Here is a 57,671-nt window from a genome sequence, read left to right on the forward strand (position 1 = left end):
TTCTGACATCATTATATCAGAAAAGCGGTTCTAACAATAGCAAAACCCCGCAAAAGCGGGGCTTTGTCTACAGTCTGAACAGGCTATCCTATGGATAGCCTGTTTTTCTTATGTTTTTCATGTGTTGAGAAAAAATATCAATAAAATGAGAAAAATTTTCAAAAGTTAGTTGACAATAATTAGTCGTGACTATATAATATGGAAACGTAAATGATAAGTCGTTTTCAATACACATACTAAAATGAAGAAAAGAGGGAGCATGATGGCATTAGCACTTATGAGTATCGGTGAAAAGCGCACTGTGCAGAGTCTTCGCGGAAAAGATGAAACACTTCGTCATCTGCAGGATCTGGGATTTGCCCCGGGCGCAGAAGTTGAATGTGTCGGAGACACACCTGGAGGAATGATTCTGATCGTCAAGGGTGTTCGTATCGCATTGGACAGAGGACTTGCGTCCAAGATCATGGTTGCCTGACGAGAACGGCAGAAGGAAGGAGAAACAAGATGCAGACATTAAAAGATGTGGCGGTTGGAAAAACTGTTTCCGTTGTCAAACTTCATGGAGAAGGCGCTGTGAAACGTCGGATCATGGATATGGGAATTACCAAAGGAACTCAGGTGTTTGTCCGTAAAGTAGCACCGCTTGGAGATCCGGTTGAAGTAACTGTCCGCGGATATGAGCTGTCTTTAAGAAAAGCTGACGCTCAGATGATCGAAGTACAGTAAGGAAAAAACTGCAAATGAAGGCTGCGTAAAGCAGCTTATTTTTAAGAATATAGGTTAGAATCTGCTAACCATGAGGAGGAAAAAATGGCTTTAAAGATTGCACTTGCCGGTAATCCAAACTGTGGTAAAACCACTCTGTTCAATGCACTGACCGGCGCAAATCAGTTCGTTGGTAACTGGCCTGGTGTTACGGTTGAGAAAAAAGAAGGAAAATTAAAGGGACATTCTGATGTAGTGATCATGGACCTTCCAGGAATCTACTCCCTGTCTCCATATACTTTGGAGGAGGTTGTAGCCAGAGGATATCTGGTATCTGAGCGTCCGGATGCGATCCTGAACATTATAGACGGAACTAACCTTGAGAGAAACCTGTATCTGTCAACACAGCTGCTGGAGCTTGGAATCCCGGTTGTCATGGCGATCAACATGATGGACGTTGTTAAGAAAAACGGTGACCAGATCTTTATTGACAAACTCAGCGAAGTACTTGGATGCAAGGTTGTTGAGATCTCTGCACTGAAAGGTACTGGAGTAAAAGAGGCTGCTGAAGCGGCAGTTCAGGCTGCACAGGCTAACAAAGCACAGCAGATCGTACATACCTTTGATAAAAAAGTCGAAGAAGCTCTGACTGCAATCGAGGCTAAGATCGGCAGCGAGGTTACAGAAGAGCAGAAGCGTTTCTTCGCTATCAAACTGTTTGAGCGCGATGACAAGATCAAAGAGCAGATGAAGAGTGCTCCAGATGTTGATAGTATTGTAGATGGCGTAGAGAAAGCAATGGATGATGACGCAGAGAGTATTATTACCAATGAGCGTTATGTATACATTTCTTCTATTATTGGAAAATGCTGCAAGAAAGCAAAAGCAGGACAGATGACCACATCTGATAAGATCGATCGGATCGTTACCAATCGTATCTTTGCTCTTCCGATTTTTGCAGTGATCATGTGGCTGGTATATTATGTGTCTGTAACGACGGTTGGTACTTTTGTAACAGATTGGACCAATGATGTGCTGTTTGGAGAGATCGTACCTCCTGCAGTAGAAGGATTCCTGACCAGCGTTGGTTGTGCTGGATGGCTGCAGAGTCTGATCCTTGATGGTATTGTTGCCGGTGTCGGAGCTGTCCTTGGATTCGTACCGCAGATGCTGGTACTGTTCATCTTCCTGGCTATCCTTGAGGACTGTGGCTACATGGCTCGTGTTGCATTTATCATGGACCGTATCTTCCGTAAATTCGGTCTGTCCGGTAAATCCTTCATTCCGATGCTGATCGGTACAGGATGCGGCGTTCCTGGTGTTATGGCTTCCAGAACTATCGAGAACGAGCGTGACCGTCGTATGACCATCATGACGACAACATTTATTCCTTGTGGAGCTAAGCTTCCGATCATCGCTCTGTTCGCAGGTGCTATCTTTGGCGGTGCTCCGTGGGTTGCACCAAGTGCATATTTTGTTGGTATCGCAGCAATTATCTGCTCCGGTATCATCCTGAAGAAAACCAAGATGTTTGCTGGTGATCCGGCTCCGTTCGTTATGGAGCTTCCGGCTTATCATATGCCGACAGTTCTCAATGTATTGAGAAGTATGTGGGAGCGTGGATGGTCCTTTATTAAGAAAGCTGGTACGGTTATTCTTTTATCCACCATCTTTATCTGGTATACTTCTACTTATGGATTTGAGAACGGCACTTACTGTGCAGTAGAAGATTTTGCAGACAGCTTCCTTGGAACAATTGGTAATGCGATCTCCTGGATCTTCATTCCGCAGGGATTCGGCAATGCAAAAGCTACTGTAGCAGCAATTACCGGTCTGGTAGCAAAAGAGAACGTAGTAGGTACCTTCGGCGTTCTGTATGGATTAGAGGAAGTTGCTGAGGATGGTGCAGAGTTCTGGGGCAGTATTGCCAAGGATTATACCGCAGTTGCAGCATATGCATATCTGGTATTTAACTTGCTGTGTGCACCATGCTTCGCAGCAATCGGAGCTATCAAGAGAGAGATGAACAATGCAAAATGGACCTGGTTTGCAATTGGATATCAGTGTCTGCTTGCTTACTGCGTATCTCTGGTGATCAATCAGGTTGGAAGTGCTATCTTCTATGGTGTATATACTCCATGGCTGATCGTTGCAATTGTACTGATCGTACTGTTCATCTGGCTGTTGGTTCGTCCGTATAAAGAAGCAACAACTCTGAATGTAAAAGTAAAGGCAAGGGCATAAAAAATGGGAACACTGGTTGTAGGACTTGTTGTACTGGCAATAGTTGTAGCAGCTGCACGCAGTATCTGGAAAGATAAGAAAAATGGAAAGAGCTGTGGAAGCTGCGGAGGAGGATGCGGAGGATGCTCCAAGTGCAAGACGAAAAACTGATTCGGACTACACGTGAAAAGGATATGATCCTGGAGAAATTTCGGAACCGTGGCATGCGGATCACGAAGCAGCGCAGGCTGATTCTTGACATTGTATTTGAACAGGACTGCACCAGCTGCAAAGAAATTTATTATCAGGCTTCTAAACGTGATAAGAATATTGGAATTGCAACGGTATACCGGATGGTAAATGCTCTGACAGAGCTTGGCGTATTTCAGACGAATGTTCCATATCGTCTGACCGGGAGATCTGCGCAGGATCCGATCAATGGCTGCCGTGTGATTCTGAAAAATCATCATGAAGTAGATTTTGATGCTGAGGAATGGAACCGGATACTGACTTATGCATTGCGCCAGAAGGGCTATCATAATGTACAGGACATAGACCAGGTGATTCTGAAATAAATAATGCGCAAAGAGAGACTATGGGTGATCCATAGTCTCTTTTTTACACAAAGACAGGAAAAAAAGGTGGACAATCCGGAGAAACTTCTATATAGTTGAAATAAAGAAAACGACGGAATTCATGATAGATTCCGGGTACTGCAAGTTCCGAAAGGATTTATAGAGAAACCGGTGTGAATCCGGTGCGGTCCCGCCACTGTGACAGGGAGCCGTTATAGATGATCCACTGGACCGGAGAGGTCTGGGAAGGACTGTAATGGTTGTGAACTGGAGTCAGGAGAACTGCTTGCAGGGAATAAGTGCTTCTTACGGCAGATAAGAACTCTTACATAGACATATCAATAAACGAGAGCAGCCATCCTGCATCTCGTCTTTGTCCGTGTATAGAAAAGAGATCAGACCTGCGCGTATGCGCAGGTTTTTATTGTATAACGTGGAGAACGGGGGAAAAATATGGATATTAAGCAGCTTCAGTATCTGGTTGTCAGCATTGACAATGGAAGTTTCAAGAAGGCGTCAGAGCTCTTATATACAACGCAGCCGCATATCAGCAAAACGATCAAATCTCTGGAGGTAGAGCTTGGCATGCAGCTTCTCAAGCGAAACGCAAGAGGTGTGGAAGCTACAGAAGAGGGACGCAAGGTATACGAATATGCCTGCAGGATCCTGGTAGATTCCGGCAAGATCCAGCATGTGCGGGAAGAAAAGGATATCCGGATGCTGAAGATTGCAGTGACACCGGATGATGAGCTGAATCATCTGTTTCGGACATTTTATGCACAGGAAGTAAAAGAAGGACTTCATGTGGAATATATGGAGCGTAATGCAGAAGAACTCCTGCGCATGGTCCATCACCATCGAGTGGACATCGGATTCCTTCTGGTGGATCAGAATCAGAAGACGGCACTTCTGCAGATGCTGGCGCACAAGCGGCTGGAATTTACGGAGATCGGGAAACGTTCGCCTGTATTACTGGCAGGACCGGAGAGCCCGTTATATGGGGCAGAGTCGGTGAGCAACAAAGAACTGCGGGAGATCAAACTGATTCAGATGGATGCAGACCAGGATATGTTTTCGATTCAACTGGTGCATGGGAAGGAAGACTATCAGTATCACAGAACTCATGGAAAGACATTGATGACTAATAGCAGGGATGTGCTGCTTGAGTTAGTCAGCAAAACTGATCTGTGCAGCATTTCTGTCTGTGGAGACAGCCGGCAGGAGACGGACAGACGAATCCGGCAGATTCCTATCAAAGGAGAGAAGGATCGGATCGTACTTGGATATGTGAAGCGAAAAAGGGATGAATTAACAGCAGAAGCAGAGAAATTTCTTGCATATATCTGTGAAAATCTGGGAAACTAAATCATGGCAGCTATGTAGTTGATAAAATCTATCAGCTGCATGGTTGCTTTTTTTAATGGAATCTGATACTATAAGTTAGCGGCAACTAATTAGAATAAACTAACCAAAGGGATCGGAGGAAGAGATGATAGAGACAATGATTGGAAACAGTATTGCGAATCAGTGTTCGCCGGTTCTTATGGATGTGAAGCCATCCAATCTTCTGATTCTTACAAGAGAGGAAGAAGAGCGGTTTCTGGAGATGGAAGACATTCCTGGAATATGGGGGATCTGTCTCCATCGGGGAGAACAGAAAAGTATCTGGCTTCTGTACCGGAAGGACAGACTGGAAGCATTGCTTCTCTGGCCGGGGACAGCAGAATTTCTGAAATCCTATGGGTATCAGACAGAAGAGAGTACACTTGACCAGATGCTTGCAAGGCTGGCGGAACGGTTTACGGAATACAAAGAAGGAAGAGCTGAATTTCCTCATGAGATGGGTGCATTTCTTGGATATCCGTTAAGTGATGTGAAAGGATTCATTGAGCATGAAGGAAAAGATTTCCTCTGCTCTGGCTACTGGAAGGTATACAGTGATGAGACAGGAGCCAAAAAGACATTTCAGCTCTATCAGGCAGTTCGGAACATGGTACTGCAGATGCTGAGCGCAGGCAGCAGTCTGTGTGAGATCAGTTGCCAGGCATATTAAAGACAGGAGGATTCTTAAAATGGGACAGATCGTAATTGTTTATTACAGCGAGACAGGTAATACTGAGGCAATGGCAAACATGGTAGCAAAAGGAGTAGAGGCAGCAGGTGCCACTGCAAAGGTTGTTCCGGTTGACGGTTTCAACGCAGAGGAGCTCAAAGGTGAGAGCGCATTTGCACTTGGTTGTCCGGCAATGGGTGACGAAGTGCTGGAAGAGGGCACCATGGAACCATTTGTTGCTGAAGTAGAGAAATTCGCATCCGGCAAGAAGATTGCATTGTTTGGTTCCTACGGATGGGGAGACGGTGAGTGGATGCGGAACTGGGTTGACCAGATGAAAAATGCAGGCGCTGATGTGATCGGAGGCGAGGATGCCATCTGTGCAGATGCACCGGATGATGAAACAGAAGCAAAATTAGTGGAACTTGGAAAACAATTAGCCGCGTGCTAGTAGAATAGGAGGAACCGTTTCATGAGTGTTGTTATCGTGGGTGGACATGACCGTATGGTATGTCAGTATATGAAAATCTGTAAAAACTATAAATGTAAGGCAAAAGTATTCACGCAGATGTCAGCCAGCATGGATAAACAGATGGGATCACCGGATCTGTTCATCCTCTTTACCAACACTGTATCTCACAAAATGGTGAAAACGGCAGTGGATGAGGCGAAGAAGAATAATGTGCAGGTGGTACGCTGTCACACAAGCAGCGGATCTGCACTGGAAAATATTCTGAAAGAGTATGTTGCTTAAGGCCACAAAGAATCCTTTATTATAAGAAATCTCCCGTCTGGAATGAAAGATTTCCAGATGGGGGATTTTTTTATGAAAAAAGTGTAAAAAAACCGTGATTTTCCTTGTCAAATGGGCTTTCAGTGCTTAAAATAAAAATGTTGTCAAAAAATCAGGACAGAATCAGAACAGGAGTATCAAAACATGGCAAAACAGTATTGGAGACCAGGGAATATGCTGTATCCGGTACCGGCAGTAATGGTAAGCTGCGGACTTCCGGATGAAAAACCTAATATCATTACGATCGCGTGGGCAGGAACCGTCTGTTCTTCACCGGCCATGGTATCTATCTCTGTGAGAAAAGAAAGATACTCTCATCATATTTTAAAAGAATCCGGTGAGTTTGTGATCAATCTGGTTACGAAGGATCTGGTGCGTGCGGCAGACTACTGCGGTGTTCGTTCTGGAAGAGATGTGGACAAATTTGCAGAGATGCATCTGACTCCATTTCCATCCAGAACCATTGCAACACCTGGAATCGCTGAGAGTCCGGTAAACATTGAATGTAAAGTGACAGAGATCAAAGAACTGGGAAGTCATGACCTGTTCCTGGCAGAAGTGACCAATGTGACGATTGAAGATAAGTATCTGAACGAACAGGGTAAATTTGAACTGAATCAGGCAGGGCTTATCACTTACTCTCATGGAGAGTACTTTACATTAGGAGAAAAAGCAGGAAGCTTTGGATATTCTGTCCGGAAGAAGTCTTCCGGCCAAAAGAACAAGGGAAAGAAAAGAAGTACATGCGGAAAAGGAAAAAATACAAAAAATTATTCGGAAGGAAATTCGAGATAAATCTGGCAGGCTGGGGCATCGGATGCTGTATGCTGATGCTATTCTGTGTACCAATCCTGGGGAATACGCTGGGAAATGAGACCACCTATAGTGAGGTATTGCTGGATGGAGAAGTCATTGGTGCAGTGGCTGATCCGGAGGAAGTGGATCAGGCATTCTTGAATGCCAGAGCAAAGATCGCCAGGGAGACTGAGGGACTGGTACTGGCCAATGTGGAGTGCAGCTTTCAGCGGGTATCGAAGCTGTTCGGAAGCACTCTGAAGGAAGAACAGCTGGAGCAGGTGATCTATGATCTGCTGCAGGAAAAAGTAAAGACTGCAAAACAGAAATATTACATGGTGAAGGTCAACGAATTTACCATCAATCTGGCGAGCATGGACGAGGTGCAGCAGCTTCTGGAAGCAGCACTGACGGCAAATGATCCAGATGGATTGTTTCAGGTACAGGTGGTATCGGATACCAGCCGCGAGTTAAACGCATTTACAGTGCAGGTGACACCGAAGGAAGAGATTGCGGATGGTGATGGCCTGAAGGCACTGGATTTTGCTGAAAAAGTCGAGATTTCGGAAGCTTATATTGATGCGGATCAGTTGACCTCTCTGGATGTGGCTATTGATGAAGTGACCAAGGAAAAAGAGAAGAATCAGACTTATGAGGTACAGTCTGGAGATACGCTTTCTGTGATCGCCAACAGCCGCGGCTATTATGTGGATGAAGTGCTGGCGCTGAACCCGGGACTTACCAGAGACGCAACTTTGCATCTGGGCGATGAGATTATTATCAGTGTGCCGGAGCCAGAGCTGTCTGTGATGAGACAGGTGCAGACAACCTATGAGGAAGATTATTACGCAGAGACTCAGTATGTAGATAATGACAGCTGGTACACCACACAGACACAAGTCCTGCAGGAAGAGGTGGCAGGACATCATGAGGTGACCATGCTGACCACATACAAGAACGATGCTCAGACGGATCAGGAAATGATCGCAGAAAATGTCATGGTGGAGCCAGTGCCGAAGATTGTGGAGAGAGGTACACAGACACCTCCGACTTATATTAAGCCGATCACGGGAGGAACCATGACCTCCACTTTCAAGTGGCGTTGGGGACGTATGCATAAAGGAATCGATTGGGCTGTGCCGAAGGGAACTGCAGTCCGTGCCTCCTGCGGAGGTACCGTTGTCAGTGCCGGCTGGTCTGGAGGATACGGTAACTGTATCACCATCCGTCATCCGGATGGTAAGATGACCCGTTATGGCCATCTGAGCAAGATTCTGGTATCCGCAGGTCAGAAAGTCGATCAGAACCAGAAGATCGCATTGAGTGGAAACACCGGTCGAAGCACCGGACCTCATGTACATTTTGAGATCCTTGTGAATGGAACTCAGGTGAATCCACTGAAATATTTGCAGTAACACTTTTAAGAGGGAATTGGGCAGCAGAAGACATTATGGATATGAAAATGCCCAAAAACAGGCGAGTTGAGAAAGAAATCTGTCGGAGATTGGGCAATCACCGCGGAATCAGACCGCAAATTCTCCAAAGCTTGAAGAAATGCGATATATATGAGAAAATAATCTCAAAACAGGAAGAAAAGGAACCATTGGAATATCAACAGGAGCAAAAACTTGTAGAAGATAAAATGTACGGAGGAACAGTATTATGACAGAATGGGAAAAGGCACAAAAAGGGTATTTGTATGATGCAAATTATGACAAGGAGATCGTAGAAGCGAGAACACGCTGTGCGGATCTATGCTATGAATTCAATAACCTGAGACCATCGGATACCGAAAAGCAGCAGGAACTCTTGAAGAAGATACTTGGAAAGATGGAAGGAACGCCGGTGATTACGGCACCATTTTACTGTGATTATGGCATAAATACTTCTGTAGGAAGGAATTTCTATACTAATCATAATGTAACGATCCTGGACTGCACGAAAGTGACGTTTGGAGATAATGTTTTTATTGCACCAAACTGTGTGTTTTCTACTGCGGGTCATGCCATCGACAGTGAACAGAGAGGTCGGGGACTGGAGATTGCACTGCCGATCACAGTGGGAGACAACGTGTGGATCGGAGCCAATGTATCTGTGCTGCCAGGTGTGACAATTGGAAGTAATACGATCATCGGTGCAGGAAGTGTGGTAAATAAAGATATTCCGGAGGGCGTTATCGCTGTTGGAAATCCTTGCAAAGTCATGCGGAAGATCACAGAGGAGGATAAGAAGAAATATCCCATATTTGAAGGATAAATTTCCTATATTCTACTCTCGGGAGGTGTTCCTTTTAGCCTTAAACGGATATACTTGCCTTAGTTAAGGGAGGTAATTCTATGGATCTTATAAAAATTGGGAAATATATTGCGGAAAAAAGAAAAGCGTTGGGACTGACTCAGAAGCAGCTTGCGGAACAGCTGGGGATGAGTGATAAGTCTGTCTCCAAATGGGAGAGGGGAATCTGTCTGCCGGATGTATCTGTCTATATGGAACTGTGCGGGATACTGGGAATCAGCATGAATGAATTTCTTGCAGGAGAAGATATCAGCGAAGAAAATATTGTAAAAATAGCAGAGGACAATCTGATTCAGGTGGCGAAGGATAGTAAGGCGAAGCAGAAAAATCTGAAGGTGATTATTGCTGTGATGCTTTTGATCACAGTCCTTATGGTGTCTGTTCTTGGAAGCATGATATTCCGGCGCTTAAGTCAGCCGCGAAATTATATGATGCCAGTTGACCGGAACAGCACAGAGATGAAGACAGCTGAGATTTTATCAGGTGTGGACGGAGCTTATCTGTTTCGGTACTCAACAAAAGATAAATGCAGGAAACTGACCATATATGTGTCAGAATATCAGTCCGGAAAACTGGTATCCAAAGAAGAGATTTTCGGGATTACTTATGATGAGATGGAGACTTCGCCGGAAGGAATCATAGCACTCATACCGGATTTTGACAATTTTGAGATCAAGACGGTTCTGACGGATTCTGATTCAAAATGTACAGCCTATGTGCCGATTCTGGAGGATGTGCTGGAGCGGGAATATTATGGACGTTCAGCAACACAGATCAAAGAGATGACACCAGTTCAGTATGATACGGAACAGGGCGTGGTGGCATTTATCTATGGAAAAGATGGCATCAGGGGATTCTCCATAGATGATGTTACAAATGAGGAATATATTTCGGACAATGATTATGTATATTATTTCTCAGTAGAGTTCAGCAAGTTTTAATATTTTTCTCATTGACAAATCTTGTTTCTCCATCTATACTCTAGTCAAATAGTTTGATAATCAAAATAAATTTGTGAGGAACAACATGAATACAAGAATAACAGGAACAGGATACAGTCTGCCTGCTTTTCGGGCGGACAATGATTATCTTGCAACACTGGTAGAGACCAGTGACGAATGGATCACGGAGAGAACTGGAATCCGTGCCCGTCATCTGGCAGGAGAAGAAACGACCGTATCCATGGCAGCGGCTGCTGCAGAGAAAGCTTTGAAGCGGGCAGGTGCAGACCCCTCAGAAGTAGAACTTCTGATCGTGGCAACTATCAGCGGCGATACAGTAACACCAAGTACGGCATGCCGGGTACAGGCACTGATCGGAGCAGACAAGGCAGTGGCATTTGACATCAATGCGGCCTGCTCAGGATTCTTATATGCTCTTCATATGGCAGATGCATGTGTAAAAAGCGGAATGTATAAGAATGCATTGCTGATCGGAGCGGAGACCTTGTCCAAACTGGTTGACTGGAATGACCGTGGAACTTGTATCTTATTTGGAGATGGGGCAGGTGCGGCATTCGTGGAAGCTACGGAAGAAGCCGGAATTTTGGCACATGAGGTTGGTAGTGATGGATCCAGATGGGAAGTACTTTCCTGTGAGGGAAGACCTAACGGCAATCCAGTCTGCAAGGCAGAAGGTCAGGAAGGCTTTTTGCAGATGAACGGCCAGGAAGTATTTAAGTTTGCGGTACGGAAAGTTCCGCAGTGCATTGACGCAGCACTCGAAAAAGCAGCACTGAAGCCGGAGGAAGTGGATCTGTATCTGCTGCATCAGGCGAACTGCCGTATTATTCAGTCGGTGGCGAAGCGACTGGGACAGCCGGAAGAAAAATTCCCGATGAACCTGAATGAGTGCGGAAATACATCCGCCGCCAGTCTGCCAATCCTGATGGCACAGCTTGATGAGCAGGGAAAACTGAACAAAGGCGATACACTGGTACTGTCTGGTTTTGGAGCAGGTCTTACCTGGGGCGCTTGTGTGATCAGATGGTAGTAATATAGTTCACACGCGCCATTCACAAAATACTTTGATAATCAAAAAATATGCTTGACAAATGTAGATGTGGAACATATACTTTGAATATCAAAATAAATAAGGCGATCCTCAGGAATGCCTTTAAGATGATTAAAATGAAAATGAAAGATTAAGGAGAATACGAACATGTTAGAGAAGATGAAAGAAATGGTAGCAGATCAGTTAAATGTAGATGCAGCAGAGATTACTGCAGAGACTTCCTTCAAAGATGATCTGGGAGCTGATTCCCTGGATCTGTTCGAGCTGGTAATGGCTCTTGAGGAAGAGTACAATGTAGAGATTCCGTCTGAGGATCTTGAGAAACTGACAACTGTAGGTGCAGTTATGGATTATCTGAAATCCAAAGGTGTAGAAGAGTAAGAACAGGCGGAGCGAAACAGATATGAAGACGAGAGTAACAGAACTTCTGGGAATTGAAAAACCGATCATCCAGGGTGGTATGGCCTGGGTTGCTGAATCTCACCTGGCAGCTGCAGTATCCAACGCAGGCGGGTTCGGTCTCATCGGAGCAGCCAATGCACCGGCAGATGTGGTCAGAAATTACATCCACGAGGCAAGAGAACTGACGGACAAGCCTTTTGGTGTAAATATCATGCTGATGAGTCCGTTTGCAGAAGATATCGCACAGCTTGTGACAGAGGAGAAGGTCGCAGCGGTTACGACCGGAGCAGGAAACCCGGAGAAATATATGGCGCAGTGGAAAGCTGCAGGTATCAAGGTGATTCCGGTAATTGCATCTGTAGCTCTCGCAAAACGGATGGAGCGTGTGGGCGCAGACGCAGTTGTTGCAGAGGGAACTGAATCCGGTGGACACATCGGTCAGGCAACAACCATGACATTGGTTCCGCAGGTGGTTGATGCAGTACAGATTCCGGTGATCGCAGCCGGAGGTATTGGAGATGGCCGTGGAATGGCGGCTGCATTCATGTTGGGTGCAGAGGCCGTTCAGATGGGTACACGTTTTTGTGTGGCTGATGAGTGTGTGATCCATGACAAGTACAAGGATCGTATCCTGAAAGCAAAGGATATCGATTCTGAGGTAACTGGAAGAAGTCATGGACATCCAGTTCGGGGATTAAGAAATAAGATGACCCGCGAGTATCTGAAACTGGAAGCAGAGGGAGCATCTTTTGAGCAGCTGGAAAATCTGACTCTTGGAGGTCTTCGCAAGGCAGTTGTGGAAGGTGATACAGATAATGGTTCTGTACTTGCCGGACAGATCGCCGGAATGATCACAAAGAGACAGAGCTGTCAGGAGATCGTGGATGAAGTGATGGATCAGGCAGAAAGACTGCTGAAAATAAAATAAGAGCTGTCAGATCATAAACAGGATTCAGACAGCTGCCGAGACAAGGGCCGCTGTGCACCAGAGTATGCGCTGCGGCCTTTCTCAAAGAATAATAGTTTGAAAATCAAAATATAGGATGGTAGGATATGAGTAAAATTGCTTTTTTATTTCCGGGACAGGGTGCTCAGTATGTTGGCATGGGAAAAGATTTTTATGAGGCGTTTCCGGTATGCCGTGAAGTGTTTGAGAAAGCTTCCAAGGCATCCGGCCTTGACATCCCGGCACTTTGCTTTGAAGAAAATGATAAACTGAACCAGACAGAGTATACCCAGATCTGTATGCTGGCTGTGGAGGCTGCGATCCTGAAAGCAGTGGAGACACAGGGGATTCAGTCTGATGTGAATGCAGGTTTAAGCCTTGGGGAGTATGGTGCTGTGATCGCCTCCGGTGTGATGAGTCTGGAAGATGCATTTCGGGTAGTCAGACAGAGAGGTATCTATATGCAGGAAGCAGTTCCTACAGGTGGAGCTATGACAGCAGTTCTCGGTCTTGATGCCAAGATCATCGAGAAAGTCTGCGAGGAAGTAGAAGGAATCGTGTCTGTTGCCAACTACAACTGCCCGGGGCAGATTGTGATCACCGGAGAAGAGAAGGCAGTAGATGCTGCGGCAGAAAAGTTGAAAGAAGCAGGTGCAAAACGTACTGTCAAACTGAATGTGAGCGGTCCCTTCCATTCAAAGATGCTTGCCGGAGCCGGTGAGAAACTGGCAGAAGAATTAAAAAATGTGGAGCTTCATGATGTGAAGGTTCCTTATCTTACAAATGTAACTGCTGACTATGTGACATCCACAGAGAACATCAAAGAACTGCTTGCCAGACAGGTATCCTCCAGTGTCTGCTGGCAGCAGTCTGTGGAGAAAATGATTGCAGACGGAGTGGATACATTTATTGAGATGGGACCTGGAAAAACACTTTCTGGATTTATGAGAAAGATCAGCCGCAATGTAACCATGTACAATATTGAAAATATGGCTGACTTTGAAAAAGTTGTGGCTGCAGTGAAGGGAGAATAAGGATGCTGGAAGGAAAGGTTGCACTGATCACCGGTGCGGCAAAAGGAATCGGTCGCGCCATCGCACTGGCAATGGCAGCAGAGAAAGCGACTGTTGTGATCAACTATAATGGCTCGAAAGAACGGGCTGAGCAGGTTCTGGAAGAGGTAAAAGCACTGGGAGCAGACGGCTGCGTGTATCAGTGTAATGTAGCAGACACTGCAGATACAGATGCCATGATCAAAGAGATCATCAAGACTTACGGACATCTGGATATTCTGGTAAATAACGCCGGAATCACCAGAGACAATCTGATCATGAAGATGTCGGAGGAAGATTTTGATGCAGTCATCAACGCAAACCTGAAAGGCTGCTTTAATACAATCAAGGCAGTGAGCCGTCAGATGCTCAGACAGCGTTCCGGCCGGATCATCAATATTACTTCTGTATCCGGTATCCTTGGAAATGCAGGACAGGCCAATTATTCTGCATCCAAAGCAGGAATCATCGGTCTTACCAGAACTATGGCCCGAGAGCTTGCCAGCCGTGGAATCACGGTCAATGGAATTGCCCCGGGTTTTGTAGATACCGATATGACAAAGGTACTGCCGGAGCAGGTGCGTGAGGCAGCGACTGCACAGATCCCGCTGGGTCGTTTCGGCCAGCCGGAGGATATTGCAAACATGGCAGTTTATCTGGCATCAGAAAAAGCGTCCTATATTACAGGACAGATCATTAGCGTAGACGGAGGCATGGCAATCGGATGAGAAGAGTAGTAGTTACCGGTATGGGTGCGATCACCCCCTTAGGATTGAATGTAAAAGAGTATTTTGATAATATTAAAGCTGGAAATCATGGATTTGGAATCATTTCCAAGTTTGATGCTGCAGAATACAAAGCACACGTGGCTGCAGAAGTAAAAGGATTTGTAGCAAAGGAGTTTATGGATTTCAAGGCAGCCAAGAGAATGGAAACATTTTCTCAGTATGCCGTAGCCGCAGCAAAAGAGGCTATGGAGCAGAGCGGTCTTGATATGAGCAAAGAAGATCCTTATCGTGTGGGCTGTTCTATCGGTTCAGGTATCGGAAGTCTTCAGGTAGTGGAAAAAGAGTACACCAAACTGGTGGAAAAAGGACCTAATCGTGTGAATCCGCTGATGGTTCCTATGATGATCTCTAATATGGCAGCAGGAAATGTGTCCATCGCTTATGGTCTGAAAGGTAAGAGTCTCAATGTGGTGACTGCATGTGCGACCGGAACCCATTCGATCGGAGAAGCTTACAGAAGCATTCAGGTGGGAGATGCTGATGTGATGCTGGCAGGCGGAACCGAGAGTTGTATCTGTCCGATCGGTGTAGCTGGTTTTGCAGCATTGACAGCTCTGTCCGGAAGTGAAGACCCGGAGCGTTGTTCCATTCCGTTCGATAAAGACCGTGACGGATTTGTCATGGGTGAAGGTGCAGGCGTGGTTGTTCTGGAAACACTTGAGCATGCTCAGGCGAGAGGCGCCAAGATCCTGGCCGAAGTGGTTGGTTATGGTGCTACCAGCGATGCTTATCACATCACTTCCCCGGCGGAAGATGGTATGGGTGCGGCCAATGCCATGAAGTGGGCAGTTCAGGAATCAGGTGCAGCTATGGAAGACATTATGTACATCAATGCACACGGAACCAGTACCCATCACAATGATCTGTTCGAGACACGTGCTATCAAACTGGCATTTGGTGAGCATGCAAAGGATATGAAGATCAACTCCACCAAGTCTATGATCGGTCATCTGCTTGGAGCAGCAGGAGCAGTGGAATTTATTACCTGTGTGAAAGAGATGGAGGAGAGCTTCGTCCATGTGACCAGAGGTCTGGAAAACCCGGATGAAGAACTGGATCTGGATTATGTACAGGGTCATGGTGTAGAGATGGAGCTTGAGTATGCGCTGTCCAACTCTCTTGGCTTCGGCGGACACAATGCAAGTATTCTGATCAAGAAGTACGCAGAGTAGATGGCAGGTAGTGACGGACAGAATGCGCTCTGGAAAGGAAGTATAGATACATATGGTAATGGATATTAAAGAAATCATGGAGACGATCCCTCATCGTCAGCCGTTTCTGCTGATCGACCGGATCGAGGAACTGGAGCCGGGAAAACGTGCTGTAGGTAAAAAATGTGTCTCCTACAATGAGCCATTTTTTAATGGACATTTTCCGCAGGAACCGGTAATGCCGGGTGTTCTGATCCTGGAAGCACTGGCACAGACCGGTGCAGTGGCCATCTTAAGCCAGCCGGAAAACAAAGGAAAGACCGTCTACTTTGGCGGCATCGATAAAGCAAAATTCAAACGGAAAGTAGTTCCGGGCGATGTACTGACTCTGGAACTTGAGATCATCAAGCAGAAAGGCCCCATCGGTATGGGAACTGCGAAAGCAACCGTAGATGGAAAAGTGGCTGTGACTGCTGAGATGACATTTGCAGTGGGATAAGAGATAGGGATATAAGAATGCTGAAGGAGTGAGCTCCTTCGGCATTTTTTCTTTATACAATCTTAATACGACAGGAAAGATACTAACACAATCTTTGAACTGTAATCGTTATAATGAGGAGATATTACAGATACAGGAGATAACACTCATTATGACAGAAGGTATATATAGAAAAAAACACCTGACATCATCTCAGGTGATTATTCTGGGATTTGCAGGAGTGATTCTGCTGGGGGCGTTTCTGCTGATGCTTCCGGTCGCATCTGCAGAAGGAGTGGCAACATCCTTTCATGAGGCATTGTTTACATCAACATCAGCAGTATGTGTTACAGGACTCGCTGTACAGGATACGGGCAGTTATTGGTCATTTTTCGGACAGACAGTCATTCTTGCGCTGATTCAGATTGGTGGTCTTGGAGTTGTGACAGTTGCAGCTGCCGTTGTCATTTTATCGGGAAGAAAAATCTCCCTTATGCAGCGAAGCACTATGCAGGATGCGATTTCAGCTCCCAAAGTGGGAGGGATTGTCAGGCTCACCAGATTCATTTTACTGGGAACATTGTTGGCTGAGGCGACAGGTGCGCTGCTTTTACTACCGGATTTTTGTAAAACATTTGGTTTCAAAGGAATCTGGATGGCTATATTTCATTCAATATCTGCATTTTGCAATGCAGGATTTGATATATTGGGAACCAAGGATCACACATTTGTATCTCTGACAGGGTATATGGGAGACCCATTGATCAATATAGTAATTATGCTGTTGATCATAGTGGGAGGAATCGGTTTCATGACCTGGGATGATATTTATATAAACAAATGGAAGCTGAAGCGTTATCGGATGCAAAGTAAAGTCATTCTTACTACGACTGTCTGGCTGATCATTCTTCCTGCAATCTTCTTTTTCTTTCAGGATTTCAGCGGATTACCGATGGAAAAACGACTTCTGATGTCTGTCTTTCAGTCAGTTACTCCGAGAACAGCCGGATTTAATACGGCAGATCTGGCTGCTATGACAGAGCCTTCGAAAGCAATTATGATATTACTGATGCTGATCGGAGGGTCTCCGGGATCAACAGCAGGAGGCATGAAGACGACAACATTTGCAGTATTAGTATTTAACGCATTTGCTACATTCCGCAATAAGGAAGATGCTGGAGTCTATGGCCGCAGAATTGAGTGCCAGACAATAAAAAATGCGTCAACGGTAGCTATGATGTATATTTTGCTATTCCTCTGTGGGGGAATTGCCATCAGTATCTGTGAAAACCAGCCTCTTTTAAATTGCCTCTTTGAAGCGGCATCTGCGGTTGGCACAGTTGGACTGACACTTGGGATCACACCGGATCTGCATATAATATCCCAAAGTATATTAATCCTGCTCATGTACCTTGGCAGGGTAGGAGGTCTTACATTAATTTATGCAATGTTTTCGGACAAAAACAGAAAAAATGCGAAATTGCCGACAGAAAAGATAACAGTGGGCTAGAAAGATGAGGAATGAGATTATGAAAAATATTTTGTTGATTGGACTTGGACGTTTTGGGAGACATATGGCAGAACAACTGAACCAGATGGGACATGAAATCATGGCAGTGGATCTGAATGAAGAACGGGTAGAAAAGGTCTTGCCATTTGTCACAAATGCGCAGATTGGTGACTGCACAGATGCAGATTATCTGAGATCATTGGGAATCAGAAATTATGATATCTGTTTTGTAGCAATTGGTGGAAGCTTCCAGAATTCACTTGAAACGACCTCTTTATTAAAAGAACTTGGTGCGAAGCTGGTGATCGCAAGAGCAGAACGCGATGTTCAGGAAAAATTCCTTCTGAGAAATGGAGCCGACAGTGTGATCTATCCAGAAAAGCAGGTGGCAAAATGGGCATCTATCCGATATGCTGACGATTATATCCTGGATTATATGGAGGTAGACGCATCACATGCCATCTTTGAAGTGGAAGTCCCGGAGCAATGGGTGGGAAAAACGATTGGCGAGCTTGATATCAGGAAGAAGTATAACATTAATATATTTGCTATGAAAAGCAATGGGAAAATAAGCATCAATATATCCGCAGACACGATGTTCACGGAGCATATCACGTTGTTGGTTCTTGGTGAATATAAAGCGATCCGTAAGTATTTTCATATTTGAAGAGACTTTTATAACATGTTATAATTTGTTCAATATCCGGAAAAGGCGGAAGAGAACATGAATGTAAATACAGAGAATGAACATATTCTGGTATGTTTGTCATCCTCTCCATCAAATAAGAATATTATCTTTACCGCTTCCAAAATGGCAAATGCATTGCAGGCACAATTTACTGCTTTATATGTGCAGACGGGAGCAAGGACCCGGTCAGAAGATAAAGAAAGGCTGGATGAGAATATTCGTTTTGCAGAGGAACTAGGAGCAGAGATTGTAATGACACATGGAGAAAATGTTCCATTGCAGATATCAGAGTATGCACAGCTGTCCAATGTTACTGAAATTGTGATTGGGCAGAGCAGTATGAAGAGGAATAATTTTTTCAGCAGAAAAACATTGACAGAAAAGCTGATCGATATTGTCCCTGATATCGATATTCATATTATACCTGATACGGTGAATGCAGAAAATTACAGAAAAGGACATTTGCCCCTGCATGTGGAGAAGCCATCGGTAAAAGAGTGTTTTCTGACGGTTCTTATCTTTGTCATCTGTACATTCATAGGACTTGTGTTTCAGAAATTTCATTTTTCAGAAGCCAATGTTGTGACCATTTATATTCTTGGGGTATTGCTTACCTCAATTTTGACAGATGGATATCTATGCAGTGTTGCAGGTTCTGTCATAAGTGTCTTTCTTTTTTGCTTTTTTCTCACCGAGCCAAGGATGTCATTTCAGACCTATGCAGTGGGATATCCGGTGACATTTGTGATCATGCTCATATCGTCTGTGCTGACAGGGACACTGGCTGCAAAACTGAAAACGCATGCCAGGCTATCAGCACAGCTGGCATTTCGCACGCAGATTCTGTTTGACACGGATCGTCTGCTGCAAAAGGCGAGAAGCCAGAAGGAGATACTTGAGATCACATGTACACAGCTGGCACGTCTGTTTGACCGCAGCATTGTAGCATATGCTGCAGTAAATGGGAGACTGGCAGAAGGACATCTGTTTTCTGAAAAAGAAAAAGCGGAAGACCAGTCCTATCTGACATTGGATGAGCAGCAGATTGCCAGATGGGTATATACGAACAAAAAGCGGGCAGGAGCAACAACGCATTATTATAAAAATTCGAAATGCTTGTATCTGGCGATTCGTATTGGAGACCAAGTATATGGAGTCGTTGGTGTTCCTGCTCAGAAAGATGTATTGGATTCGTTTGAATACAGTATTTTGCTGTCTGTGCTTAACGAATGCGCTCTTGCCATGGATAATGCCAGAAACGCAGAAGAAAAAGAAAAAAATGCAGTGATCGCAAAAAATGAACAGCTTAGAGCTGATCTGCTGCGTGCTATATCACATGATCTGCGAACACCGTTGTGCTCAATATCAGGGAATGCGGATATGCTGCTCAGTAATGGAAAATATCTGGATGAAGGAACAAGACGGCAGATCTATACGGATATTTATGATGACGCAGAGTGGCTCACAGGTGTAGTTGAGAATCTGTTGTCTATTACAAGATTGAATGACGGGAGATTAAAGTTTAAGTTTACGGATCAGCTTATGGATGAAGTGATTGCGGAAGCTTTGCGTCATATCAGCCGAAAGCATGATGATTACAAGATCATCACAGAATGTGAAGATCTTCTTCTTACGAGAATGGATGTAAGACTTATTATTCAGGTTCTTGTTAATCTGGTGGACAATGCAATAAAATATACCCCTTCTGGTTCGACAATTACAATAAGAGCTCTGAAGAAAAATGAAAAAGCGTGGATCAGTGTGGAAGATAATGGACCTGGAATTTCAGATGAGATAAAACCGCATATCTTCGAAATGTTTTTTACAGGAGGGAACAATATTGCGGATAGTCAACGAAGTCTTGGATTGGGACTTGCATTGTGTCAGTCCATTGTGGAAGCACACGGGGGAAAAATGGAATTAGAAGACAACGATCCGCATGGCTGTATCTTCTCGTTTGCATTACCATTAAGTGAGGTGATATTGAATGAATAAAGCTCTTATTCTTGTGGCAGAAGATGACCGCCCGATCAGAAATCTGATCGTAACTACGTTGAAAACTCATGATTATAAATATTTAACCGCAGAAAACGGCGCATCAGCGATTATGGAAGCATCTTCTCACAATCCGGATATTGTGTTGCTTGACCTTGGACTTCCAGATATGGAGGGGGTTGAAGTAATAAAAAAGATTCGGACATGGTCGAATCTTCCTATTATTGTAGTCAGTGCCAGAAGTGAAGATACAGACAAAATAGAGGCATTGGATGCCGGGGCGGATGATTATATTACCAAGCCATTTTCTGTAGAAGAGTTGCTTGCGCGGATACGTGTAGCACAACGCAGGTTGTCTGTCAACCAGGGGATCGATGGAAAGGAAAGCGCAGTTTTTACCAATGGAGAATTGAAAATTGACTATACAGCAGGCTGTGTTTTCTTAAGAGGAGAAGAACTTCATCTGACCCCTATTGAGTATAAACTTTTGTGCCTTTTATCACGTAATATGGGAAAAGTGTTGACTCACACTTACATTACGCAACAAGTGTGGGGAAGAAGCTCAGAAAATGATGTTGCATCTCTTCGTGTGTTCATGGCAACACTCAGGAAGAAGCTGGAAGCGGATAAAAAGGAAGTTCAATATATACAGACGCATATTGGTATCGGTTATCGAATGCTGAAAATAGAATAAATATATGAAAAATACCGGAGGGGCAAGCCCTCCGGTATTTTGTATGGAATGATGCTATAGGGAAAAGTAATGTAAATTACTTTGGGATATTCTCATTAACCTTCAATGGTAATGTATTTCTTCTGTTCTACAGCCGGTTTTGCTTCTTTCTTCGGCACGAACAGTTTCAGGATACCATGCTTGAACTCGCCCTTGATATCCTCTTCGGTAATATCATCGCCAACATAGAAGCTTCTCTGGCAGGAACCGGTGTAACGCTCACGACGGATGTATTTACCAGTCTCTTTGTCCTTGTCATCTTCATCAAGACCTTTAGCTGCACTGACGGTCAGATAACCATTGTTCAGTTCAACCTTAACTTCGTCTTTCTTGAATCCCGGCAGATCCATCTCCAGATCATAGCCATCTTTTTTCTCTTTGATATCAGTCTTCATCAGATTTGCTGCATGATGTCCATACAGTTTCTTCTCAGCCTGACGCTCTGCTCTGTCATCATAGAACGGAAAATCAAAAAAGTTATCAAATAAGTTATCATTAAAAATACTCGGCATCAACATAAGTCATTCCTCCTTGTGGAATTAAAATTATTTACTATAATTTATTTAGGGTAGCGGTGCCTTTCGACACCGCTACGGGTCAGCTGTTCTGGTGTGCCATCAGGCACAGATTACATGTCAGCCTTCAATGCTGACATATTTCTTTTCTTCAACGGCAGGTTTCGCAGTCTCTTTCGGAATGGTAAGCTTCAGAGTACCATCTTCGAATTTGGCTTTAATGTCATCCTGTTTTACACTGTCGCCTACGTAGAAGGTTCTGGTGCAGGAGCCACTGTAACGTTCCTTGCGGATGTACTTGCCATCTTTGTCTTTCTCATCCTTGTTGGAATTGGACACTGCATTGATGGTAAGGTAACCATCTTTCAACTCAGCCTGAATGTCTTCTTTCTTCACTCCCGGCAGGTTCATGGTCATCTCATAACCATCCTTGGTATCCTTCACATCTGTGGTCATCAGACCAGAGGTGTTATAATCCAAACTCTTAAACGGATCCTCAAAGAAATCATTAAAATAAGTATTTGTAAAAATGCTAGGCATCAACATAAGTCATATCTCCTTTCGGGTTCGGGATCTAAGTTCTTTCTTGTATCCCTCTTCCTTTGTTCTGTCTGTACTATAACACCTATTATTAGCAATGTCAAGAGGTGAGTGCTAATTTTTTGTGAACTTTCTGTGAAATCTTAAAAAGTCAGAAAACATGAAAACTGAAAATTGAAAATGTAAAACAGGAATTTTTGACGAAAACAGAAATGTTTAAGCAACCTGAACTTCACGTAAAATCCTTGCAAAATCAGTAATATTTTATTGACATTTTTATCATTTTCCGCTAGGATTTGTGGTAGTGATACTGGCATAGGAACGAAAAGGCAGAGACGTCAAGAAACGAAAAGTCATCTTGATATCTCTGCTTTTATTGTGTGCAAATATCACTGTAAATAACAAATGAAAGGATTTGGGTGCCACATGATGTCAGTTGAAAACATTATTGAACTGAAAGGGATCAAGAAGCGCTTTGAGGATAATTTTGAAGCGGTAAAGGACTTTAATCTCCAGGTGAAAAAGGGAGAGTTTGTGACATTTCTGGGTCCTTCCGGATGCGGAAAGACCACAACATTGCGAATGATCGCCGGATTTGATATTCCGACAGAGGGACAGATACTTTTGAATGGAAAAGAGATCAGTCAGCTGCCGCCTAATAAGCGGCCGATCAATACGGTATTTCAGCGATACGCGTTATTTCCACATCTGAATATATTTGACAATATTGCGTTTGGACTGAAGCTGAAAACAAAGACCGTTACTTATCAGAATGCATCGGGGGAGACTCTGACCCGTCAGGAGAAGCTGACCAGGGAAGAGATCCGTGAGAAGGTAAGTCATGCACTCCAGATCGTTGACCTGGAAGGCTTTGAGAAGAGGAGCATTGCAACTCTGTCCGGCGGTCAGCAGCAGCGTATTGCCATTGCCCGTGCCATTGTTAATGAGCCGGAGATCCTTCTGCTTGACGAGCCGCTGGGAGCTTTGGATCTGAAGATGAGAAAAGAGATGCAGCTGGAATTGAAGGCTATGCATAAGGAACTGGGAATCACCTTTATCTATGTAACACATGATCAGGAAGAGGCTCTGACCATGTCAGACAAGGTGGTCGTTATGTCTGACGGAAAGATCCAGCAGATCGGTACACCGGAAGAGATCTACAACGAGCCCAATACTGTATTCGTGGCAGACTTTATCGGCGAGAGCAATATTTACACCGGCCATATGAGCGGTATCAGAAAAGTTAATTTCTGTGGTGCCGAGTTTGAGTGTCTGGATGATCTGCCGACAGGGGCTAAGGTTGATGTGATCGTCCGGCCGGAGGACGTGATCATGACGGAACCGGAAAAAGGAACAATCACCGGCGTGGTGCAGTCTGTGATCTTTAAGGGAATGCATTATGAGATCATTGTAGAATCCGGAGATAATGAAGTGGTGATCCAGGGAACCAGAGGAGCTAAAGTTGGAGAAACCATCGGGATGTGTCTGGAGCCGGATGGTATCCATGTAATCCTGGCAGATACAAACCAGAATATTTATGAAGGCGAACTGACCAAGAATTACATGGTGGAATTTGCAGGCGGCGAGTACGACTGTGATGTAACCAGACTGTATCCGGGATCTACCATCAATGCAGAAGGTGTTCTGGTGGATGCATCCGGAGATGAGATCCAGACAGCTGGCGTGAAGGTAAAAGTGAAAGTTCCGGTTGAGTCTATCACAATGAGTGATGATACAGAGAATGGAGAGGGCATCTGCGGAAATATTATTTCTCTTATTTATAAAGGTGACCATTATCATTACATTGTCAGAACGAAGGATGAGTTTGATTTCCATCTTCATGATGAATATCTGTGGAATGAAAATGACTATGTCAGACTGCTGATTCCGAAGGACAGCATTGAACTTTCTCTGGCAGATGAAAACTGAAAGGAGTGTGACTGATGCGTTTTTCAAGAAAACAGCTTGGTATCCCCTATGCAGTGTTCCTGATATGTTTTGTCATCGCACCGCTTCTGGTGGTACTTTATTATGCATTTACCAATGGGCAGGGACAGTTTACGGTTCAGAATTTTGTAAACTTTTTCACCAGTGAAAATACCATTGGTACACTGGTATACAGCCTTGTGACGGCGATGACTGTGACTGCCTGCTGTACACTGGTAGCCTATCCGGTAGCTTACATTCTGGCACGCAGCGATATTAAGAAAAAGAATGTACTGTTGGTACTTTTTATCGCACCCATGTGGATCAATTTTACCCTTCGTGTGGTCGCATTAAAAGAAGTGCTGACCATGGTGGAAGGAAACCTGGCATATCATCCGTTTTTGAATACAGTGCTTGGTATGACCTATGATTTCCTGCCGTTTATGATCCTTCCGCTGTACACCACATTAGAGAAGCTGGATAAAAGCTATCTGGAGGCGGCTGCGGATCTGGGAGCCAGTCCGGTGATTACATTTATGAAGGTAACATTACCTCTTAGTATGCCGGGACTGATCAGTGGTGTCACCATGGTATTCCTGCCGTCCATGACCAACTATGTCATTCTGGATATGCTGTACAACAGCACCTATATTATGGGAAGTCTGATTGGAAGCTATTTCCATGCATACGACTGGAATAGCGGTTCTATGATCTCCATTGTGCTTCTGGCCATCATTTTCCTGGTGACGTGGGCGAGCAATGGATTCAGTGAAGAAGAGACGACACGGGGGGCATTCTTATGATGAAAAAAATAGTACGTTCCTCCTGGCTGGCACTGGTGCTGTTATTTATGTATCTGCCGGTTGTGATCCTGGCAGTATACAGCTTTACCGATACAGCAACCATCGGAACCAGTGGGCATTTTTCGCTGCAGAATTATAAAACATTGTTTACGACCGGCGAACTGCTGAGCATGATCGGCGGAACGTTTGCGCTGGCATTTGGCTCTGCGCTGATCGCAACGATCCTGGGAACCATCGGAGCCATCGGAGCATTTTACAGTAAAAAAGGCTCTCGCGGATTTATGGATTTTGCCAATCAGATCCCGGTTGTCAATGCGGAAGTAGTGACAGGATTCTCTATCTGTGTATTGCTGATCGTAGTACTGGGACTGAGCAAGGATTCCTTCTTTCCGTTGATCGTGGGTCATGTGGTACTGGAAGCGCCCTTTGTATATCTGTCTGTGCTTCCGAAGCTGAAGCAGATGGATAACAGCATCTATGAGGCGGCTCTGGATCTGGGCGCAAGCGCCGGTCTGGCTCTTCGCAAAGTAGTGATCCCGCAGCTGATCCCGGGAATCGTGTCCGGATTTATGTTGTCCGTGACCCTGTCACTGGATGATTATTTTATTACGACTTACACCAAGCCATCTACCTTCGATACGATCAGTACCTACGTGGTAAATGCCACCAAGGGTTCGCACACAGAGATCAAGACCGCACTGTGGGCATTGTCAACACTGATCTTTGTAGTGATCGTAGCGGGCGTGCTTGCATGGAATCTTCTGGCTGACAGAAAGGCAGGTGCGGAAAATGAGAGATAGACGTTATAAGAAGCTGACTGTCCGCGCGTTTGCAGTGGGGACGGGGCTTTCCGTAATCGTTGGAACGTTTGCAGCTCCGCTGACCACAATGGCAGCTGCAAAAGATATGGAAAAGCCTGTTGTTCTCCGGGTATGCAACTGGGAGGAATACATTGATGAAGGCGGCTGGGAGGATGATGAATTGATCGATCTCCCAAGCGAAGATATCTTCGGAGAGAATTCGCTGGTATCCGATTTTGAAGAGTGGTATTACGAGACTTATGGAGTTCCTGTGAAAGTAGAGTATTCTACTTTCGGAACCAATGAGGAGCTGTACAGCCAGTTAAATCTTGGAAATGAGTATGATCTGGTGTGTCCGTCGGACTACATGATCATGAAGCTTATGAAAGAAAATAAGCTGGAGCCCTTATCCGATGAGTTTTTTGATGACTCCAATGAAAATAATTACTATGTAAAGGGTGTGTCTCCTTATATTGACAGTGTGTTTCATGAAAATGAGATCGATGGAGAGCCGTGGTCTGATTATGCGGCAGGTTATATGTGGGGCATCACCGGTATGGTGTACAACCCGGAGGAGGTGACGGAAGAGGAGGCTTCTACCTGGAGCATTCTGGAAAATGAGAAATTCTACCGTCAGGTAACCATCAAGGATAATGTGCGTGATGCTTACTTCCCAACGCTGGCAATTCTCAATAAAGATCTGCTGAACAGTGAAACGTTTAGAAACAGCAGCGATTATCACGAACAACTGTCCGCGATCATGAATGACACACGTAAGGAGACCATTGATGAGTCAGAACAGAAGCTGAAAGAAATTCGTCAGAATGTGTATTCCTTTGAGACTGACAGTGGAAAAGCAGATATGATCACCGGGAAAGTAGTTGCCAACCTGCAGTGGTCAGGAGATGGTGTGTACACTATGGATCAGGCAGAGGACGACGATTTTTATCTGGATTGGGCCGTACCGGAGGAGTGTACCAACCTGTGGTTTGATGGCTGGGTGATGTTAAAGAGCGGCATCGGGGAAGACGCTGCCAAGAAACAGGCGGCGGAGGCATTTATCAACTTCCTGTCCCGCCCGGACAGTGCAGTCAGAAATATGTATTACATCGGCTATACCTCAGCTATTGCAGGCGGAGACAGTCCGCTGATCTTTGAATATGCGGACTGGACCTATGGTGCAGAGGATGATGAGGAAGATACCATTGAATATCCGCTGGGCTATTTCTTCTCCGGAGACAATGAGGATGAGGATTATGTAATCACAGCTCCTGCAGATCAGGCTCATCGCCAGTTATCTGCCCAGTATCCGTCCCAGGAAGAGATCGACCGAAGCGCAGTTATGCTGTATTTTGATGATGAGGGAAATGCCAATATCAATCAGATGTGGATCAATATCCGTTGCTTTAATATCAGCATGCTTTCCTCTATGCAGTGGCTGCTCATTGGAATTGTTGTGGCTGTTGTGGTGATTTTATTCTTACTGTGGAGATTTCAGGATGATCTGTTCCGAAAGAGTCATCTTTACTCGCATTTCTTGATGAGGATAAATAAACATTGAAACAAAAACCAGGGCAGTGATGTCCTGGTTTTTTGGGCGGTTAGGGGGGATCAATTCAGCAGTTCTTCAGCAATTCTGATAAATTCTTCTTCCACTTCCCCATGTGGACGTTCGCTGAAATCCGGCGTGGATCTGAGTGGAACAGGAATCCTTTCTGCTTCTCCGGAAAACATTTCTTTTAACTCGGAATCCAGGATCTCGTCATCGATCTGCTTCCATTTTTTATGTTCTTCCGGTGTCAGTTCAAGCTGAAAATGCTGCCAGATCACAGACATGATCTGATCTTCGATCTCCAGATAATTGGTAAGATACGGCTTTACCGGGCGAATAATATCTGCAATATAAGCCTCGCTGGCATCATGCAAGAGACATGCAAGAATGAGCTTTCGTTCCCAGCCGCGGGCCTTTGCTTCGTTGGCGCAGTTAATGGAATGAAGAGCAACGGTATAGAAGCAGTCAATGTGTCCGCCACCCCGGCACAGAAGGCTTAATGCGTGGGCAATATCTACCAGATCCACATCTTCAGGCTTCATCTGAAGAGGATCAAATTTCTTCCCGGTATATGTATTCATAATGCTCATAGAAAATCAGCTCCTTTTGAAAAAAGATGATGCCGCAGGGCGATTGCTCTCGGCACCATTCATTATAACAGTATGCGATTCTGATGGCAATCATGCGGATCACCGCAGATAGTTTCGAATGCCCGGTTTCCAGAAGTACACAAAGTGCATGACACCGGTTACCAGCAGGGTACAGAACTCTGCCACTGGAATGGCGATCCACGCGCCTGTGATCCCTAAGAACTTCGGCAGGATCAGAAGCGACAGAACGATAAATCCTAAGGTCCTGCAAAAAGAGATCACGGCGGAGATGGTTCCGTTGGACAGGGCTGTAAAGAATCCGGAAGATGTAATGCTGATGCCGCTGAACAGGAAATTGATGGCGAACAGGCGGAAGCCTGCAGCAGCCAGTTCATAAGTTGCCGGATCATCAGTAAAGATCGTAACAATGGTCGGAGACAGAACAATGGCGATCACCGCCATGAATACCGAAGAGACAGCAACAAATAAGAAAGAGGTATGGTAAATGTTGTGAAGCTTCTGTTTGTCTCCGGCACCATACTGGAATCCGACGATCGGACTGATCCCGATGGTAAATCCAAGATAAAATGCATTGAACAGAAACTGTCCATAGAGTAAAATAGTGATGGCAGCAACACCATGTTCACCTACCAGCTGCATCATGATGATGTTGAACAGATAAGTAATGATCGCATTGGCCAGCTGAGAGACCATTTCCGACGAACCATTGTAGCAGGCAGATAATATTTCTTTCATATGAAAAGTAAACTTGCAAAAATGCAGATCGTCTTTGGAACACAGAAAGAAAAAAAGTCCGAAAAGTGCCGGGATACACTGACCGATTCCGGTGGCAAGGGCAGCACCTGCGATCCCCATCTGACAGGGAACGATCAGTACATAATCAAAAACTACGTTGAAAATGCCGGCACCGACCATAAGCCAAAGCCCAAGGCCGGGTTTTCCAGCAGTCACAAAGTAGGACTGAAATAATCCCTGCAGCATGGCAGCCGGTGCAAAGAGCATGGACACACCAAGATAGACCCGGCAGTCTGCCAGCAGAATTTCATTGGAACCAAGAAAACGGGAGATCAGTGTAAGGTTTGGCAGGGACAGCAGCATCAGAAGAAAGCTGAAGCCAAGACACAGGACAGTGAACTGGGTCAGAGCTTTCCTGGCATCTTCGTCTCTGCATTCGCCTAAATATTTGCTGATGATCGCATTGCCACCGGTACCGAGCATGGTGGAGATGGCAATTGCAACATTGATCACCGGAAATACAATGTTAAGAGAGGACAGAGCATTGCTCCCCACAAAGCGGGAGATGAACATACCGTCCACAATAGTATACAGGGACATAAATACCATCATGATGATGGAAGGTGCCGCGAATTTTAACAGATCCCAAGGGGAAAAATTGCGGTTGATGGATGTACTCATATGATAAACTCCTTTATGAAAGTGAGAGGATGAATCAGAACCATATCCGCAAATTATACCATAGAGATAATGATAGTCAAGGAAAAAGCAGAAAAGGATGAGTAAAATGGATTTAAAGATCAGGATTCGTCCTGCGAAGCCAGAAGATGCAGAGAAATTATTGGCAATCTATGCGCCTTATGTGGAGCAGACAGCCATCACATTTGAGTATGAAGTTCCGACCGTGGAGGAATTCTGTGAACGGATTCACAATACGCTGAAAAAGTATCCTTATTTGGTGGCGGAACAAGGTGAAGAGCCAGTAGGCTATGCTTACGTGGGACCGTTCCATGATCGCCCGGCCTATGACTGGGCGGTGGAGACTTCCATCTATGTATATCAGAATAAAAAACGCATGGGGATTGGTAAAAAACTTCATGAAGCACTGGAAGAAGAACTGAGGAATCGAGGCTTTTTGAATATGAATGCCTGCATTGCCTATCCGGTGCAGGAGGATGAATACCTGACCCGGAACAGTGTGGAGTTCCATGCCCATCTGGGATACCGTATGGTGGGGCAGTTCCACCAATGTGGCTATAAGTTTCACAGATGGTATGACATGGTCTGGATGGAGAAGCTGATCGGTGAACATACAGCAGATCAGCAGCAACCGAGATTTTAAGCAGGAGGGAAACAAACATGAAAAATATCAAAATCATATTTTTTGACATAGACGGAACATTGATTGACGTAGATACAAAAAAAGTCACACCGAAGATGCTGGAGACATTGAGACGTTTAAAGGAAAAAGGGATTATCATCTGTATTGCTACAGGAAGAGCGCCTATGGCAGTGCCGACTTTTGAAGGGGTTGAGTTTGATGCGATCCTTACATACAATGGATCCTACTGCTTCAACCAGAAGGAGATTATCTACAGCAATCCGCTGGAACAGGATGATGTGCAGAAAATGATTCAGAATGCGGCGGTGCTGGGACGCCCGGTATCGGTTGCCACCAAAGATCAGTTGATCTCCAATGGAACTGATGAGGATCTGGATCAGTATTATGCATTTGGCAAGCAGACGGTGATTATTTCAGATGACTTTGATCGTGTATCACAGGGAACTGTTTATCAGCTGCTGATGAGCTGCAGAGAGTCGGATTTTTCAACGATCCTGGATGGTGTTCATGGAGCTAAGATCACTTCCTGGTGGGACAGGGCAGTTGATATTATCCCTGCAACAGGCGGAAAAGGAACGGGTATTGCAAAGGTGTTGAAGTATTATGGGTTCGACCAATCTGAGGCGCTGGCATTCGGGGATGGAAATAATGACGTTGAGATGTTCCAGGCAGTGGGCACTGGCGTTGCCATGGAAAATGCATCAGAAAAACTGAAAGCAATTGCCACAGACCATTGCGGACATGTGGCGGAAGATGGAATCTATTATTACTGTGTGGAACATGGGTTGATATAAGGGTTGATATAGAATAAGTGCTGGATAATTCAAGTGCGGATTCCTAACCTTTCAGGCTCACATAGTCAGAAAAGAGGCTGTCGCAATCGCGACAGCCTCTTCAACTTCAGACCATATTTATTTTTCAGCCTCTTCAGCTTCCTCTGCATCGGTCTCCGGGATCGGAGCGTTATGCGGAACGGTTACAGTTACAACGACTGCTTCCGGATCGGTAACAAGTACCACGTCTTTATCAGCAGCGATTGCAAGATCTTTAACCTTAACAACATCACCGGCTTTGAGTCCGCTTAAGTCAACTTCAACGGTCTCAACCAGAGCTTCCGGCAGTGCTTTATATGCGATCTCTTCCAGCTTCTGCTCAACTACGCCGGACTGGACTTTCTCATGGTTTACAAGTACGACCTCTGCAACAGAGTGAACTTTTTCACCTTTGACCAGTGCCTGGAAATCCATCTCGATTGCCTGACCCTTCAGAGTATCAAAGTCGATCTCCTTGATCAGTACATCATATTGCTGTCCTTCCAGATCCAGCATAATCTGACTGCCTTTCTTTTTCTTCTTCAGAAGACGATCAGCTTCGGCCTTTGTGATCTTAACAGGAATGGAACCTTCGATGTCATGTCCGAAGACATTACCGGTTACATATCCTTCTCTTCTCAGTCTTTTTGCTTTTGTTTCCATGCTTCTCTTTTCAGCTTTTAAAGTATCCATTTATCTATTCCTCCAAAAAACTGATCAGCTTAGCAGGCATATGAAAATGTGTCCGTTAAGTAGGTCTTTTATTTGTTACAACTGCATTATAACACTTAATACAGAAAATACTGCACAAAGATGAGAAAATTATACGGGCAAAATCTGAAAAAATTACAACAGAATCGATTTAGCCTTCGATCGGTTCAAAGTCAGCTACACCATGTTTGCAGAGCGGGCAGATGAAATCTTCCGGAAGTTCATCACCCTCGTAAATATATCCGCACACCTTGCATACGAATCCTTTCTTGCCTTCCGTTGCCGGCTTTGGTTTTACATTGTTCTGATAGTAGTTGTAGGTCATGGTCTCGACTTTGGAGATCACACGGGACTCGGTAATGCTGCAGATGAACATTCCGTGGGTGTCCATGTCAATGTACTGCTCTACTTTCAGAGACATGAAGGAGTTAATGTATTTTGGCAAGAAAGCAAGTCCGTTGTCAGAGTACAGCGGCTGGATGCCAGCACCTGCAAACTTATCAACAGTTCTTCCACTCTGGAATCCAAAGGTCTGGAAGATGTCAAACGGTGCTTCCGTGGACAGGCAGTTCAGGTTCATGATACCAGTCTGCTTGATCACATGGTGGGAGTAGTTTGCCTTGTTGATGGTCACTGCGATCCGGTTCGGAGTGTTGGTTACCTGAGATACGGTGTTTACGATCAGACCATTGTCACGGCGCCCATCGTTGGAGGTTACCACATAGAGTCCGTAACCAATGTTGAACAGAGCACTTAAGTCATTTTTGTTGGCAGTCTCACTGTGCTGAGCAATATAATCCTGACAGAATTCTTCTACCAGTGCGTTCAGCTCTGCGCGGCTTTCGTCGCTGAGAGCAGATTTGATATGAACGGTGGTGTTTGCCCAGGCGATCTGTTTGCTGCCTTCAAACATATTTTTCATAACTTTTGCAGCCAGCGGAGCCCAGGATCCATTTTCAATCAGGGCAACTTTACGGTTCTGGAAATTGCGCTCGGTCAGGCGATGGATGTAATCGCGCATGAACGGATAAAGGTCTGCGTTGTAGGTCGTGGTTGCCAGTACCAGCTTGTTGTAACGGAAGGCATCTGCGATTGCCAGAGACATGTCGCATCTTGCCAGATCATGAACAACAACTTTCGGGCATCCATTGGAACGGAACTGGTCAGCCAGTGCTTCCACGGCCTGCTTGGTGTGACCATATACAGAAGTGTAAGCGATTACGATTCCCTCAGATTCTGGCTGATAGGAGGACCAGGTATTGTACAGGCTTAAATAATGTCCAAGGTTTTCAGTCAGTACTGGTCCGTGCAGAGGACAGATAGTCTGAATATCCAGAGTTGCTGCTTTTTTCAGCAGATTCTGCACCTGTTTGCCGTATTTTCCAACGATACCGATGAAGTAACGACGGGACTCATCATCCCACGGCTCCTCCACATCAAGAGCACCGAATTTTCCAAATCCATCTGCAGAGAACAGTACTTTGTCACAGGTATCATAAGTAACGATTACTTCCGGCCAGTGTACCATCGGAGCTTCCACAAACGCCAGAGTATGCTTGCCAAGAGTTAAAGAATCTCCTTCTTTTACAATAATCTGGCGATCCGGGTAATCGGTTCCGAAGAACTGTGCCATCATAGCAAATGCCTTTTTGCTGGATACGATGGTAGTATCTCTATATACGTCCATGAAGTTGGCGATATTTGCTGCGTGGTCCGGCTCCATATGCTGGATGATCAGATAGTCCGGATGACGGTCACCAAGTACGGATGTGATGTTGTCCAGCCACTCATGGGTGAAATGAGCATCGACGGTATCCATAACAGCGACTTTTTCATCAAGGATCACATAAGAATTATAGGACATGCCATTAGGTACAACATACTGTCCCTCAAACAGATCGACCTGATGGTCATTGACACCTACATATCTGATATCGTTTGTGATTTTCATAAAAATAGCTCCTTTCCGGCTGTGCGTTTTCATTTATTTGTATTATACCACATAAAAAGAAATCAGATGTAGCATATGTTACAAAAATCAGATCAAATTATCAAAAGAGGGTAATAAATCTAAAAATGCACTCATGATATGGCTTATGTAACGTCCTTTTTTCCAGTAGAAATAAATATTACGCAAGCTGTCTTTTTCATCCAGCCGGTAATAAACGACATTCGGATTCGGCGGAACCAGGGAGATCAGCAGATCACCTATAAAGGAAATTCCCATGCCTGAACAGGTGACATTGTATGAAGTCATTTGCTGGTCTAATTCAAACAGGACTCGCGGGTGAAAATGATGTTCCTGACATATGCGGGCAGCTCGCTTTCCTGTGTCATTTTCCTGCTTCATAAAAATAAATGTCTCATTGGTGAAAGCCTGTAAAGAAACTGCAGGGATATTCATCTTTAAAAAGGTTCTGTTCTTTATACTGGAAGTTGGAACCTGATACGCACGTAAGGATTCATTCACGGGCAGAGATTCAGGAACAGCCAGCAACAGATGCTCCTTCTGATAGACATAGCGGTCAAAAATAGAAGGATCAAGTTCACAATTGTCCAATAAAAAATCCATACGTCCACTTTGAAGATATTGGGCCAATGTTGCCGTGTTTTCTTCCAGTAAAAGGGGCTTGACCAAAGGATATTTTCTTGAAAATTCTCCGATCAGTGGTGGAAGCACCCAGGAGGAAAAGAAGCTGCTTCCGCCTAAGATCAACTGTCCGGTTTTCAGATTGCTCCAATCATTTACAAAATCATGAAATCCGTTTTCTACCTGCATAATGTGTTCCACGGCATCAATATAATGCTGTCCACATTCCGTAAGTCCCAATGGTTTTGTGCTCCGGTCGAAGATTGGATAACCAATTTTTTTCTCGATCCGTTTTACATTGGCACTTAAAGATGGCTGGGAAATAAACAGGTTTGCGGCTGCCTTGGAAAAACTTCGTTCTTTGTATACCTCGTAAACATATTCCATTCCTTGAAACATCTTTATCACGCTCCTGAAGTATAGCTTGAAAGCTATATATTCTATATAAATATATGTATTTGATTATATAGTAGCACGTAGGTATACTGAATGCAATAAGGAAGGATTCTTCCAGTGCGGGAATAAATTTTTAAAATAAAGAGAGGCATTGGCAATGAAAGAAACAAAAGTTGAAGACTATAGGATTGAAAAGGATTCCCTTGGAACAAGGGATATTCCAGGTGATGTTTATTATGGTGTGCAGTCCCTGCGTGCCGCAGAGAATTTTCATATTACCGGACTGAGAATGCATCCAGAGATCATTAACAGTCTGGCTTATATTAAGAAAGCTGCCGCTATCACCAACTGTGAAGTTGGAATGCTGGAAAAGAGAAAAGCTCAGGCGATTGTGCAGGCTTGCGATGAGATTCTGGCAGGTAAATTCCGGGAAGATTTTATCGTGGACCCGATCCAGGGTGGTGCTGGAACATCCCTTAATATGAATGCCAATGAAGTCATTGCCAATCGCGCCATTGAACTCCTGGGTGGAAACAAAGGTGATTACAGCATCATCAATCCAAATGATGATGTAAACTGCAGTCAATCGACAAACGATGTGATTCCTACGGCAGGTAAGATGACTTCGTTACGTCTTCTGAAAAATCTGAAACATGAACTTTTACAGCTGCACGGTGCTTTGTGCAAAAAAGCAGAGGAATTTAACGATGTCATTAAAATGGGTCGTACGCAGCTTCAGGATGCGGTTCCTATTCGTCTGGGACAGGAATTTCGTGCATATTCTGTTGCCATCATGCGGGATATTCACCGGATGGAAAAGGCCATGGGAGAAATGCGTACATTAAATCTGGGAGGAACTGCAGTGGGAACCGGTCTGAATGCAGATGAGGCTTACCTGCATCGGATTGTTCCAATTCTGTCTGAAGTGTCCGATATGGATCTGGCGCAGGCATATGACCTGATCGATGCTACGCAGAATCTGGATGTCTTTGTAGCGGTATCTGGTGCCGTGAAAGCATGTGCTGTGACACTTTCAAAAATTGCAAATGACCTGCGTCTGATGTCTTCTGGACCACGGGCTGGTCTGGCAGAGATTAATCTTCCTGCGAAACAAAACGGGTCGTCCATTATGCCTGGAAAAATAAATCCTGTTATTCCTGAAGTAGTTAATCAGGTCGCTTTTAATATCATAGGCAACGATGTGACGATTACTATGGCAGCAGAGGCAGGGCAGCTGGAACTGAATGCATTTGAACCTATCGTGTTTTATTGTATGTTTCAGTCAATTGATACGTTGGCCTATGCGGTGCATACTTTTGTGGAAAACTGTGTTACAGGCATTACGGCAAATGAGACACGCTGCCGCTATCTGGTTGAAAACAGTGTGGGCATTATTACAGCCATCTGCCCGTATGTCGGCTATCAGAAAGCTGCCGATATTGCTAAGAAGGCCATAAAGGCCGGTGCCTCCGTCCGGGATCTGATTCTGCAGGAAAACCTGTTGGATAAAGAGCAAATGGACAGCCTTCTGGATCCATTTCATATGACGGAACCCGGCACCATCAGAGGGACGATGGATGTCCTCAATAAAACTCTCTGATCCGGACGTAGTATTTGACATTTACTCCTCCATCCTTCATAATTAAACCAGCGAAAGACAGGAGTATGAAGTCGATGAACAGAGAAAAACTTTTAAAAAATATGACAGATCAGGTGAAAGAGGCACAGCTGAAGCTGGGATATGCAAAAGAGACCGTTCGTCTCTACTATCCGGTGGATTCCCTGAATACGATCCTTGGAAGTAATGCAAAGGATGATCAGGAGATGCTGACACTTCTGCGGAAGGCATTTGAAGCGAAGTCATCTCTTGGAGAACTTCATTTTTACAGCCATGCGGGCCGTGTGGAGATCAGCATTCCGCCGGAAGGTTCCCAGTGGGTGCATGAGCAAGTGGAGACACCTGCATTTCTAAAAGACCTGATTCAGTTATTTCAGGAGCATCACGCATGCACATTGGAAGAGATCTGCCAGGTGTTTGAAAACCATGGCCATGAATACGTGTGCGAGAAGATGCCGGAGGGATCCGATTTTGATTACGCGATCCACTTCAAAGATCCGTCCATAGACGAATATTATTATTGTATCCATATGGAGATGGGACATACTATTTATCATCGTTTTACAGAGAGTGATTATCAAGCAATGCTTTGAAATAAAAAATTACCTGTGAAGGACGCTAAAGTCAATGCTTTTTTGACATTGTGTTAGTTGCTTTTTCGGTGGCTATAAGCTATAATAGCTTAGATATGCAGGAATCGGCATGTTTTATGAAAACGAGAATAAGATAAGCTCTTTCGGAGCAATCTGTTAATAGAATGAGATAATGACTTTTGAATCGTTGTGAACGAGGTGTAAACGTGGAACAGTATGTTATAAAAGGCGGTATTCCCCTGGCTGGAGATGTGGAGATCGGAGGCGCAAAGAATGCGGCTCTGGCTATTCTTGCGGCTGCAAGTATGACAGATGAGACAGTATATATAGATAATCTTCCGGATGTGCGTGATATCAATGCATTATTGGAAGCACTGGATGAAATCGGTGCGCATGTCAAGCGTGTAAACCGTCATGCGGTGGAGATCAATGGATCTGGTGTGGAAAACTGTATTGTAGAAAATGAAAGCATGAAGAAGATCCGTGCATCCTATTATCTGCTGGGTGCACTGCTTGGAAAATATAAGCGTGCGGAAGTGCCGCTGCCGGGAGGCTGTAATATTGGAAGCCGTCCGATCGATCAGCATCTGAAAGGTTTTAAGGCCATGGGTGCAGTGACCAGGATTGAGCATGGATTTATCATTGCAGAGGCTGAAGAGCTTCATGGAGCACACATTTTTCTTGATATGGTCAGTGTAGGTGCAACCATCAATATTATGATGGCAGCAGCGATGGCGGATGGCAATACGATCATTGAAAATGCGGCAAAAGAGCCTCATGTGGTAGATGTGGCAAACTTCCTGAACAGTATGGGAGCAAGTATCAAGGGAGCGGGTACAGATGTGATCCGTATCCGTGGTGTAAAATCCCTTCACAAGACCGAATATTCCATTATTCCGGATCAGATTGAGGCAGGAACCTTTATGTTTGCTGCAGCAGTGACTGGCGGAGATGTTGTACTTCATAATGTGATCCCGAAGCATCTGGAAGCAACCAGTGCAAAGCTGACAGAACTTGGATGTGAGGTCACAGAGTATGATGATGCAGTTCGTGTGAGAGCAATCGGCAAGCTGCAGGGAACTCACGTAAAGACCATGCCATATCCGGGATTCCCGACAGATATGCAGCCGCAGATTGCGGTAACACTGGCACTGGCTGAGGGAACCAGCATTGTGACAGAGAGTATTTTTGAAAACAGATTTCGTTATGTAGATGAGCTGGCACGTATGGGAGCTTCTATTAAGGTAGAGGGTAATGTGGCAGTGATCAGCGGTGTGGAGAAATTCACAGGCGCAAGAGTCAGCGCACCGGATCTGCGTGCAGGTGCGGCACTGGTGATCGCAGGACTGGCTGCAGAAGGCATCACTATCGTGGACGATATCTATTATATTGAGCGTGGATATGAGAATCTGGATGAAAAGCTGCGTGGTCTGGGTGCAAAGATCGAGAAGGTAGCAAGTGAAAAAGAGATTCAGAAGTTCCGTCTGAAGGTTGGTTGACGGGAACAGAAAGTATATTGCAAAATTCATGCAAAACAGAAAAAAATAAATGACATCAGAAAAAGTTACATTCCGAAATGGAAACAAAGGGGTTTCAACCGATGAGAGATACAGCGGTTGGAGCTCCTCTTTTTATTACTTGTTAAGATACTTATGGTAAAGTAAAAAACTACAAGAAATAAAAAGACCATGTGGGAGTAACAACTGAGGAAGAGGAGGAATGATAAGGAAGTGCATGAGCAGGGAATGAAAGAGATCAAGCGGATGGAGCTGCAGAAATAATCATACAGTAAAAAACCCATACAGACAGCATTAAAAGAGCTGACTGTATGGGTTTTTTATGTAGATTACTCGTTTTTGGATTTCTCAGTGATGCCATGGCGGTCTGCGTATCCGGTCAGGATCAGGGTCAGAGCACCATCTCCGGTCACGTTACATGCAGTACCGAAGCTGTCCTGCAGAGCGAAGATGGTCAGCATCAGAGCGGTACCGGTGTCGTTAAACAACAGGATACCAGTGATCAGTCCCAGAGAGGCCATAACCGTTCCGCCTGGAACACCTGGAGCTCCGATGGCAAAGATGCCAAGCAGTACACAGAACAGGATCATGGTTCCCAGTGACGGTATAGAGCCGTACAGAATCTGAGATACCGTCATAACGAAGAATACTTCAGTCAGAACAGATCCGCACAGATGCACATTTGCAAACAGCGGAATGCCAAAGTCAACCATATCTTTTCTCAATACAGAAGATTTTCTCGCACAGCGAAGGGCAACTGCAAGAGTTGCTGCAGAAGACATGGTTCCAACAGCAGTAATATAAGCCGGACCATAGTGTTTCACAACCTCCAGCGGATTCTTTCCAGAATATGCACCGGCGATCAGATACAGCAGGGTCATCCACAGGTAATGTCCGATCATAACGATGATGATAACTTTCAGGAAGACCGGAAGCTGTCTGGTAATGGTTCCTTCATAAGAAAGAGCACAGAAAGTGCAGGCGATAAATACCGGCAGGATCGGAATGATCACGCGGGTCACGATCTCTAATACGATCTTCTGGAATTCTTCCAGCAGTTCAGCAGTGCGGTCTGCTTTGGTCCATGTAACAGCAAGGCCTATCAAAACAGAGAAGACCAGTGCACTCATAACACTCATGATCTGCGGAATATTCAGTTCAAAGATCACTTCCGGCAGTTCCTTCAATCCTTCAGCAGTGGATACGATGGAAAGGTGCGGAATGATGTTGAATCCGGCAACCATGCTCACGAGAGCAGCACCTACAGAAGATACATAGGCGAGGATCAGCGCAACCACCAGCATGCGGGAAGCATTTTTTCCAAGGCGAGTGATGGATGGTGCGATAAATCCGATCACGATCAGCGGAACACAGAAGGTGATCAGCTCACCGAGCAGCTGCTTTGCCGTAACAACAATGTTCATAAAAGTTTCGTTTGCAACCAGTCCGACCAGAATACCGATGATCACACCGGCTAGCAGACGGAAAGGAAGACTGTTGAGTAATTTTTTCATGTGACAAATCCCCTTAATGTAGATATTTTTAGTACACTTTTATCTAGTATAACGGAAGTAGGGGGATAAGACAAGAAAATGTGGAAAATTACCAGGAAAAGGCATCAAAAAGGGGAAGCTGCGAACAGCTTCCCTCCTATATTATATGAATTTATTTCAGATATTTCTTCAGGTCTTCAGCCTTGTCGGTATTCTCCCACGGAAGCTCTACATCGGTGCGGCCAAAATGTCCGTAAGCTGCGGTCTGTTTGTAGATCGGACGGCGCAGATCAAGCATCTTGATGATTCCTGCTGGTCGCAGATCGAAGTTTTCGCGAACGATCTCTACCAGTTCAGTATCGGACAGCTTGCCGGTTCCGAAGGTATCAACTCTGACGGAAGTCGGTCTTGCAACACCGATAGCATAGGAGAGCTGGATTTCACACTTGTCAGCAAGTCCTGCTGCAACGATGTTCTTAGCTGCGTAACGTGCTGCATAAGCTGCAGAACGGTCTACCTTGGTGCAGTCTTTTCCGGAGAATGCTCCGCCGCCGTGACGGGCATATCCACCATAGGTGTCTACGATGATCTTACGTCCGGTCAGACCACTGTCTCCGTGCGGTCCTCCGATAACGAAACGGCCAGTCGGGTTGATGAAGAACTTAGTGTCTGCATCTACCATGTCGGCTGGAAGGATCGGATCAAAGACATATTTTTTGATATCCTCATGGATCTGTTCCTGAGATACTTCTTCACCATGCTGAGTGGACAGAACAACTGCCTCCAGACGGATCGGTTTGCCGTTCTCATCATATTCAACAGTAACCTGAGTCTTTCCGTCCGGACGAAGATACGGAAGAGTACCATCTTTACGAACGTCGGTCAGTCTCTTGGCCAGTTTGTGAGCCAGAGAGATGGCATACGGCATCAGCTCCGGAGTCTCGTTGGTTGCGTAACCAAACATCATACCCTGGTCTCCAGCACCAATTGCTTCCAGCTGGCTGTCATCCATCAGATGCTCTTTAGCTTCCAGGGCCTTGTCAACACCCATAGCAATGTCTGTGGACTGCTCATCGATTGCGGTGATCACTGCACAGTTGTCAGCATCAAAGCCATATTTGCCTCTGGTATATCCGATCTCGCGGATGGTGTCACGGACGATCTTCTGGATATCTACATATCCCTTGGTGGTGATCTCACCCATAACAAGTACCAGACCGGTGGTTGTGCTTGTCTCGCATGCAACACGGCTCATGGGGTCCTGTGCCATAAGAGCGTCAAGGATAGCATCGGAAATCTGGTCACAGATCTTGTCCGGATGTCCTTCAGTTACAGATTCAGAAGTGAAAAGAATTTTCTCTTTTGCCATTAGTAGCTCCTTTCAAAAATGTGTAAGTGTGAAATGATTACATTAGAAAAGTCCGCTTTTGTAAGCGGACTTGAAGTTATGGTTCAAATCCTCTTATTGTTCGAATGCTCGCTCAGGTTAGCACCTTCCTGCTATACAGGGGTTGCCGGGTTTCACAGATCCTATGTATCTCCACCGCTCTGAATAAGAGAAATCTTCTATATGGACTTTTCTACGGACTATAACCTACACTGTAATGCTGGAAATGTCAAGGGGTTTCTGATAAATTCATCTCTTTTACAAAAAGTTTATAAATAATGCTCACGATATATGGTATAATTTCTTTTAGCTGGTTCAGTATATGGAGGAAAAACAGTGAATCTGAAGACAAAATTGATCGTTACATTTGCAGTGGTGATCGCAGTGCCGCTATTCTTGATTTCCATTGTATTTGTCGGTTTTATGAGTTTGCAGCCTGCAGAGGTGGTGACCCCGCAGACGAAGGAATTTTTAGGGGAGATGCTGATCTCGGTCATCTTGATCATGGCTATGACTTGCAGCTTTCTGATGGCATGGATCTACCGGAGTATTTTAAGTCCTATTGAGACATTGAAGAAAGCAACGCAGAATATCCGTGATGGTAATCTGGATTTTGAGGTGGAGATTGAAGATAACGATGAGATCGGTGAGTTGTGTGCAGACTTTGAGGAGATGCGTCTTCGATTGAAGGAATCTACAGAAGAAAAAGTCTCTTTTGACAGTCAGAATAAAGAGCTGATCAGTAATATTTCCCATGACCTGAAGACACCAATCACAGCGGTCAAAGGATATGTGGAAGGCCTGCTGGACGGAGTGGCAGACACACCGGAAAAGCAGCAGAAATATTTGCGGACCATTTATAATAAGGCAAATGATATGGATCGGCTGATCAATGAGCTGACATTTTACTGTAAGATCGATACGAACCGGATTCCGTATACATTTAATAAGATCAATGTGAAGGATTATTTTGATGACTGCTTTGAGGATATTGGTCTGGAGCTGAGTCAGCAGCAGATCGACCTTAAATATGAGAATAAGGTGGATGACACGGTGATGGTGATCGCCGATGCGGAGCAGATCAAGCGTGTAGTCAATAATATTGTAGGAAATTCTGTGAAATATATGGATAAGCCGGAAAAATCCATTCAGATCCGGGTGTTGGATGTGGGGGATTTTGTCCAGGTTGAGATCGAAGATAACGGACGCGGAATCTCGGCAAAAGATCTGCCGTACATTTTCGACCGTTTTTACAGGACAGATACATCCAGAAATTCTTCCAAAGGAGGAAGCGGCATTGGACTGTCAATCGTTCACAAGATCATGGAAGACCATGGTGGAAAAGTGTGGGCGACCAGCCGGGAAGGATTGGGAACGACCATGTATTTTGTGCTTAGAAAATTTCAGGAGGTACCCGTAAATGAGTAAAATTTTGATTATTGAAGATGAAGAGGCAATTGCAGATCTTGAGAAAGATTATCTGGAACTGAGCGGCTTCACCGTGGAGATAGAAGAGCGAGGAGATACCGGACTTACCAGAGCACTGGCAGAGGATTTTGACCTGATCATTCTGGATCTGATGTTGCCAGGAATGGATGGATTCGAGATCTGTCGCCAGATCCGCCAGGAGAAAAATATTCCGGTGATCATGGTATCAGCTAAGAAGGACGATATTGACAAGATTCGAGGTCTTGGTCTTGGAGCAGACGATTATATGACAAAGCCCTTCAGTCCCAGTGAACTGGTAGCGCGTGTAAAGGCGCATATGGCCCGGTATGAGCGTCTGGTAGGAAGCGGTGTGCAGGAAAATGAGATCATTGAGATCCGCGGCATCAAGATTGATAAGACGGCCAGACGGGTGTGGGTCAATGGCGAAGAGAAAGCATTCACCTCTAAAGAGTTTGACCTGCTCACATTTCTTGCACAGAATCCGAATCATGTATTTACAAAGGAAGAACTGTTCAGCAAGATCTGGGATATGGAGTCTATTGGAGATATTGCGACCGTAACGGTGCATATTAAGAAGATCCGTGAGAAGATTGAGTTCAATACAGCCAAGCCTCAGTATATCGAAACAATCTGGGGAGTAGGTTACCGGTTCAAAGTATAATAAGGAAAAGAAAGGCTGCAGGTTTACGTTTCGTAAGCTCCTGCAGCCTTTCCTATAGGGTTCGTGTCTTATTTGTTGAAAAGTCTTTTGAAGAAGCCTTTTTTCGGCTGTGGCTTTTCAAGTCCGCCTCTGGCACTCTTAATGGCGGTGATGTAGATGCCGCTGACTACGACTTTAACTTCCTTTTTCACCGGAAGCAGATCATATACAGCTCCGTCAGCTACAAGGGTCATAATCTTCGGACCAATCTTGGCCTTTACGATCGGCATCTTGGATCTGCGCAGATACCATGGTGTCTGATCAATCACCATCTGCGGAAGACCGGATTCTTTCATGCGAAGTTTTTTCTTGTCAATGATCAACATACTGACTGTCTGGGCAGCAGCATCTAACTGTGCCTGTCCTTCGGCCTGTCTTTTTTCGAGCTTACGTCCGAAATAATACAGAGCAACCAGAACAATAACCAGAATGACAGCAATGACCAGTAATACTTTCCATACCATTGTGTCTTTCGTTCCCTCCTGCAACAATTTCTCGTCTCATTGTAGCATTGTTTTAGCTAAAATGCAAGGAAGAAACGGGGATTGTGTCAGCTTGACAAAGGACATTGTGACAGATAGAATGAGTAAATATATGTTTGAAAAATGAGGTATAAAGAATGAAGAAAAAAGTAATACTTGCAATGTGTATAGCTGCAGCTCTGGCCCTGGCAGGCTGTGGAAATAAAAACGAAACTGCAAAAACAGATGACGGACAGGAAGAAGCGGAAGCAACGGTCAGCTACGAGCCGGTGCTCTATGAGGATCTGAGCAGCAAGCTTATATCTCTTGGACAGTACAAAGGTCTGGAAGTGAGCCGTGATACGGCAGAAGTGACAGACGAAGATGTGGCCAAAGAGGTATGGGATAACGAGAAACAGTATCTGGAGCTGAAAGACGTGGATCGTCCGGCAGAAGAGGGAGATGTGCTTACCATTGATTTTACCGGGTATGTGGATGGAGAGAGCTCTGATAATCTGAAAGGAACAGACACGCAGCTGGAGCTGGGAAGCGGAACTTTCATTCCTGGATTTGAAGATCAGTTGATCGGGGTAAATGCAGAGGATGATGTGGAAGTCAATGTGGTATTTCCGGATGAATATTATGAGGAAGTAGCTGGAAAAGAGGCTCGTTTTGAAGTTCATGTAAGCAAGGTACAGGCATATGATACTTCTGTCTGGAATGACGAGTATGTGAAGCAGAACACTGATTATGAGAGTCAGGAAGACATGGAAAATTCCATCCGGAATGATCTGGAGAGCACTGCACAGTCAGATGCAACTTCCAACTGGGAGTATGATCTGATCCAGGAGGTTCTGAATGGAAGTGAATTCCAGATCGAAGAGAGCGATAAAGATCTGTACGTGGATCAGATGATGTCAGAATATGAGAGCTATGCTGCGGCAGCCAATATGGAACTGGACGATTATCTGAGCACATATCTTGGAACCACAGAGGCGCAGCTTAGAGAATTTTTCCGTACAACCGCGGAGTTCCGTGTAAAGATGACACTGGTGTTTCATGAGATTGCACAGCAGGAAGGAATCACCGTCAGTGATCAGGAATATGAGGATCGTCTGAATGAACTGGCCAAGCAGTACAATTATGAGAATACCGATGATATTGTAAGTCTGTACAGCGAAGAAATGATCCGTGAAGAAATTGTCCAGGAGAAAGTGATCAGCCTGATCGAGGAGAATGCGGTACAACCTGAATAATTTTAGAAAATCTGCTTGTTGATTTTACAGAAATGTAGTAATATACGGATATAGGCACTTTTGTGTCAAAAAAATGTCAAAGAAAGGAAGACAAAACAATGGCATTAGTTACAACCACTGAGATGTTTAAAAAGGCTTATCATGGCGGTTATGCAGTTGGTGCGTTTAACGTAAACAACATGGAAATCGTTCAGGGAATCACTGAAGCAGCTGGAGAGCTGAAGAGCCCGGTTATCCTTCAGGTATCCAAAGGAGCCAGAGCTTATGCTAACCATACCTATCTTGTAAAACTGGTAGAGGCAGCAGTTATTGAGAACCCGGAGATCCCGATCGCACTTCACCTGGATCATGGTGACAGCTTCGAGCTTTGCAAATCCTGTATCGATGGCGGATTTACTTCCGTTATGATCGATGCTTCCTCCAAATCTTTCGAGGACAACATCGCTCTGACAAAACAGGTTGTTGAGTATGCACATGCTCACGGCGTAGTAGTAGAGGCTGAGCTTGGTACTCTGGCTGGTATCGAGGATGAAGTTGTTGTTGAATCTGGTCATGAGAGCTACACTCGTCCGGAAGAGGTTGAGGAGTTCGTTGACAGAACTGGATGCGACTCTCTTGCAATCGCAATCGGAACCTCTCACGGTGCTTACAAATTCACTCCGGATCAGTGTACAAGAAATGCTGACGGAATCCTTGTTCCGCCACCACTGCGTTTTGACGTACTTGAAGAGTGCATGAAGAGACTGCCGGAGTTCCCGATCGTTCTTCACGGATCTTCTTCTGTACCGCAGGAGTTCGTAAAGATGGTTAACCAGTACGGCGGAAATATGCCGGATGCAGTTGGTATTCCGGAAGAGCAGCTGAGAAAAGCAGCTGAGCTTGCTGTATGTAAGATCAACATCGACTCCGATATCCGTCTTGCTATGACTGGTAACATCAGAAAATACATGGCTGAGCATCCGGATCACTTTGACCCGAGACAGTATCTGAAACCGGCTCGTCAGGCTGTTAAAGATATGGTTGCTCATAAGATCGTTAACGTTCTTGGATCTAACGGAAAAGCTTAAATAGCAATAGATGTCTGTATGACATAAAAAGGAGCTGCCGCATGAGCTGAAGAAATTCAGTGGTGCGGCAGCTTTTATAAAATATAAGAGAGGTATATGGGGATGAAGGTACTTTGTTTTGGATCATTGAATATTGATTATACATATAAGGTTCCACATTTTGTAAAAAAGGGGGAAACTCTTGCATCTGAAAGACTTCAGGTCTTCGGAGGAGGAAAAGGACTGAACCAGTCAGTTGCGTTGGCAAAGGCAGGTACAGAAGTGTATCATGCAGGTTCCATTGGACAGGATGGTATGTTCCTGCTGGACATGCTGAAGGATGCGGGGGCAAATACAGATTTTGTGAAGATTCTGGATACGGTCAGAACCGGTAATGCAATTATCCAGAATGACAAGAGTGGCGATAACTGCATCATTCTCTATGGAGGAGCCAATCAGGCGATCACCCGTGAGCAGGTAGATGAAGTAATGTCACACTTTGAGTCCGGAGATTATCTTGTTCTTCAGAACGAGATCAATGAGCTGGGCTATATCGTAGAAAAAGCACATGAGAAGGGAATGATCATTGTATTGAACCCTTCACCGATGAATGAAAAAATTCTTGCACTTCCGCTGGATGTGATCAACTACTTTATCCTGAATGAAGTGGAAGCTGCACAGATCCTTGGAAAAGAAGATAAGGGCGAAGAGTCCTGGGAGCAGATTGCAGATGATCTTCTGAAAAAATTCCCGCAGGCAACGATCGTACTGACCATGGGAAGCGAGGGATCTGTATTTAAAAATCAGAAAGAAACGGTATGTCAGTCTATCTATAAAGTACAGGCGGTTGATACCACTGCTGCCGGAGATACCTTTTCAGGTTACTTTATAGGAGGAATCCTTAGTGGACTTTCTGCAAAGGAAGCGATGGATCAGGCATCGAAAGCCTCTGCCATTGCGGTTACCAGAAAAGGGGCAGCTCCATCGATTCCGTTACTTGCTGAGGTACAGAATTATAATAAGTAGACATATAAGACAGATAGAAATACATGTGATCTGAACGCAGGTTTAAAAAATGCTATATATAAGTTACACTTCATAATAAAATTCAGAGTATATTATAGAAACGGCGAAAATTTGCACAAAATTTAAGAATTTTTCACCTTCTCTTGACAAAATAGCCCGTTACGTTATAAGCTAACCTCATAAGAGCCTCAGATGAGGAAAAACAGGAGGAGAACGTATGAAGAAGAAAATCGTAAGTCTGCTTACCGTTATGGCACTGGCTGCCACCACACTGGCAGGATGTGGATCCAGCAGTTCTGATACTGCAGCTGATACCGCAGACAGCACTGACGCAGCAGCAACCGAAGAGGCAGGAGATACTGATACCGCAGAGGCATCCACCGCTGGACTGAAAGCTGGTTTCATTTTCCTGCATGATGAGAACTCTACTTATGACCTGAACTTCATGAACGCAGCAAAAGCTGCTTGTGAGAAAATGGGTGTTGAGTATGTGGCAAAAACCAATATTCCGGAAGGACAGGAGTGCTACGATGCAGCCTGCGAGCTTGCAGATGCAGGATGTGATTTCATTTTTGCAGACAGCTTTGGACATGAGGATTATGTGATCGAGGCTGCAAAAGAGTATCCGGAAGTACAGTTCAGCCATGCAACCGGAACCAAGGCTCATACCGAGGGTCTGGACAACTTCCACAATGCATTCGCTTCTATCTATGATGGACGTTATCTTGCTGGTATCGCAGCAGGTATGAAACTGAATGAGATGATCGAGAACGGTGAGATCACCGAGGATCAGGCTAAGATGGGATATGTTGGAGCTTACACCTATGCAGAGGTTATCTCCGGATATACTTCTTATTTCCTTGGCGCACGTTCTGTTTGCCCGAGTGCTACCATGGAAGTAACCTTTACCGGTTCCTGGTATGATGAGACCGCTGAGAAAGAGGGCGCTAACAAACTGATCGAAGATGGTTGTGTACTGATTAGCCAGCATGCAGACTCCATGGGAGCTCCGACCGCATGCGAGACTGCTGGTGTACCGAACGTATCCTATAACGGAAGCACCGCAAGTGCTTGCCCGAACACCTTCCTTGTATCTTCCAGAGTGAACTGGGAGCCGTACTTCGAGTATGCGATCAACTGTGTAGCAGAAGGAACTCCGATCGATGCTGACTGGACCGGAACTCTTGAGACTGGATCTGTTGAGCTGAGCGAACTGGGAACCAATGTAGCAGAGGGAACTAAGGAAGCAATTGATGCAGCAGCAGAGGCAATCAAAGCGGGTACCCTTCATGTATTTGATACCACAACCTTCACCGTAGAGGGTGCAGAGCTGACCAGCTACGAAGCAGATGTCGATACCGATGCAGATTACGCACCGGATCATGAGGTTGTAAGCGATGGATACTTCCATGAGTCAGAGTATCGTTCCGCTCCGTACTTCAATGTACAGATCGATGGAATCGACCTTCTGAACACTGTATTCTAATCTGAACAACAGCCTTGCAGTAGATACAGGGCGGCACAGCGTTTTACGCCGCGCCGCCCTTTTTCTGTGAGAGTGAATATCATCCTTACAGAAAAGGGACGGACGGTCCATAAGAGGAAAGGGGACAAAAGATGGAGACGAAAGTAGCTGCAGTTTCAATGCGTGGAGTGACGAAGACCTTTGGTGCAGTCATTGCAAATGAAGATGTGGATCTGGATATCTATAAAGGCGAGATCCTGGCACTCCTTGGCGAGAATGGAAGTGGCAAGACCACGTTGATGAATATGCTTTCAGGTATTTATTTCCCGGATCAGGGACAGATCATGATCAATGGGCAGAATGTGGTGATCGCATCACCGAAGGATGCGCTGAATCTGGGAATCGGTATGGTACATCAGCATTTTAAGCTGGTAGACGTATTATCGGCCACTGAAAATATTATTCTTGGTCTGGAAGGAAAGCTGAACATAAAAGAAGCTGCCAAAAAGATTGAAAATATTTGTAATAAATATGGATTTGAAGTTGATCCGAAACAGAAGATCTACGACATGTCTGTGTCACAGAAACAGACGGTTGAAATTGTGAAGGTACTGTATCGTGGAGCAGATATTCTGATCCTTGATGAGCCGACCGCCGTGCTGACTCCGCAGGAGACAGAAAAACTGTTCCGTGTGCTTCGTAAAATGCGAGATGATGGAAAAGCCATTGTCATCATTACGCATAAGATGCATGAGGTGAAATCTCTGTCTGACCGTGTGGCAGTTCTCAGAGGAGGCCGTTATATTGGAAGCCTGGTGACAAAAGATACAGATGTAAATACCATGACAGATATGATGGTAGGCCATGCTGTACAGCTGAATATTGAGAGACCGGATCCAGTCGATCCAAAACCAAGGATCGAGGTAGAGGGTCTTACGATTCGGAATGAAGAAGGTATTGTAAAACTGAAAGATGTATCATTTACTGCCAACAGTGGCGAAATCCTCGGTATTGCAGGTATCTCCGGCTGTGGTCAGAAGGAACTGCTGGAAGCGATTGCAGGACTTCAGCCTATAGAGTCTGGAACCATCAATTATATCGAGCCGGACGGAAGTAAAGAGATGCTGATCGGAAAAGATCCATTGAAGATCGCAGAGATGGGAGTTTCCCTTTCCTTCGTTCCCGAGGATCGTCTTGGCATGGGACTTGTAGGAAATATGGATCTGACTGATAACATGATGCTTCGCTCCTTCCGGAAAGGAAAGACTCCGTTTGTAAATCGGAAACCATCCAGAAAGCTGGCAGAAAGTGTGGTAAAGGATCTGGCAGTTGTGACACCGGGTATCACTACTCCGGTCCGCAGACTTTCTGGAGGAAATGTACAGAAGGTATTGCTGGGGCGTGAGATCGCTTCTTCACCGACCGTGCTTCTGACCGCTTATGCAGTCCGCGGACTGGATATCAATTCGTCCTATACAATCTATGATCTGCTCAATGAACAGAAGAAAAAGGGCGTGGCAGTTATCTTTGTCGGAGAAGATCTGGATGTACTGGTGGAGCTGTCTGACCGGATCATGGTACTTTGCGGAGGGCAGGTCAGCGGTATCGTAGATGCAAGAACCACAGATAAGAATGAGGTCGGAATGATGATGACCAGAATGGGAGGAACCGAAGATCATGAATGATAAGAAAAAAGAACCTCTTTTTCATATAGTAAAACGGGATGCGCTTCCCTGGTATCAGTCAGTAGGCATCCGTGCGATTGCCATTGTGCTGGCATTGATTGTCTGCGCAGTTGTAACAATGATCCTGACAGGAACCAACCCGATCCAGGTATTTCAGTCGATCATCGCAGGAGCCTTTGGCTCTGCCAGAAAGACATGGATCACATTTCAAAATATTGCGATCCTTCTGTTGATCTCGCTGGCACTGACTCCGGCTTTTAAGATGAAATTCTGGAACATTGGTGGGGAAGGACAGGTACTGATTGGAGGTCTTGCCTCCGCAGCATGCATGATCTGCCTGGCTGAGAAACTTCCGGCAGCACTGGTTGTTGTTTGCATGATCGTGACCAGTATTGCGGCAGGCGCTTTCTGGGCATTTATCCCGGCATTTTTCAAAGCAAAATGGAACACCAATGAGACACTTTCCACATTGATGATGAACTATATTGCAACACAGCTGGTTGCATTCTTCACAATTGTATGGGAGGTGCCAAAAGGATCGGGAAAGATTGGTATCATCAATCAGAATTCCAACGTTGGCTGGCTTCCGCAGGCATTTGGATCAAAATATCTGCTGAGCATCCTGGTAGCAGTGCTGATCACAGTATTTATGTATATTTATCTGAAATACAGCAAGCATGGTTATGAGATCTCTGTTGTGGGAGAGAGCGAAAATACAGCGAAATATGTTGGAATCAAAGTGGAAAAGGTAATTATGAGAACCATGGCACTCTCCGGTGCTGTCTGCGGTCTGGTAGGACTTCTGCTTGTGGGCGGCATCAATCACACGATCACGACAACGATCGCAGGAGGACAAGGATTTACCGCTGTTATGGTATCCTGGATGTCAAAATTTAACCCGCTGACGATGGTATTCTCCAGTTTTCTGATCATATTCATGAATCGTGGAGCCAGTGAGATATCTACAAACTTTGGACTGAATCAGTCATTTTCCGATATTCTGACAGGTATCATCCTGTTCTTTATCATCGGATGTGAGTTCTTTATTGCATACCAGCTTCAGTCCCGCAAAAAAGCAGCGAAGGAGGTACAGTAATCATGTGGAATTTTTTACTTGCATTTATTCCAAGAGCAATCGTACAGGGAATTCCGCTTCTCTATGGAAGCACCGGTGAGATCGTGACGGAGAAGTCAGGTAACCTGAATCTGGGAATTCCGGGTGTTATGTATGTAGGAGCAATCTGTGGTGTGATCGGATCCTTTTTCTATGAACATTCGATCCCGGAAGGTGCATCCATGAATGGTGTGCTGGCGATCCTGATCCCGATGGTGTGCTGTCTGCTTGGTTCCCTCCTGATGGGAATCCTGTACTGCTTTTTGACCGTAACTCTTCGGGCCAATCAGAATGTGACCGGTCTTGCAATGACTACTTTCGGTGTTGGCTTTGGTAATTTCTTTGGTGGATCTCTGATCAAACTGGTCAACAGTGATGTGCCATCGATCGCCCTGAGTGCAACCAGTGGATTTTTCAGTAAATCTCTTCCATTTGCAGCAAAGCTTGGATGGTTTGGAAAACTGTTCTTATCGTATGGGTTCCTGGCTTACCTGGCAGTTGCCGTTGCACTGGCAGCTTCCTATATTCTGAATCATACCAGAATCGGTCTTCATCTGCGTGCGGTGGGAGAAAATCCAAGTACCGCTGATGCTGCTGGTATCAATGTAGCAAAATATAAATATGTGACAACATGCATAGGCTGTATGATCGCCGGACTTGGCGGACTCTATTATGTAATGGACTATGCATGCGGTGTCTGGTCCAACGATGCATTTGGTGACAGAGGATGGCTTGCCATTGCACTGGTAATCTTTACCATATGGAGACCGAATCTGAGTGTGCTGGCATCCTTCCTGTTTGGTGGTCTGTACATTCTGTATCTCTATATTCCGACCGGAATGGATCATATGGAGTATCAGGAGCTTTACAAAATGATTCCGTATGTGGTAACACTTGTGGTACTGGTTGTAACCAGCATCCGAAGCAAGCGTGAGAGTCAGCCGCCTGCAAGCCTGGGACTGGCATACTTCCGCGAAGAGCGATAATCGAATTGAAAAGAAATGAGGTCTGGCAGAATGAACGAGAAGACATATATTCTGACTCAGATCCTAGAAGATGACTATGGATGCGAGGAACGTCCCGCCGGTCAGGCGGTGACGGTCCTCGCTCTTTTGACCGATTCCGAAGGAAATGAGACAGTATTAAGACAGGAAGATCAGTGGCTCTATGATCTGCAGATTGAAGAAGGAGATACTGTGGTGGTGTTGAAAGGAAGATTGTATAAGAGGAAGCTCAAGTGAAATCTGAAAATATGAAACAAAGAAAACTATATGGTGTGCCTATGATTCCGTTTGGATTGCTGGCGGGATTTGTGGGCAAGAAGGAAGTGCGGATCACAGAGCTTTCGGAAGAGGGGTTTGCATTTCGGACAGCAAAGAAGATACCAGGGCCGGAGAAGATCCGGCTTTGTTTTTATGATCTGAAAAAGACGGATTACGAGGAAATGACGATTCAAACTCCGGAGATCGAAGAAGGAGACCCAGAGCCGTTTTTTCAGAATTATATTGTATGGATGGAACAGGTCGGGGAAAGGGAGCAGTATCAGGAACTGGTTCGGAAACTGCTGGGGCAGTACAGCCATTATATTCAGTTGAAATTGACGGAGGATGATAGTGGCGTGGCGGAGGCACTGACTGGTTATCCTGCAAAGCTGGATCAAGTTCATGCAAAGGACTGGGAAGAGCAGAAGCAGATGTGGTTTGCAGAAATACAGAAAGCCAAAAAGTCGGATGGAGAGCATACGGAAAATGCAGATCTGCATACAAAGAACATGCGAATGGAAAGGTGCACAGTATCAGGAATGGAATTCCTCGAATTTGCTATCGCTCTTGATCGCCTGGAACTATATGAACAATACAGTCACCGATCACTGGAAGATTTTATAAAATATTATTGGAAGAAGCAACACCTGGGAAAATACCCACTGGCGCAGAGAAGACCGGATCGCCTGTACATTGGCAATCAATTTTGTTCACATCTGTTTCCTTCAGATGAAATGTTGTTTGCTCTGCTTCAGAAAGCGCAGAGGGAATCGTTACAGGTAACCGTGGTATTTACGTGCCAGAAGGAATCCGTGTTGAAGTCAATGGAACAGTTATTGCAGAAGCTGGACCAGTGGTGTGACGGGCATGACCGGGAGCTGGAAGTGATCGTCAATGACTGGGGCCTGGCAGGTCTGGTCGGACGGATGACTTCGCATCTGATTCCGGTTCTTGGGATTCTTTTGAACAAATATAAGAAAGATCCGCGCATAGGTTTCAAACAAGGGGATCAAATGCTCCTGAAAGAGAATCCTCTTGGCCTTGAGAATTATCGTAAATATCTTCAGGATGAGTTTGCAATTCATCGCTATGAATGGGAATGCTGCGGACATGAGCAGGAATATCCGCAAGGACATAACAGTCTTTACTTTCCTTTTTATCAAACAAATACATCGCAATATTGTCCCCTGTATGCCTGCTGTACCACAGGTGAGCGCGGCAGGCAAAAAGAGCCGGTGAACTGTCCGCGGTACTGCCAGAACAAGGTGTTGTTATACCCGGATCATCTGAAAATGGTGGGACGTTACAATTCGCTGTTTGCCTTGGATGATACGTTGCTGCGAATGCCGGAACAGGCGGAGCAGTTGATGAAATCTGGAATTGACCGTCTTGTTGTGAATCTTTTATAATAGACAGGAAATGAGTATGAAAATAGTAGCAGGATTAGGCTCTGTAGATGAGTATATTCGGTATTGTGAAGCTGGAGCAGATGAATTTTTCTGCGGGTATGTACCATATAAATGGACAAAAAAATACGGAACCATGATGGCACTGAATCGTCGGGAAGTACTCTGTTGTAATGTACAGATCGGTGGCGAAGAGGAACTGGAAATTCTGGCTTCCATGATACATGTGTATCAGAAACCAGTGCATCTGACCTTCAATTCGCTATACTATTTGCCGGAGCAATATCCGCTGATCGGACAGATGATCTCCAACTGCCTTGAGATGGGATTCAGAAGCTACATCATTGCGGATCCGGCACTGATATTATATTTGCATGAGCAAGGAATCAACTGTGAGATCCACTTGAGTGGGGAACTGGGAGAGATGAACAGCAGTGTGGCGGAGACTTTTGCGGAAATGAAACTGAAGCGTATCATTTTCCACAGGAAGAACAGTACTGCAGATATGCAGGCGGTAATCGAAGCCGTGGAACGAAATCAGTGTAGTAAGGCAGGTCAGATGGAGTATGAGGCATTTGTTCTCAATGAATTGTGCCAGTTCAGCGGATCCTTTTGCAATTCTCTGCACTGTGATGAACTTGGACATCTGTGCCGGGTGCCGTACTGGATGGGTGAGGTCGGTGACAAGCAGCACGAGAGATGTACAGGAGCATATGGAGAATCGAGCCAACAGAGTCCGGAATCGGAGGGATGCTCTGAGAGTGGAGAGTCTGACAGTATAGACGAAGATGCAGAAGCCGACTACATCTGCGGTCAGTCTGGCTGTGGGTTATGTGAGTTATACGCCCTTCAGAAAGCCGGAATTACCCACGTAAAGCTGGTGGGACGAGGCAACTATGTGGACAGCATGGAGCAGGATATCAGGAATCTAAGAAAAGCACTGGAGATTCTGGAACAGGCAGAGTCGGAAGAGCTATTCAGAAAGAAGATGAAGCAGGAACTGTTTTCAGGTGGATGCAGTGGGAACTGCTATTATTTGCAGGAATAAAAAGAAAGGAAATGATAATGGAATTAAAAGCTATATTTTTAGACATTGATAATACGTTGCTTGATTTTGATGCGGCTGCACAGCAGTCTATGGAAGAAAGCTTCCATAAATTTGGCTTGTCTTTTCACCCGGAGATGATGAGCATTTTCAATGAGGAAAATGACAAGATCTGGCAAAGGATAGAGAAAAAAGAGCTTTCAATCGCAGATCTTCCTCATGTTCGCTGGCAGACAATCCTGCCAAAGCTGGGTCTTCAGGCAGACGGGGAAGCAATGGAGAAGGAATTCAAATCCCGCCTTCATACCAGTGCAGTTCCAGTAGAAGGAGCCCTTGAGATCCTTTCATATCTTCATGAGAAATACATGCTCTGCGCAGCCAGCAATGGTCCTTACCGTCAACAGCTTAACCGTCTGGAAAAAGCAGGCATGCTCGGTTATTTTACCAATTGCTTCGTATCTGAGCAGATGGGCGTGGAGAAGCCGTCGCAGAAGTTTTTTGACGGCTGCTTTACAGAGTTGCCAGGAATCCTGCCGGAGGAGACCATGATGATCGGCGATTCTCTCACTGCGGATATGGCAGGCGGCAGACAGGCGGGTATGCATACCTGCTGGTATGACCGGAAGCAAAAAAGCGCCTCTGGTGCATTGATCCCGGGAATGGAGTATGTGGATGATACGATCCTGGATCTGCTGGAATTGAAGGAGCTGTTGTAAAACTGATAAGAGGATTTTGCTAAAAAGAGATTACTTTATGAAAAAATAATTCATGGAATGCATTTTTGTGAAAGAAAATGTCGTGAAATGAAAAATAAATAGTATACAGGGATCCTATATTAACGAGAGTTAAATTAGGCATTGTCTACAAAAAATGAAGTGCTTTTTGTGCATTGTGGCAAAAAAATAAAAAAATGAGGTGAAAAGTTAAAAGGTATTGACAAAATAGATAATATGCCATAGAATAAAGTCAGTTGAAAAAATCCTTCACCGAATCGAGTAAATAAATTAAAACTGGTATTCCGCATGAAAACTTTTTTCATGAAAAGGGTGTAAAAACCGAATTTGACACGAAGGGAATTGGAACAGATGGATAAACAGGTTTTAAGAAACATTGAGCGGTTGAAAGAGGACATGTTTTTAGCGGAACGTAAGGTGGCGGATTTTATATCATCGAATCCTTACGAAGTTGTTGAACTGAATGTATCGGATCTTGCTGATAAGAGCGGAGCCAGTGATGCAACAGTCATCCGGCTATGCAAGAGATTGGGGTATAAGGGGTTTTACCAGATGAAACTTGCACTGGCAGAAGAGCTTGGAAGATATCAGATGACAGGCTACTCTGATCCAGAGGAGAATCCGAAGAATGCAAGAGAAGTAATCCAGTGTCTGACAAGAGATCTGATGCACATCGCGGATCGGCTTGACAATGAGAAAGCGGAGGAGTGTGCAGAGATGATCTGCAACAGCAAGCGAGTATTTGTGGTAGCTGCAGGTAATACAATTCCGGTTGCTATGGATTTTACATTTCGGCTTTGCCGACAAGGGATCAACGCAAGCTGTGGAACGATCGTTGAATATGGGATGGCCACTATGGTGGGCGGTGGAGAAGAGGATCTTCTGATCGCGGTATCTCATTCTGGAAGTTCCAAGCATGTTATTCAGGCAGTGGAGATTGCAAAGAAGAAAAAGATACCGACGGTAGCGGTTACAAGTTCTAAGAGCAATCCATTGGCGAGAAGAGCAAAGATAACATTGCTGACAGCGGTTGAGAGGCCATTATTTGGGGAATATGGATCAGCAACGCATATATATGATCAGGCAGTATTGGATTCCCTTCTGTATCTGGTGGCACAGAAGAGAAAGCTGGATGAAGATATTGAGATGATAGAAGCGCTGCTGGCTGAGTATAAGATTTAGGAGACAGGCGAGGGGGAGAAAAAGATGCCGTACACGGATCATTATGAAAAGTATCTGAATGAGATTCCTGGAAACATTGAAAAGTGTAAAGAGACCGGAGACAGGATCGTCTTTGGTTACACATCTGATCTGGATGTTCTTCTTACATATAATGAAGATGAGTTTAACAAACTGGTAGATACATATGTAAAGGGTGATATTTACAGAGATGGAGATGAAAACATCACGGATCTGGAAAGCTTTTCGAGAATCATTGCTTACTATATGGCAAATGGCCTGGGTGGCGAGGCGGATATCACCGACCACAAAGTTGTGGAATATCTGCTGGAGCATTTTGAACATAAGTTTTCTCTTGGCGGAACCGGAGCCCAGGGAGCTGCCGCAATGGCTTCTGTAGGAATGCCGCTGATCGCTCACATTTCCGATAAGAGTGAGCAGGTATGTGACCTTATGGATTATGAAGGTCTGAACACGATCGTTGGTGACAAACAGGTGCCGATGAAGACGATCCAGCAGGGTGATCCGGTATATCATGTAGTATTTTCCTATACAAAGGGTGATGGATTTAATCTTCACGGGAAACGCTATACTGTGCCGATCGCAAATCGTGTGATCCTTGATTATGATACCATCCATAAAGATATTGTGGTATCAGAAGATTTTAAAAAGTATATTGAAAAGAATGCAAAACACATTATTTCCTA

At 44.9% G+C, this 57,671-nt stretch carries 58 protein-coding genes, 1 pseudogene and 2 riboswitches (1 of these 61 running past the window's edge); of the genes and pseudogenes, 49 read left to right on the forward strand and 10 right to left on the reverse strand.

The features are described 5' to 3' along the window. The first annotated feature begins 259 nt into the window (after nucleotides 1–259). From WMO62_RS08355 to WMO62_RS08475, 25 genes and pseudogenes are all read left to right on the forward strand, one after another. A complete protein-coding gene (locus WMO62_RS08355; protein WP_349144402.1) occupies nucleotides 260–475 on the forward strand; it encodes a FeoA family protein in 216 nt (71 codons plus the stop codon). A gap of 29 nt (nucleotides 476–504) precedes the next feature. Then, complete coding sequence (locus WMO62_RS08360; protein ID WP_117498913.1) at nucleotides 505–726, forward strand: FeoA family protein; 222 nt, start codon at nucleotides 505–507, stop codon at nucleotides 724–726. 84 nt (nucleotides 727–810) lie between these two features. Beyond that, the gene (feoB, locus tag WMO62_RS08365; RefSeq protein ID WP_349144403.1) at nucleotides 811–2,949 is read left to right on the forward strand and encodes a ferrous iron transport protein B; all 2,139 of its coding nucleotides are present in this window, start codon (nucleotides 811–813) and stop codon (nucleotides 2,947–2,949) included. A gap of 3 nt (nucleotides 2,950–2,952) precedes the next feature. Continuing rightward, on the forward strand, nucleotides 2,953–3,099 hold the full coding sequence (locus WMO62_RS08370; protein ID WP_117498917.1) for a FeoB-associated Cys-rich membrane protein: 147 nt from the start codon (nucleotides 2,953–2,955) through the stop codon (nucleotides 3,097–3,099). Next, nucleotides 3,072–3,503, forward strand: coding sequence for a Fur family transcriptional regulator (locus WMO62_RS08375; protein WP_349144404.1), 432 nt, complete (start codon nucleotides 3,072–3,074; stop codon nucleotides 3,501–3,503). Before WMO62_RS08370 ends, WMO62_RS08375 begins: the two co-directional genes overlap by 28 nt. A gap of 125 nt (nucleotides 3,504–3,628) precedes the next feature. After that, a riboswitch (cobalamin riboswitch) is annotated at nucleotides 3,629–3,807 on the forward strand. A gap of 149 nt (nucleotides 3,808–3,956) precedes the next feature. Beyond that, nucleotides 3,957–4,868 carry a LysR family transcriptional regulator gene (locus WMO62_RS08380; RefSeq protein ID WP_349144405.1) on the forward strand — a complete coding sequence of 304 codons (912 nt, stop codon included), beginning with the start codon at nucleotides 3,957–3,959 and terminating at the stop codon, nucleotides 4,866–4,868. A 124-nt stretch (nucleotides 4,869–4,992) separates the two neighbouring features. Beyond that, the gene (locus WMO62_RS08385) at nucleotides 4,993–5,556 is read left to right on the forward strand and encodes a DUF3793 family protein (protein ID WP_349144406.1); all 564 of its coding nucleotides are present in this window, start codon (nucleotides 4,993–4,995) and stop codon (nucleotides 5,554–5,556) included. 19 nt (nucleotides 5,557–5,575) lie between these two features. Next, the gene (locus WMO62_RS08390; protein ID WP_118438762.1) at nucleotides 5,576–6,007 is read left to right on the forward strand and encodes a flavodoxin; all 432 of its coding nucleotides are present in this window, start codon (nucleotides 5,576–5,578) and stop codon (nucleotides 6,005–6,007) included. A gap of 21 nt (nucleotides 6,008–6,028) precedes the next feature. Beyond that, nucleotides 6,029–6,310, forward strand: a complete 282-nt coding sequence (locus WMO62_RS08395; RefSeq protein WP_117498926.1) for a DUF2325 domain-containing protein — start codon at nucleotides 6,029–6,031, stop codon at nucleotides 6,308–6,310. 183 nt (nucleotides 6,311–6,493) lie between these two features. Then, nucleotides 6,494–7,144, forward strand: a complete 651-nt coding sequence (locus WMO62_RS08400; protein WP_349144407.1) for a flavin reductase family protein — start codon at nucleotides 6,494–6,496, stop codon at nucleotides 7,142–7,144. Beyond that, on the forward strand, nucleotides 7,093–8,559 hold the full coding sequence (locus WMO62_RS08405; protein ID WP_349144408.1) for a peptidoglycan DD-metalloendopeptidase family protein: 1,467 nt from the start codon (nucleotides 7,093–7,095) through the stop codon (nucleotides 8,557–8,559). Before WMO62_RS08400 ends, WMO62_RS08405 begins: the two co-directional genes overlap by 52 nt. A 35-nt stretch (nucleotides 8,560–8,594) precedes the next feature. Further along, the gene (locus WMO62_RS08410; protein WP_349144409.1) at nucleotides 8,595–8,810 is read left to right on the forward strand and encodes a hypothetical protein; all 216 of its coding nucleotides are present in this window, start codon (nucleotides 8,595–8,597) and stop codon (nucleotides 8,808–8,810) included. Further along, complete coding sequence (locus WMO62_RS08415) at nucleotides 8,807–9,400, forward strand: sugar O-acetyltransferase (protein ID WP_349144410.1); 594 nt, start codon at nucleotides 8,807–8,809, stop codon at nucleotides 9,398–9,400. Before WMO62_RS08410 ends, WMO62_RS08415 begins: the two co-directional genes overlap by 4 nt. 80 nt (nucleotides 9,401–9,480) lie before the next feature. Next, nucleotides 9,481–10,380, forward strand: a complete 900-nt coding sequence (locus tag WMO62_RS08420; protein WP_349144411.1) for a helix-turn-helix domain-containing protein — start codon at nucleotides 9,481–9,483, stop codon at nucleotides 10,378–10,380. Nucleotides 10,381–10,465: 85 nt separating this feature from the next. Further along, the gene (locus tag WMO62_RS08425; protein WP_349144412.1) at nucleotides 10,466–11,431 is read left to right on the forward strand and encodes a beta-ketoacyl-ACP synthase III; all 966 of its coding nucleotides are present in this window, start codon (nucleotides 10,466–10,468) and stop codon (nucleotides 11,429–11,431) included. A gap of 168 nt (nucleotides 11,432–11,599) precedes the next feature. Then, a complete protein-coding gene (gene acpP / locus WMO62_RS08430; protein WP_117498946.1) occupies nucleotides 11,600–11,833 on the forward strand; it encodes an acyl carrier protein in 234 nt (77 codons plus the stop codon). A 10-nt stretch (nucleotides 11,834–11,843) separates the two neighbouring features. Beyond that, nucleotides 11,844–12,782 (forward strand): annotated as a pseudogene (gene fabK / locus WMO62_RS08435) (enoyl-[acyl-carrier-protein] reductase FabK); the annotation flags it as partial. A gap of 125 nt (nucleotides 12,783–12,907) precedes the next feature. Continuing rightward, entirely contained in the window at nucleotides 12,908–13,834 is a 927-nt protein-coding gene (gene fabD, locus WMO62_RS08440) for an ACP S-malonyltransferase (RefSeq protein WP_118596415.1), read from the forward strand. A gap of 2 nt (nucleotides 13,835–13,836) precedes the next feature. Further along, nucleotides 13,837–14,580 (forward strand): 3-oxoacyl-[acyl-carrier-protein] reductase, encoded by a 744-nt coding sequence (fabG, locus tag WMO62_RS08445; protein ID WP_118438605.1) that lies wholly within the window; start codon nucleotides 13,837–13,839, stop codon nucleotides 14,578–14,580. Continuing rightward, nucleotides 14,577–15,812: a beta-ketoacyl-ACP synthase II gene (gene fabF, locus WMO62_RS08450; protein WP_118438604.1), complete on the forward strand. Its 1,236-nt coding sequence runs from the start codon at nucleotides 14,577–14,579 to the stop codon at nucleotides 15,810–15,812. Before fabG ends, fabF begins: the two co-directional genes overlap by 4 nt. 52 nt (nucleotides 15,813–15,864) lie before the next feature. Further along, nucleotides 15,865–16,290, forward strand: a complete 426-nt coding sequence (fabZ, locus tag WMO62_RS08455) for a 3-hydroxyacyl-ACP dehydratase FabZ (RefSeq protein ID WP_117498955.1) — start codon at nucleotides 15,865–15,867, stop codon at nucleotides 16,288–16,290. Nucleotides 16,291–16,441: 151 nt separating this feature from the next. Then, nucleotides 16,442–17,779, forward strand: a complete 1,338-nt coding sequence (locus tag WMO62_RS08460) for a TrkH family potassium uptake protein (protein ID WP_349144413.1) — start codon at nucleotides 16,442–16,444, stop codon at nucleotides 17,777–17,779. 19 nt (nucleotides 17,780–17,798) lie between these two features. Further along, nucleotides 17,799–18,446 (forward strand): potassium channel family protein, encoded by a 648-nt coding sequence (locus WMO62_RS08465; protein WP_118510838.1) that lies wholly within the window; start codon nucleotides 17,799–17,801, stop codon nucleotides 18,444–18,446. A gap of 57 nt (nucleotides 18,447–18,503) precedes the next feature. Further along, on the forward strand, nucleotides 18,504–20,462 hold the full coding sequence (locus tag WMO62_RS08470; RefSeq protein ID WP_349144414.1) for an ATP-binding protein: 1,959 nt from the start codon (nucleotides 18,504–18,506) through the stop codon (nucleotides 20,460–20,462). Continuing rightward, entirely contained in the window at nucleotides 20,455–21,156 is a 702-nt protein-coding gene (locus WMO62_RS08475; RefSeq protein WP_349144415.1) for a response regulator, read from the forward strand. The genes WMO62_RS08470 and WMO62_RS08475 overlap by 8 nt, the downstream gene beginning before the upstream one ends. 95 nt (nucleotides 21,157–21,251) lie before the next feature. Here WMO62_RS08475 and WMO62_RS08480 read toward each other — a convergent pair whose 3' ends face one another. Both WMO62_RS08480 and WMO62_RS08485 read right to left on the reverse strand, forming a co-directional pair. After that, nucleotides 21,252–21,713 carry an Hsp20/alpha crystallin family protein gene (locus WMO62_RS08480; protein ID WP_118438602.1) on the reverse strand — a complete coding sequence of 154 codons (462 nt, stop codon included), beginning with the start codon at nucleotides 21,711–21,713 and terminating at the stop codon, nucleotides 21,252–21,254. A 117-nt stretch (nucleotides 21,714–21,830) separates the two neighbouring features. Then, a complete protein-coding gene (locus tag WMO62_RS08485) occupies nucleotides 21,831–22,256 on the reverse strand; it encodes an Hsp20/alpha crystallin family protein (protein ID WP_117498964.1) in 426 nt (141 codons plus the stop codon). A gap of 420 nt (nucleotides 22,257–22,676) precedes the next feature. On the opposite strand from WMO62_RS08485, the gene WMO62_RS08490 reads away from it, so the two are divergent. The 4 genes from WMO62_RS08490 to WMO62_RS08505 are packed head-to-tail and all read left to right on the forward strand — an operon-like array spanning nucleotide 22,677 to nucleotide 27,340. After that, on the forward strand, nucleotides 22,677–24,179 hold the full coding sequence (locus WMO62_RS08490; protein WP_349144416.1) for an ABC transporter ATP-binding protein: 1,503 nt from the start codon (nucleotides 22,677–22,679) through the stop codon (nucleotides 24,177–24,179). A 14-nt stretch (nucleotides 24,180–24,193) separates the two neighbouring features. Then, nucleotides 24,194–24,979, forward strand: coding sequence for an ABC transporter permease (locus WMO62_RS08495; RefSeq protein ID WP_349144417.1), 786 nt, complete (start codon nucleotides 24,194–24,196; stop codon nucleotides 24,977–24,979). Continuing rightward, entirely contained in the window at nucleotides 24,976–25,779 is an 804-nt protein-coding gene (locus WMO62_RS08500; protein WP_349144418.1) for an ABC transporter permease, read from the forward strand. The genes WMO62_RS08495 and WMO62_RS08500 overlap by 4 nt, the downstream gene beginning before the upstream one ends. Further along, on the forward strand, nucleotides 25,769–27,340 hold the full coding sequence (locus WMO62_RS08505; protein ID WP_349144419.1) for an ABC transporter substrate-binding protein: 1,572 nt from the start codon (nucleotides 25,769–25,771) through the stop codon (nucleotides 27,338–27,340). Before WMO62_RS08500 ends, WMO62_RS08505 begins: the two co-directional genes overlap by 11 nt. A 50-nt stretch (nucleotides 27,341–27,390) precedes the next feature. Here WMO62_RS08505 and WMO62_RS08510 read toward each other — a convergent pair whose 3' ends face one another. Beyond that, nucleotides 27,391–27,921 carry a phosphohydrolase gene (locus WMO62_RS08510; protein ID WP_349144420.1) on the reverse strand — a complete coding sequence of 177 codons (531 nt, stop codon included), beginning with the start codon at nucleotides 27,919–27,921 and terminating at the stop codon, nucleotides 27,391–27,393. Between the two features lie 99 nt (nucleotides 27,922–28,020). Continuing rightward, nucleotides 28,021–29,358, reverse strand: a complete 1,338-nt coding sequence (locus tag WMO62_RS08515; RefSeq protein WP_349144421.1) for an MATE family efflux transporter — start codon at nucleotides 29,356–29,358, stop codon at nucleotides 28,021–28,023. A 106-nt stretch (nucleotides 29,359–29,464) separates the two neighbouring features. On the opposite strand from WMO62_RS08515, the gene WMO62_RS08520 reads away from it, so the two are divergent. Further along, nucleotides 29,465–30,019, forward strand: coding sequence for a GNAT family N-acetyltransferase (locus tag WMO62_RS08520; protein WP_435390473.1), 555 nt, complete (start codon nucleotides 29,465–29,467; stop codon nucleotides 30,017–30,019). A 17-nt stretch (nucleotides 30,020–30,036) separates the two neighbouring features. Then, nucleotides 30,037–30,813: a Cof-type HAD-IIB family hydrolase gene (locus WMO62_RS08525; protein WP_349144423.1), complete on the forward strand. Its 777-nt coding sequence runs from the start codon at nucleotides 30,037–30,039 to the stop codon at nucleotides 30,811–30,813. A 117-nt stretch (nucleotides 30,814–30,930) separates the two neighbouring features. Here WMO62_RS08525 and WMO62_RS08530 read toward each other — a convergent pair whose 3' ends face one another. The 3 genes from WMO62_RS08530 to WMO62_RS08540 all read right to left on the reverse strand — a co-directional run bounded on the left by WMO62_RS08530 (nucleotide 30,931) and on the right by WMO62_RS08540 (nucleotide 34,531). Next, a complete protein-coding gene (locus WMO62_RS08530) occupies nucleotides 30,931–31,524 on the reverse strand; it encodes a 50S ribosomal protein L25 (RefSeq protein ID WP_117499201.1) in 594 nt (197 codons plus the stop codon). A 169-nt stretch (nucleotides 31,525–31,693) separates the two neighbouring features. Further along, nucleotides 31,694–33,493, reverse strand: a complete 1,800-nt coding sequence (locus tag WMO62_RS08535; RefSeq protein ID WP_147601122.1) for a flavin reductase — start codon at nucleotides 33,491–33,493, stop codon at nucleotides 31,694–31,696. 87 nt (nucleotides 33,494–33,580) lie between these two features. Continuing rightward, nucleotides 33,581–34,531, reverse strand: coding sequence for a LysR family transcriptional regulator (locus tag WMO62_RS08540; RefSeq protein ID WP_349144424.1), 951 nt, complete (start codon nucleotides 34,529–34,531; stop codon nucleotides 33,581–33,583). Between the two features lie 154 nt (nucleotides 34,532–34,685). Here WMO62_RS08540 and WMO62_RS08545 point away from each other — a divergent pair, with 154 nt between their 5' ends. The 3 genes from WMO62_RS08545 (at nucleotide 34,686) to murA (ending at nucleotide 38,238) form a co-directional block, all read left to right on the forward strand. Continuing rightward, nucleotides 34,686–36,128, forward strand: a complete 1,443-nt coding sequence (locus WMO62_RS08545; protein WP_349144425.1) for an aspartate ammonia-lyase — start codon at nucleotides 34,686–34,688, stop codon at nucleotides 36,126–36,128. 74 nt (nucleotides 36,129–36,202) lie between these two features. Further along, nucleotides 36,203–36,739: a DUF3877 family protein gene (locus WMO62_RS08550; RefSeq protein WP_349144426.1), complete on the forward strand. Its 537-nt coding sequence runs from the start codon at nucleotides 36,203–36,205 to the stop codon at nucleotides 36,737–36,739. A 206-nt stretch (nucleotides 36,740–36,945) separates the two neighbouring features. Next, nucleotides 36,946–38,238 (forward strand): UDP-N-acetylglucosamine 1-carboxyvinyltransferase, encoded by a 1,293-nt coding sequence (gene murA, locus WMO62_RS08555; RefSeq protein ID WP_349144427.1) that lies wholly within the window; start codon nucleotides 36,946–36,948, stop codon nucleotides 38,236–38,238. A 347-nt stretch (nucleotides 38,239–38,585) separates the two neighbouring features. Here the strand turns inward: murA and WMO62_RS08560 are convergent, their stop codons facing one another. Then, nucleotides 38,586–39,770 (reverse strand): dicarboxylate/amino acid:cation symporter, encoded by a 1,185-nt coding sequence (locus WMO62_RS08560; RefSeq protein WP_349144428.1) that lies wholly within the window; start codon nucleotides 39,768–39,770, stop codon nucleotides 38,586–38,588. Between the two features lie 151 nt (nucleotides 39,771–39,921). Next, the gene (metK, locus tag WMO62_RS08565) at nucleotides 39,922–41,118 is read right to left on the reverse strand and encodes a methionine adenosyltransferase (RefSeq protein WP_349144429.1); all 1,197 of its coding nucleotides are present in this window, start codon (nucleotides 41,116–41,118) and stop codon (nucleotides 39,922–39,924) included. 90 nt (nucleotides 41,119–41,208) lie between these two features. Next, nucleotides 41,209–41,308, reverse strand: a riboswitch (SAM riboswitch). A 164-nt stretch (nucleotides 41,309–41,472) separates the two neighbouring features. Between metK and WMO62_RS08570 the strand changes: the two genes are divergently transcribed. Both WMO62_RS08570 and WMO62_RS08575 read left to right on the forward strand, forming a co-directional pair. Then, on the forward strand, nucleotides 41,473–42,564 hold the full coding sequence (locus WMO62_RS08570) for a sensor histidine kinase (protein ID WP_435390474.1): 1,092 nt from the start codon (nucleotides 41,473–41,475) through the stop codon (nucleotides 42,562–42,564). Then, a complete protein-coding gene (locus tag WMO62_RS08575; RefSeq protein WP_147601128.1) occupies nucleotides 42,557–43,246 on the forward strand; it encodes a response regulator in 690 nt (229 codons plus the stop codon). The genes WMO62_RS08570 and WMO62_RS08575 overlap by 8 nt, the downstream gene beginning before the upstream one ends. 68 nt (nucleotides 43,247–43,314) lie before the next feature. On the opposite strand, the gene WMO62_RS08580 is transcribed toward WMO62_RS08575, so the two are convergent. Continuing rightward, a complete protein-coding gene (locus WMO62_RS08580; protein ID WP_117499219.1) occupies nucleotides 43,315–43,749 on the reverse strand; it encodes a hypothetical protein in 435 nt (144 codons plus the stop codon). Between the two features lie 155 nt (nucleotides 43,750–43,904). Between WMO62_RS08580 and tig the strand changes: the two genes are divergently transcribed. From tig to WMO62_RS08645, 13 genes are all read left to right on the forward strand, one after another. Beyond that, nucleotides 43,905–45,002, forward strand: a complete 1,098-nt coding sequence (tig, locus tag WMO62_RS08585) for a trigger factor (protein WP_349144430.1) — start codon at nucleotides 43,905–43,907, stop codon at nucleotides 45,000–45,002. Nucleotides 45,003–45,100: 98 nt separating this feature from the next. Next, nucleotides 45,101–46,069 (forward strand): class II fructose-1,6-bisphosphate aldolase, encoded by a 969-nt coding sequence (gene fba, locus WMO62_RS08590; RefSeq protein ID WP_117499223.1) that lies wholly within the window; start codon nucleotides 45,101–45,103, stop codon nucleotides 46,067–46,069. A 102-nt stretch (nucleotides 46,070–46,171) separates the two neighbouring features. Further along, nucleotides 46,172–47,074 (forward strand): ribokinase, encoded by a 903-nt coding sequence (locus tag WMO62_RS08595; RefSeq protein ID WP_349144462.1) that lies wholly within the window; start codon nucleotides 46,172–46,174, stop codon nucleotides 47,072–47,074. A 217-nt stretch (nucleotides 47,075–47,291) separates the two neighbouring features. Beyond that, entirely contained in the window at nucleotides 47,292–48,560 is a 1,269-nt protein-coding gene (locus WMO62_RS08600; protein WP_349144431.1) for a BMP family ABC transporter substrate-binding protein, read from the forward strand. A 131-nt stretch (nucleotides 48,561–48,691) separates the two neighbouring features. Beyond that, the gene (locus tag WMO62_RS08605) at nucleotides 48,692–50,224 is read left to right on the forward strand and encodes an ABC transporter ATP-binding protein (RefSeq protein WP_117499231.1); all 1,533 of its coding nucleotides are present in this window, start codon (nucleotides 48,692–48,694) and stop codon (nucleotides 50,222–50,224) included. Continuing rightward, a complete protein-coding gene (locus WMO62_RS08610; protein ID WP_117499233.1) occupies nucleotides 50,217–51,320 on the forward strand; it encodes an ABC transporter permease in 1,104 nt (367 codons plus the stop codon). Before WMO62_RS08605 ends, WMO62_RS08610 begins: the two co-directional genes overlap by 8 nt. A 2-nt stretch (nucleotides 51,321–51,322) precedes the next feature. Then, nucleotides 51,323–52,324 (forward strand): ABC transporter permease subunit, encoded by a 1,002-nt coding sequence (locus WMO62_RS08615; RefSeq protein WP_147601132.1) that lies wholly within the window; start codon nucleotides 51,323–51,325, stop codon nucleotides 52,322–52,324. A 30-nt stretch (nucleotides 52,325–52,354) separates the two neighbouring features. Further along, nucleotides 52,355–52,579, forward strand: a complete 225-nt coding sequence (locus tag WMO62_RS08620) for a hypothetical protein (protein ID WP_349144432.1) — start codon at nucleotides 52,355–52,357, stop codon at nucleotides 52,577–52,579. After that, entirely contained in the window at nucleotides 52,576–54,009 is a 1,434-nt protein-coding gene (locus WMO62_RS08625) for a hypothetical protein (protein WP_349144433.1), read from the forward strand. The genes WMO62_RS08620 and WMO62_RS08625 overlap by 4 nt, the downstream gene beginning before the upstream one ends. 16 nt (nucleotides 54,010–54,025) lie before the next feature. Next, nucleotides 54,026–55,054: a U32 family peptidase gene (locus WMO62_RS08630; RefSeq protein WP_349144434.1), complete on the forward strand. Its 1,029-nt coding sequence runs from the start codon at nucleotides 54,026–54,028 to the stop codon at nucleotides 55,052–55,054. Nucleotides 55,055–55,071: 17 nt separating this feature from the next. Beyond that, nucleotides 55,072–55,767, forward strand: coding sequence for a YjjG family noncanonical pyrimidine nucleotidase (locus WMO62_RS08635; RefSeq protein ID WP_349144435.1), 696 nt, complete (start codon nucleotides 55,072–55,074; stop codon nucleotides 55,765–55,767). 369 nt (nucleotides 55,768–56,136) lie between these two features. Continuing rightward, complete coding sequence (locus WMO62_RS08640; RefSeq protein ID WP_349144436.1) at nucleotides 56,137–56,967, forward strand: MurR/RpiR family transcriptional regulator; 831 nt, start codon at nucleotides 56,137–56,139, stop codon at nucleotides 56,965–56,967. Nucleotides 56,968–56,991: 24 nt separating this feature from the next. Further along, on the forward strand, nucleotides 56,992–57,671 hold the 5' portion of the coding sequence (locus WMO62_RS08645; RefSeq protein ID WP_349144437.1) for an ADP-dependent glucokinase/phosphofructokinase. 637 nt of this gene lie beyond the right edge of the window; only the first 680 of its 1,317 coding nucleotides appear in the window; it begins with the start codon at nucleotides 56,992–56,994; the stop codon falls past the right edge of the window.

The organism is Hominiventricola aquisgranensis (assembly GCF_040096225.1).
GTDB lineage: Bacteria > Bacillota > Clostridia > Lachnospirales > Lachnospiraceae > Hominiventricola > Hominiventricola aquisgranensis.

Coding starts and splice junctions, on each gene's coding strand:
- WMO62_RS08535 (WP_147601122.1), bottom strand. CDS start 33,493: ATGAAAATCACAAACGATATCAGATATGTAGGTGTCAATGACCATCAG.
- WMO62_RS08415 (WP_349144410.1), top strand. CDS start 8,807: ATGACAGAATGGGAAAAGGCACAAAAAGGGTATTTGTATGATGCAAAT.
- fabG (WP_118438605.1), top strand. CDS start 13,837: ATGCTGGAAGGAAAGGTTGCACTGATCACCGGTGCGGCAAAAGGAATC.
- WMO62_RS08480 (WP_118438602.1), bottom strand. CDS start 21,713: ATGTTGATGCCGAGTATTTTTAATGATAACTTATTTGATAACTTTTTT.
- WMO62_RS08545 (WP_349144425.1), top strand. CDS start 34,686: ATGAAAGAAACAAAAGTTGAAGACTATAGGATTGAAAAGGATTCCCTT.
- WMO62_RS08525 (WP_349144423.1), top strand. CDS start 30,037: ATGAAAAATATCAAAATCATATTTTTTGACATAGACGGAACATTGATT.
- WMO62_RS08595 (WP_349144462.1), top strand. CDS start 46,172: ATGAAGGTACTTTGTTTTGGATCATTGAATATTGATTATACATATAAG.
- WMO62_RS08395 (WP_117498926.1), top strand. CDS start 6,029: ATGAGTGTTGTTATCGTGGGTGGACATGACCGTATGGTATGTCAGTAT.
- WMO62_RS08470 (WP_349144414.1), top strand. CDS start 18,504: ATGAATGTAAATACAGAGAATGAACATATTCTGGTATGTTTGTCATCC.
- fba (WP_117499223.1), top strand. CDS start 45,101: ATGGCATTAGTTACAACCACTGAGATGTTTAAAAAGGCTTATCATGGC.
- WMO62_RS08375 (WP_349144404.1), top strand. CDS start 3,072: ATGCTCCAAGTGCAAGACGAAAAACTGATTCGGACTACACGTGAAAAG.
- feoB (WP_349144403.1), top strand. CDS start 811: ATGGCTTTAAAGATTGCACTTGCCGGTAATCCAAACTGTGGTAAAACC.
- WMO62_RS08560 (WP_349144428.1), bottom strand. CDS start 39,770: ATGAAAAAATTACTCAACAGTCTTCCTTTCCGTCTGCTAGCCGGTGTG.
- WMO62_RS08550 (WP_349144426.1), top strand. CDS start 36,203: ATGAACAGAGAAAAACTTTTAAAAAATATGACAGATCAGGTGAAAGAG.
- WMO62_RS08615 (WP_147601132.1), top strand. CDS start 51,323: ATGTGGAATTTTTTACTTGCATTTATTCCAAGAGCAATCGTACAGGGA.
- acpP (WP_117498946.1), top strand. CDS start 11,600: ATGTTAGAGAAGATGAAAGAAATGGTAGCAGATCAGTTAAATGTAGAT.
- WMO62_RS08630 (WP_349144434.1), top strand. CDS start 54,026: ATGAAAATAGTAGCAGGATTAGGCTCTGTAGATGAGTATATTCGGTAT.
- WMO62_RS08635 (WP_349144435.1), top strand. CDS start 55,072: ATGGAATTAAAAGCTATATTTTTAGACATTGATAATACGTTGCTTGAT.
- WMO62_RS08360 (WP_117498913.1), top strand. CDS start 505: ATGCAGACATTAAAAGATGTGGCGGTTGGAAAAACTGTTTCCGTTGTC.
- WMO62_RS08385 (WP_349144406.1), top strand. CDS start 4,993: ATGATAGAGACAATGATTGGAAACAGTATTGCGAATCAGTGTTCGCCG.
- WMO62_RS08390 (WP_118438762.1), top strand. CDS start 5,576: ATGGGACAGATCGTAATTGTTTATTACAGCGAGACAGGTAATACTGAG.
- WMO62_RS08425 (WP_349144412.1), top strand. CDS start 10,466: ATGAATACAAGAATAACAGGAACAGGATACAGTCTGCCTGCTTTTCGG.
- WMO62_RS08405 (WP_349144408.1), top strand. CDS start 7,093: ATGCGGAAAAGGAAAAAATACAAAAAATTATTCGGAAGGAAATTCGAG.
- WMO62_RS08640 (WP_349144436.1), top strand. CDS start 56,137: ATGGATAAACAGGTTTTAAGAAACATTGAGCGGTTGAAAGAGGACATG.
- WMO62_RS08485 (WP_117498964.1), bottom strand. CDS start 22,256: ATGTTGATGCCTAGCATTTTTACAAATACTTATTTTAATGATTTCTTT.
- WMO62_RS08510 (WP_349144420.1), bottom strand. CDS start 27,921: ATGAGCATTATGAATACATATACCGGGAAGAAATTTGATCCTCTTCAG.
- tig (WP_349144430.1), top strand. CDS start 43,905: ATGAAGAAAAAAGTAATACTTGCAATGTGTATAGCTGCAGCTCTGGCC.
- WMO62_RS08465 (WP_118510838.1), top strand. CDS start 17,799: ATGAAAAATATTTTGTTGATTGGACTTGGACGTTTTGGGAGACATATG.
- WMO62_RS08495 (WP_349144417.1), top strand. CDS start 24,194: ATGCGTTTTTCAAGAAAACAGCTTGGTATCCCCTATGCAGTGTTCCTG.
- WMO62_RS08505 (WP_349144419.1), top strand. CDS start 25,769: ATGAGAGATAGACGTTATAAGAAGCTGACTGTCCGCGCGTTTGCAGTG.
- WMO62_RS08580 (WP_117499219.1), bottom strand. CDS start 43,749: ATGGTATGGAAAGTATTACTGGTCATTGCTGTCATTCTGGTTATTGTT.
- fabZ (WP_117498955.1), top strand. CDS start 15,865: ATGGTAATGGATATTAAAGAAATCATGGAGACGATCCCTCATCGTCAG.
- WMO62_RS08575 (WP_147601128.1), top strand. CDS start 42,557: ATGAGTAAAATTTTGATTATTGAAGATGAAGAGGCAATTGCAGATCTT.
- WMO62_RS08370 (WP_117498917.1), top strand. CDS start 2,953: ATGGGAACACTGGTTGTAGGACTTGTTGTACTGGCAATAGTTGTAGCA.
- WMO62_RS08515 (WP_349144421.1), bottom strand. CDS start 29,358: ATGAGTACATCCATCAACCGCAATTTTTCCCCTTGGGATCTGTTAAAA.
- WMO62_RS08530 (WP_117499201.1), bottom strand. CDS start 31,524: ATGGATACTTTAAAAGCTGAAAAGAGAAGCATGGAAACAAAAGCAAAA.
- WMO62_RS08540 (WP_349144424.1), bottom strand. CDS start 34,531: ATGTTTCAAGGAATGGAATATGTTTACGAGGTATACAAAGAACGAAGT.
- WMO62_RS08610 (WP_117499233.1), top strand. CDS start 50,217: ATGAATGATAAGAAAAAAGAACCTCTTTTTCATATAGTAAAACGGGAT.
- WMO62_RS08355 (WP_349144402.1), top strand. CDS start 260: ATGATGGCATTAGCACTTATGAGTATCGGTGAAAAGCGCACTGTGCAG.
- WMO62_RS08500 (WP_349144418.1), top strand. CDS start 24,976: ATGATGAAAAAAATAGTACGTTCCTCCTGGCTGGCACTGGTGCTGTTA.
- WMO62_RS08460 (WP_349144413.1), top strand. CDS start 16,442: ATGACAGAAGGTATATATAGAAAAAAACACCTGACATCATCTCAGGTG.
- WMO62_RS08400 (WP_349144407.1), top strand. CDS start 6,494: ATGGCAAAACAGTATTGGAGACCAGGGAATATGCTGTATCCGGTACCG.
- WMO62_RS08475 (WP_349144415.1), top strand. CDS start 20,455: ATGAATAAAGCTCTTATTCTTGTGGCAGAAGATGACCGCCCGATCAGA.
- WMO62_RS08605 (WP_117499231.1), top strand. CDS start 48,692: ATGGAGACGAAAGTAGCTGCAGTTTCAATGCGTGGAGTGACGAAGACC.
- WMO62_RS08380 (WP_349144405.1), top strand. CDS start 3,957: ATGGATATTAAGCAGCTTCAGTATCTGGTTGTCAGCATTGACAATGGA.
- fabD (WP_118596415.1), top strand. CDS start 12,908: ATGAGTAAAATTGCTTTTTTATTTCCGGGACAGGGTGCTCAGTATGTT.
- WMO62_RS08620 (WP_349144432.1), top strand. CDS start 52,355: ATGAACGAGAAGACATATATTCTGACTCAGATCCTAGAAGATGACTAT.
- WMO62_RS08520 (WP_435390473.1), top strand. CDS start 29,465: ATGGATTTAAAGATCAGGATTCGTCCTGCGAAGCCAGAAGATGCAGAG.
- fabF (WP_118438604.1), top strand. CDS start 14,577: ATGAGAAGAGTAGTAGTTACCGGTATGGGTGCGATCACCCCCTTAGGA.
- metK (WP_349144429.1), bottom strand. CDS start 41,118: ATGGCAAAAGAGAAAATTCTTTTCACTTCTGAATCTGTAACTGAAGGA.
- WMO62_RS08420 (WP_349144411.1), top strand. CDS start 9,481: ATGGATCTTATAAAAATTGGGAAATATATTGCGGAAAAAAGAAAAGCG.
- WMO62_RS08490 (WP_349144416.1), top strand. CDS start 22,677: ATGATGTCAGTTGAAAACATTATTGAACTGAAAGGGATCAAGAAGCGC.
- WMO62_RS08600 (WP_349144431.1), top strand. CDS start 47,292: ATGAAGAAGAAAATCGTAAGTCTGCTTACCGTTATGGCACTGGCTGCC.
- WMO62_RS08410 (WP_349144409.1), top strand. CDS start 8,595: ATGGATATGAAAATGCCCAAAAACAGGCGAGTTGAGAAAGAAATCTGT.